The following is a 57,415-nucleotide window of genomic DNA, read 5'->3' as shown; positions in this document are numbered from 1 at the left end:
CGAACGGCGGATCAAGTGGCCGACTGGCTCGCTCAGGCGGGTGCCGACAGCGTGATTCGCCGGTTGGGCGGGCACGGGGTGGCCGGGGTGTTTCGTAGTGCCGAGCCCGGCCCGCGGGTGCTGCTGCGGGCGGAGCTCGATGCCTTGCCGATCCGCGAGCAGGGAGCGCGGGCCTGGCGCTCGCAAAACGAGGCGGTGGCTCACAGCTGCGGCCATGATGGCCACATGGCGGCGCTGCTGGGAGTCGCGCAGCGGCTTGCCGAGCGTCGTCCGCGCAGCGGTGAGGTTGTCCTGCTCTTCCAGCCCGCCGAGGAGACCGGTGACGGTGCTGGGCGTGTGCTCGATTCGGCGGCCTTCGAGGTGATCCGTCCCGATTACGCCTATGCCATGCACAACTTGCCTGGCAGGCCGCTGGGCGAGGTGTCGGTCAGATCGGGGGTATTCACCTGCGCTTCCCGCGGGCTGATCATCCGGCTGAATGGGCTGTGTTCCCACGCGGCACATCCGGAACAGGGGCGCAGCCCGGCGATGGCGATGTGTCGCATTTTGCAGGGGCTCAAGCGCCTGCCTCAGCAGATGCCCGACGACCATGGGCTGGTGATGATAACCCTGATTCATGCACGCCTTGGCGATGTCGCCTTCGGTACGTCGCCCGGGCAGGCGGAAGTCATGGCGACGCTGCGCACGGAAAGCGACGACATGATGCGCGCCTTGGCCGAGGCCGCAGTTTCCCTGGCACGCACCGAAGCCGAGGAGGATAACCTGGGAGTGGATATCGACTGGTGCGACGCCTTCTCCAGTACCGTCAATGCGCCTGCTGCGGTGAGCGCCATCGAGCATGTCGCCGGTGAGTTGCAGATGCCGCTGGCGACGCTGCCCGCAGCGCATCGCTGGTCCGAAGACTTCGGGGTATTGAGCGGCTGTTGCGAAGGGGCGATGTTTACGCTGGGAAGCGGTGAAGATTGTCGGCCGTTGCATCATCCGGCGTTTGATTTCCCCGACGACTTGCTCGACCGGGCGGCCGCTATTTTTTCGGGATTGGTCGACTATCATCTTGCATGATCGATACTGCCCGGTATCCTTGTATAAACTTCGTACAAGTGAAGGATTTGCACCGTTCCGCGCATTCCTTCACGATGAGTGTTAACCGAAGTAAAGAAAGCGTCGTCGCGGATAAACCGAGATGACAGCGGGAGAGCACTAGCCGAAATGGCGCATTTGTGCTTTCTTTTTCGAGGACAGGATAGGTAGAAAAACGTCCTGGCCGAGCTATTGGGTTCCGACTAGTTTGGACCCGCCGAGTAACGACACGTTACGACGAGCGCTGTGTAAAGAAGGAGTCTTACATGAAGAAATCAACGACTGGCTTGCTAGTTGGGTCCGCGTTTGTGCTAGGCCTTTCAGGCTGTGCCAGCTCCGGTTCCTCCTCCATGAGCGATACCCAGCAGGACGCCTGGTATCAATCACCTTTCGTCTGCGGCCTGGCCGGCGGTCTGATCGGTGGTGGCATCGGCTACGCTTCCAGCAGCGATTCCGACGAGGACGATGGTGCAGCCATAGGCAGCGTCACCGGGGCTACCGCCGGTGCTCTGCTGTGCGCCGATTATGGCAGCAATGTCGTCGACAGCGATGGCGACGGGGTTCCGGACGATCGCGATCAGTGCCCCGATACGCCGGCAGGCGTTGCCGTTGATGCATCCGGCTGCCCGTTGGATACCGATGGCGATGGCGTACCCGACTATCGCGACGAGTGCCCGGGAACTCCGGCTGGCGTGGAAGTGAATGCGTCTGGCTGCCCGCTCGACTCCGACGGTGACGGCGTGCCCGACTACATGGATCAGTGCCCCGACACTCCGGCAGGTGCCGATGTCAACGCACTGGGCTGTGAAGCCGACGTCGTGCTGCAGGACGTCAACTTCGAGTTCGACTCAGCCACTCTGACCTCTCAGGCTGAAATGATCCTCAACGACGTCGCTACCAAGCTCGACGCCAACGAGAATGTCCGTGTTCGTCTCGAAGGGCATACCGACTCCATCGGTAGCGATTCGTACAACAAGGATCTGTCTCAGCGTCGTGCCCAGTCGGTCAAGGACTACCTGACCTCACAGGGCATTTCCGCGAACCGCATGCAGGCCATTGGTTACGGCGAAGAGCAGCCGATCGCGACCAATGAAACGGCAGCGGGCCGCGCTCAGAACCGTCGCGTCGAACTGGGCGAATGGACTCAGTAACGCTGACGTCATGAGGCCAGGCATTGTTTAGCTGGCTGAATGCAGGAAGGGGCGCCTCGGCGCCCCTTCTTCGTTTGTGGCGGGCCTGGCCTAGCCGCTCGGCAGTGGACTCAAGTCGGGGCCGCCTGCTAATGTAGCGCGCCGCACATTCATTCGCCGGTCGGATCTCGCGGCCTTGTACGCTGCCGCTGAGCGCGATCGCCAGGCGAAGTGCGTAGCTCGCCATACACCGATTTTTGCGGCAAGTGATCCTTGGTATGGATCACCACTGCGCTTTAGGATCCCTGAATGCCCATCGTGACCCTTCCCGACGGCAGCCAACGCCGTTACGACGCTCCGCTGAGTATCATGCAAGTCGCCGAGTCGATCGGCCCCGGCCTGGCCAAGGCCTGTGTTGCCGGCAAGATCGATGGTCGGCTGGTCGATGCCGCCGATCTGGTCGAAAATGACGCCGAGGTGGCGATCATCACCGCCCGTGATCCCGAGGGGCTCGAGATCATTCGTCACTCCTGCGCCCATCTGATCGGCCATGCCGTCAAGCAGCTCTATCCCGATGCCAAGATGGCCATCGGGCCGGTGATCGAGGATGGCTTTTATTACGATATCGACTTCGGTCGTTCGGTGACCCCCGAGGATCTCGAGGTCATCGAGCAGCGCATGAAGCAGCTGATCGACAAGGGCTACGATGTCGTGCGCGAGTACGTTGATCGCGATCAGGCGATGCTGACCTTCCTGCATCGTGACGAGCCCTACAAGCAGGAGATCGTTCGCGAAATTCCCGAGGGTGAGACGATCCGTCTCTACCATCATGAGGAATATACCGACATGTGCCGCGGGCCCCATGTGCCCAATACTCGGCATCTCAAGGCCTTCAAGCTGACCAAGCTGGCCGGCGCCTACTGGCGGGGCGATGCCGAGAAGCCGATGCTGACGCGCATCTACGGCACGGCCTGGGACGACAAGAAACAGCTCAAGGCCTACCTCCTGCGCCTCGAGGAAGCCGAGAAGCGCGATCATCGCAAGCTGGCTCGCAAACTCGACTTCTTCCATATGCAGGAAGAGGCGCCGGGGATGGTGTTCTGGCATCCGCGCGGTTGGACCCTTTGGCAGACGGTCGAACAGTACATGCGTAACGTCTACAAGGAGGGCGGTTACCAGGAGATCCGCTGCCCTCAGATCATGGACGTCTCGCTGTGGAAGAAGTCCGGTCATTGGGACAACTACGCCGAGAACATGTTCTTCACCGAGTCGGAAAAGCGCGAGTACGCGCTCAAGCCGATGAATTGCCCGGGCCATGTGCAGGTCTTCAACTCGGGACTGCGCAGCTATCGCGAGCTGCCGGTGCGTTACGGCGAATTCGGCGGCTGTCACCGTAACGAGCCTTCGGGCGCCCTGCATGGCATCATGCGGGTGCGGGCCTTCACCCAGGACGATGGCCACGTGTTCTGTACCGAGGCTCAGATCGAGCCGGAGGTCACCGCCTTCCATCGCCAGGCCCTCAAGGTCTACCGCGATTTCGGTTTCGAGGATATCGCCGTCAAGATCGCCCTGCGCCCCGAAAAGCGCCTGGGCAGCGATGAGGTCTGGGACCGTGCCGAAGCCGCGCTGCGAGGCGCGCTCTCCGCCTGCGAAGTCGAGTGGGAGGAGCTGCCGGGCGAAGGGGCCTTCTATGGGCCCAAGATCGAGTACCATATGAAGGACTGCCTGGGACGCGAGTGGCAGGTGGGCACCATGCAGGTCGACTTCATGATGCCGACTCGCCTGGGCGCGCAGTACGTGACCGAAGCCGGCGATCGTCAGCCGCCGGTCATGCTTCACCGTGCCATCGTCGGCTCCATGGAGCGATTCATCGGTATCCTCATCGAGCACTACGCGGGATCGATGCCGTTATGGCTGGCGCCCCTGCAAGCGGTGGTGCTGAATATCACCGATGCGCAGCGCGAATACGTCGGAAAAATCGAAAAACGCCTGCAAAATACCGGGCTGCGCGTCAAGTCGGACTTGAGGAACGAGAAGATCGGCTTTAAAATCCGCGAACATACGTTGCAGAAGGTCCCCTATCTCCTTGTGGTTGGAGATAAGGAAGTCGAGACCGACTCGGTGGCCGTGCGTACGCGCAGCGGCGAAGACCTGGGCAGCATGACGGTGGACGCCTTCATCGAGCGGGTGCAGGCCGAGCGGTAATAGCGACATCTTCCAAGGCAAAAGTGGAGACGGAACCATCAAGAGAAGCAACCCGAGAGGGCGCCCTCAGGAAAAGCGCCCACCAATGAACGAGCGGATTACCGAAGATCAGGTACGCCTGATCGCCAGCGACGGCGAGCAGCTGGGCATCGTGCCCACCAGCGATGCACTCGAGCGCGCCGAAGCGGAAGGTATGGACCTCGTGCAGATTTCTAATGCCGATCCGATCGTCTGCAAGATCATGGATTACGGCAAGTTCCTCTTCGAGCAGAAGAAGCAGAAGGCTGCTCAGAAGAAGAAGACCAAGCAGATCCAGGTCAAGGAAGTCAAATTCCGGCCTGGCACCGACGAGGGCGACTATCAGGTCAAGCTCAAGAACCTGATCCGGTTCCTCGAAGGTGGCGACAAGGGCAAGGTCACCTTGCGCTTCCGGGGTCGTGAAATGGCTCACCAGGACATCGGCCGCAAGCTGATGGAACGGATTGCCGCCGACCTCGAGGAGCTGGCCGCTGTCGAGTCCTTTCCCAAGATGGAAGGTCGTCAGATGGTCATGATCCTGGCCCCCAAGAAGAAGTGATCCATCGGCAAGTGAACGGATGGTCGCGGCACACTGATTCGTGCTGCGCTATCGGCCCTGGATTTTCTAAAAAACCCGAGCGGAGTCATCTCCATGCCGAAAATCAAGAGTAACAGGGGCGCCGCCAAGCGCTTCAAGAAGACCGCCAACGGCTTCAAGCACAAGCAGTCGTTTCGCAGTCACATCCTGACCAAGAAGTCCACCAAGCGTAAGCGTCAGCTGCGCGGCATGAAGCAGATCCACGATGCCGACAAGGCGTTGATCTCTCGCATGCTGCCCAACCTGTAACGCGCTGGTCGAATTCATTTAAAGTCAGGAGATTGCCATGACTCGTGTCAAGCGTGGTGTCGTAGCGCGCCGCCGTCATAAGAAAATCATGAAGCAGGCCAAGGGCTACTACGGTGCCCGGTCTCGCGTGTTCCGTGTTGCCAAGCAGGCGGTCATCAAGGCCGGTCAGTACGCGTACCGCGACCGCCGTCAGCGCAAGCGTCAGTTCCGCGCGCTGTGGATCTCGCGGATCAACGCGGCGGCTCGCCAGAACGGCCTGTCCTACAGCCGCTTCATTGCCGGGCTCAAGCAGGCCGGCATCGAGATCGATCGCAAGGTTCTCGCCGATCTCGCTGTTCACGAAAAGGCTACCTTTACCGCCATCGTCGAGAAGGCCAAGGCTGCCCAGTAAGTGATGGCGCCGTCGGAGCCGCAAGCTTCGTCGACAGCATCGTGAACGCCGCAGGGGAAGAGCAGCCGCTCTTCCCCTGTTTTTTTGGACCCCGATACCAGGGTCCCAGGATTCAGGATTCGGAGCGTAACGGATGGACCATTTACCGACCGTGGTCGCCGAGGCTCGTCAGGCCATCCAGGCCGCCGAGAACGTCGCCTCTCTGGACGAAGTGCGGGTGAAATATCTCGGCAAGAAGGGCGAGATCACGGCACTGCTCAAGGGGCTCGGCAAGCTGCCCCCCGAGGAGCGTCCCCAGGCGGGCGAGCGCATCAATCAGGCGAAGCAGGCGCTCAACCGCGATCTCGAGGCGCGCCGTGGCGATCTCGAGCGGGCTGCGCTGGACGTGCGTCTGGCGGCCGAGCGCGTCGACGTGACCCTGCCCGGCCGAGGCCAGTCGCAGGGCGGGCTGCATCCGGTGACACGGACCCTGGAGCGGATCGAGGGGTTGTTCACGCGGATAGGCTTCGATGTCGCGGTTGGGCCCGAGATCGAAGACGATTATCACAATTTCGAGGCGCTCAACATTCCCGCTCACCATCCGGCGCGGGGCATGGCGGATACCTTCTACTTCGACGCCACGCGGCTGCTGCGCACCCATACCTCGCCGGTTCAGGTGCGCACCATGGAAAACCAGGCACCGCCGATCCGCATCGTCTGTCCGGGGCGCGTCTACCGCAGCGACTCGGATCTGACGCACACGCCGATGTTCCATCAGGTCGAAGGCCTGCTGGTCGATGAGGACGTCAGCTTCGCCGATCTCAAGGGCACCATCGAGGATTTCCTGCACGCCTTCTTCGAACGCGACGATCTCTCGGTGCGCTTCCGGCCGTCCTACTTTCCCTTCACCGAGCCGTCCGCCGAGGTCGATATCCAGTGCGTGATGTGCAGCGGCGAAGGCTGTCGGGTGTGCTCGCACAGCGGCTGGCTGGAGGTGATGGGCTGCGGCATGGTGCACCCCGAAGTGTTCCGTCATTCGGGCATCGACGCCGAACGTTACAAGGGGTTCGCCTTCGGCATGGGCGCCGAGCGTCTGGCCATGCTGCGCTATGGCGTCAATGACCTGCGGCTGTTCTTCGAGAACGACCTGCGCTTTCTGCGCCAGTTCGCCTGAGCGAATCAAGGAGACGGGATTCCAAGATGAAATTTTCAGAACAGTGGCTGCGTGAATGGGTCTCGCCGGATCTCGCGACCCAGGCGCTGGCCGACCAGGTGACCATGGCGGGACTCGAGGTGGACGCCGTGGAGCGTGTCGCCGCGGTATTCAGCGGTGTCGTGGTGGCCGAAGTGCTGAGCCGCGAGCCCCATCCCGATGCCGACAAGCTGAGCGTATGCCGGGTCGACGACGGTTCCGCGGAGCCCGTTCAGGTGGTCTGTGGGGCGCCCAACGTCGCCGCCGGCCAGAAGGTGGCCTTCGCCCGTGTCGGCGCCGCGCTGCCCGACGATTCCAAGGCTGACGGTTTCAAGATCAAGAAAGCCAGGCTGCGCGGCGTCGAGTCGCGCGGCATGATCTGCTCCGCCTCGGAGCTCGGCCTGGAAGAGGAAACCTCGCCGGGCATCCTCGAGCTGCCTCTCGACGCGCCTGCCGGCGCCGACTTCCGCGACTGGATGGGCCTCGACGATGCCACCATCGAGGTCGACCTGACGCCCAATCGCGGCGACTGCCTGAGCCTCAAGGGCCTGGCCCGCGAGGTCGGGGTGCTCAATCGCATGGCCGTCGTTGAGCCGGACATGACGGCGCAGGCAGCGGTGCACGACGCGAGCTTCCCGGTGCGTGTCAGCGCGAGCGAGGCCTGTCCGCGCTACGTGGGACGTATCGTCAAGAACGTCGAGGTCAACGCCAAGACCCCGTTGTGGATGGTCGAGCGGCTGCGTCGCAGCGGCGTGCGCGCCATCAATCCGTTGGTCGACATCACCAATTACGTGATGCTCGAGCTGGGTCAGCCGATGCACGCCTTCGATCTGGCCAACCTCGAGCAGGCGATCGAGGTGCGCTACGCTCGCGAGGGGGAAACCCTGGTGCTGCTCGACGGCCAGCAGATTGCGCTGCGCGAGGATACCTTGATCATTGCCGATGCCGAGAAGCCACTGGCCATGGCCGGGGTGATGGGCGGCGAGTTCTCGGGCGTCAACGATGCCACTCGCGATGTGTTTCTCGAGGCGGCCTTCTTCACGCCGCTGGCGGTGGCCGGGCAGGCCCGTTCCTACGGGCTGCACACCGACGCGTCGCATCGCTTCGAGCGCGGCGTCGATCCGGCCCTGACGCGTCAGGCCATCGAGCGCGCCACGGCCTTGTTGCTGGCGATCGCCGGCGGCGAGCCGGGACCGTTGAGCGAGACGGCGAGTCCCGATCACCTGCCCGGCGAGCGGCATATCGTGCTGCGCGCCTCGCGCATCGAGCAGTGTCTGAGTATGCCGCTGCCCGGCGATGAGGTGGTCGATATCCTCACGCGGCTGGGCATGCAGGTGAACGCGGAGGGCGATGCGAGCTGGCGGGTCGGCGTGCCCAGTTGGCGCTTCGACGTGGCGATCGAGGAAGACCTCATCGAGGAGCTGGCGCGCATCCACGGCTATAACCGTTTGCCGGTACGTCGTCCGGCGGCGCGTCTGTCGCTGCAGGCCGATGACGAGGCGCGCCAGCCGCTCGCGCGCTTGCGCCGTCAGCTGGTGGCGCGTGGCTATCAGGAGGCGATCAGCTACAGCTTCGTCGCGCCCGAGCTGCAGGCACTGCTGGCGCCGGGCGTCGAAGCCCCGCGTCTGGCTAATCCGATCTCCAGCGACATGGCGGTGATGCGGGCCAGCCTGCTGCCCGGACTGATCAAGGCGCTGATGCACAATCTCAACCGTCAGCAACAGCGGGTGAGGTTGTTCGAGTCGGGGCTGGTGTTCAGGGGCGATCTCGATTCGCTGGAACAGACCGCGATGCTGGGAGGCTTGGTCTGCGGGCCACGCGATCCCGAGGGCTGGGCCGCGCGCCGCGATAGCGTCGATTTCTTCGACCTCAAGGGTGACCTGGAGAGCCTGCTGACGATGGGGGGTGACAGCGACGCCTGGCGTTTCGAGACCGCGGAACATCCGGCGCTGCATCCGGGGCAGACCGCCGCGGTGCTGCATCGGGGGCAACGTGCCGGCTGGATCGGCGCGCTGCATCCGGCGGTGCGTGCCGAACTCGGCCTGAAGAGCGACCCGCTGGTCTTCGAGATCGAGCTCGATCGTCTGGTGCACGGCCGGCTGCCCCGTTTCGCTGCGCTGTCGCGCTATCCCGAGGTGCGTCGTGACCTGGCGCTGGTGGTCGACGAGTCCGTGGCCGTCCAGGCGCTGCTCGACACGCTGCGCGAGCAGGCCGGCGAATGGTTGACGGATCTGCATCTGTTCGATGTCTATCAGGGGGCCGGTATTGCCGAGGGCTATAAGAGTGTAGCTTTGGGCTTGACCTGGCAGCATCCTTCGCGCACGCTGAATGACGAAGAAATCAATCAGTTAGTCGAGGCGATCGTCGCCGAGTCCAGGCAGCGTTTCGGTGCCGAGTTGCGCGGCTGAACGTCGTCATCCAGCACGAGGGAGTGATAATGGGTGCATTGACCAAGGCGGAACTGGCTGAACACCTGCATACGGAGCTCGGCGTCTCGAAGCGGGAAGCCAAGACCATGGTCGAGGCGTTCTTCGAAGAAATCCGCGGCTGCCTGCGCGAGAACGAGCAGGTCAAGCTGTCGGGTTTCGGAAACTTCGATCTGCGTGACAAGCGCGAGCGTCCGGGACGCAACCCCAAGACCGGCGAAGAGATCCCGATTTCGGCCCGCCGCGTGGTCACCTTCCGTCCGGGGCAGAAGCTGAAGGCCCGGGTCGAGGCGTTCGACGGACCCGCGCCGCAGTGAGGCCGGCCGACGTGCGCTGACCGGCCAATGGCTGTCTTGTAAATGGCTGACTTGCAAACGAAAGGGCCCCGCTGTTTCAGCGGGGCTCTGTTGTTGTCGCTGCTAGAATTAGCGATGCTTCATCTTCGCCGGCGTCATTCTGGCGGCTCCAGCTCACCCCGGTTGGCCGTCAGGGAAACAGTTGGCTCAGTTTGGTTGCCAACATCAGGTTGCCGCTGGCCTTGAGGCGCCCGGACATGAAGGCCTGCATGCCGTTGAGCTCCCCGCTCAAAACGCCTTTAAGGGTATCGCTATCCGTGGAAAGCGATACCGAAGGATCGTCGTGCTCACCTTGCTGGATATCCAGCGTGCCGTCGTCGACGGTCATGAAGTAGTCGTCGGCATCGACGATATGAAACTGAAAGGTCTCGTGCATGCCCTTGGCGGCTTGCGGGTCGAAACGAGACTTGAGATTGTCGATTACCTGGGTGGTGTCGCTCATGGTGTTTTCTGCAGCCTACGAACCGTGAAGGTTCGAGCTTATTTTGAACAGGCGTTTGAATCAAGCGTTCCCCTTGGCCGGCCGAGCCAAAGGCCATACGGATTTTTGAACTCGCAACGAGGAGAAGCAGGGTGAGTCAATGGTTTGCGGAATACGGCCTGTTCCTGGCCCAACTAGTAACGCTGGTCGCGGTGATCCTGGCGGCGCTGGCAATCGTCAGTCGCGCCAAGAGCGGCCAGGCTCGCAGTCAGCTGCGCATCGAGGAACTCAACAAGCGCTATCGTGCGCGACAGCGGCAGTTGCGCCTGGCCGGTCTCGACAAGAAGCGCCGCAAGGCGGTACTCAAGGCCTTCAAGCGCGACGACAAGCGTCGCGACAAAGGCGATGAGGCGAGCGGGTCGGGGCAGCGGCCCACGCTCTGGGTGCTCGATTTTCATGGCGATATCAAGGCGTCGGGAACGACACGCCTTGCCGAGGAGATTTCGCTGATCCTCGGCGTGATCGGCGAGAAGGACGAGGTCGCGATACGCCTGGAATCGCCGGGAGGGCTGGTGCATGCCTATGGGCTAGCCGCAGCCCAACTCGATCGGCTGCGCGATGCGGGCGTGACGACCACGGTATGCATCGACAAGGTGGCGGCCAGCGGCGGTTACATGATGGCTTGTTGTGCCGATCGCCTGCGTGCGGCGCCGTTCGCGGTATTGGGCTCGATCGGCGTGGTCGCGCAATTGCCCAACATCCACCGTCTGCTCAAGCGCCACGATGTCGATGTCGAGCTGCTTACCGCCGGACGCTACAAGCGCACGTTGACGGTGCTCGGCGAGAATACCCAGGAGGGGCGCGAGAAATTCATCGAGGAGCTGGAAAGCACCCACGAGCTGTTCAAGCGCTTCGTCGCCGAACGTCGCCCGGTGCTGGACATCGACGGCATCGCCACCGGCGAGACCTGGTATGGCAGCCAGGCATTGGACAAGGGCCTGATCGATGCCGTGGGCACCAGCGAGGCCTATCTACTGGAGCGCATGAGCGATGCGCGGGTCGTCACGCTGAGCCTCGAGAAGCGCCGCGGCGTGACCGAGCGCCTGGGGCGTGCCGTGTCGCGAGGCATCGAGGGCGGGCTGCAACGGGTCTACGAGGCGCTTGAAGCGAGCGGGTGGCAGCGCCGTTGAGGCTAATCCAGATACAGCGCGGCCAGGGTGTCGATCAGCCTTTCGGCTTCGTTGCCCTGTAGCGAATAGTAGATGGTCTGCGAGGCACGCCGTGTGTTGACCAGCCCCACCCGGCGCAGTATGGCCAGGTGCTGGGACAGTGCCGATTGGCTCAGCGACAGCCGGGCATTGAGCTCGGATACCGAGAGTTCGTCGTTGTCGAGCAGGCACAGGATGCGCAGGCGGTTTTCGTTGGCGACCGCCTTGAGCAGGTTGGTCGATGAATGGATGGCATCGTTGGGGTCGTTCAGCAGTCGTGCAGCGAGCGGGCGGCTACTCATGTTTCGTCTCCTGTGGCCGGCGTTTCTGGCGCCGTGTCCATTTCCCCGCCGCCGATGGATGCGTGCATCGCAGGCTTTCGGAACCGCCGCGGGTGACGTGAGAGGTAACGCAACAAGTCTGCCTCTCTTACTGATTTAGTGAAACTTCAACAACCGCGCAAATTCACGTAGATCGGGCGACTAACGCTAATTCAGCGTCACGGGCGCTGGACGGTGTCGCTCAACGCACTGATTGTCGACAAACCCCGTGTGGCTGACTCCAGGGACGATCAGCGGCGCGCTCTTTCCAGCCGACTAGCCGATGGTATGACGGGAAAACCCGCTTATATGCTCTAGAGTTGTGTCAACAATTCATCGCGAGCCGGAGCGGCCGATGAAGCCGTCGATCATCCTTAAATGGCAGGCATTTCATGAGCGCATACCAGACCGAATATCAGCGATCGATCGAGCAGCCCGAGGCGTTCTGGGCCGAGCAGGCGCAGCGTGTTCCCTGGTTTCGTCAGCCTCGCGAAGTTCTCAGCCATGACGCCCAGGGGCATGCGCGCTGGTACGGCGACGGCGAAATGAATACCTGCTATGTGGCGCTGGACCACCACGTCGCCGAAGGGCGCGGCGATCAGCCCGCCCTGCACTGGGACTCGCCGGTGACCGGGGGCAAGCGCACACTGAGCTACCGGCAGTTACGCGACGAAGTAGCGCGGTTCGCCGGTGCGCTGGCCTCGCTGGGCGTGAGCAAGGGCGACCGGGTAGTGATCTACATGCCGATGGTCCCCGAGGCGCTGATCGCCATGTACGCCTGTGCCCGGCTGGGGGCCGTGCATTCGGTGGTGTTCGGAGGCTTCGCGGCGCACGAACTCGCCGTGCGCATCGAGGACGCCGAGCCGCGGGTGGTCATCGCCGCTTCCTGCGGCGTCGAGGTGGACCGGGTCATCGCCTACAAGCCGATCGTCGACGAGGCACTGGCGCGAAGCCGCCATCGCCCCGAGGCTTGCGTGATCCTGCAGCGCGATTCGTTGCGCGCCGAGCTGAACGACATCGATCGCGACTGGCAGGCGTTGGTAGCGAATGCTTCGCCGGCCGACTGCGTCGCCGTGAACGCCTGCGATCCGCTATATATCCTGTACACCTCGGGGACCACCGGCAAGCCCAAGGGCGTGGTACGCGACAACGGCGGGCATGCGGTGGCGCTGCATTACTCGATGGAGCGCGTCTATGGCATGGCGCCCGGCGAGGTGTTCTTCTCGGCTTCGGACGTCGGCTGGGTAGTCGGCCACTCGTACATCGTCTATGCCCCGTTGATCTACGGCTGCACCACGCTGGTCTACGAGGGCAAGCCGGTGCGGACCCCCGATGCGGGGGCTTTCTGGCGCCTGATCGAGGAGTACCGGGTGCGGGCCTTCTTTACCGCGCCGACCGCATTTCGCGCCATCAAGAAGGAGGACCCGGATGGCCGGCGGCTCGAAGGGCATGACATTTCTTGCCTGAGGACGCTGTTCCTTGCCGGCGAGCGGCTCGATCCGCCGACCTTTCATTGGCTCGCGGGACTGTTGTCCGTGCCGGTCATCGATCACTGGTGGCAGACCGAGACCGGCTGGCCGATCGTTGCCAACCTTCAGGGACTGGAGCCGATGCCGACCAAGGCCGGCTCGGCGACGCTGCCGGTTCCCGGGTTCGACGTGGCCGTGTTGAATGCGCAGGGCGAACCGGCCGGCATCGGGGAGCAGGGTAGCGTGGCGATCCATGAGCCGATGCCACCGGGTTGCCTGGCGGGGATATGGCGTGATCCGCAGCGCTTTCACCGCGCCTACATGGCGGCTTTTCCGGGTTATTACCTGAGCGGCGACGGTGGCTACTTCGACGAGGACGGCTATCTGTTCATCATGGGACGCAGCGATGACGTCATCAATGTCGCCGGGCACCGCCTGTCCACCGGCGAGATGGAAGAAGTCGTGGGCTCGCATGCCGCGGTGGCCGAGTGTGCGGTCATCGGCATTCAGGACGAGCTGAAAGGCCAGGTGCCGATCGCCCTGGTGATTCCCAAGGATGGCTTCGATGGCGATGCCGCCACCCTCGAGCGTGAATTGGTCGCCCTGGTGCGCGAGCGGATCGGCGCGATTGCCAGCCTGCGCCAGGCGCTGGTGGTTTCGCGGCTGCCCAAGACCCGCTCCGGCAAGATTCTGCGCAAGCTGCTGCGCAACATCGCCGATGGCGAGTCCTACGGCGTTCCTTCGACCATCGATGATCCTGCCAGTCTGCAGGATGTTCACGAGGCGATGGTGGCGGGCGAGGTGGGCACGGCGCATCGCGCGCAGCAGGCCGACTAAACGGTGGAGGAGTCCGGCGGAGAGCCTGCGTGAGCGGCGCTTACGTGCTAATATCCGGGCAAATTTTCCAAGTAAGTCCTGCCCATGCCAACGCTCAAGATCATTGTCGGCACCGTCTACGGCGGTGCCCTGGATGTCGCCGAACAGGTCAAACCGCTCTTCGAGCAGGCCGGCTATGAAGTATCGATCCTCGAACAGCCGACCCTAGCCGACATTACCGATGAAGCCGCCGATCTGACGTTGTTCTGCGTCTCGACGACCGGCAGCGGCGACTATCCCGGCGGCATCACGCCGTTTGCCCGCTCGATAAACGAGCAGCACCCCGCGCTCGTCGAGCTGCGCTACGGGCTGATCGCGCTGGGCGACAGCTCCTACGGCGACACCTTCTGTGGCGGCGGGCGCAGTCTCGATGCGTTGCTCGAGGACCACGGCGCTCAGCGCGTCGGCGAACGCCTCGAGGTCGACGCCATGGAAACCTTCATGGCCGACGATGCCGCCGTGCCCTGGGCCGAGGCGTGGATCGACGAAAACGGGCTGCGTGCCGAATGACGACGAGGTTCAAGCAATGACGACTCGCGTCATGACCGCCGAACGGGTCAGCATCCTCTGCGGCATTCTGATCGCCATGGTGGCGACCTTGCTGCGCTATGTCGCCAATGGAGTAGCGCAGGATCGTATGATCCTGCTGTGCATCGCCGCCGTCGTGGTGTCGGCCGTCGCCGTGGCCTCCTGGCGATTGCTCGACGAAGGCGCGCGGCAGCGCTTCCCCGCGCTGATGGGGCGCATGATAGCGGCCATGGCATCTAGCCTGCTCGTGATCGCCGTGTGGCAGGGCATTCGGGACGGCATGGTCAATATCGACGGCCTGGCCGTACTCTCGCACGGCACTGCGCTGGGGCTGTTGATCCATGCCTTGGCGTCGGGGTGGCGCCGCAAGCGCGCCTGACGACCCGCTTGATGCGCTACCCATCTAAAGCACTCATGAAAAGCCCCGGCCGAGTTGGCCGGGGCTTTTCATGTTGACCAGCATTGGTTCGCGACGAGGCGCCGAGAGGGCGGCCACTTCGCCGCGCTTAGCCCAGCGTGTAGCAGGGGACGTAGTGGCTGCCGGGCAATTTCATGCGTCCCTGGGCGACGAATGAGTTGAGCAAGGCATCCAGCCGCGCCATCAGTTCGGCCTCGGCGTGCAGGCGGAAAGGGCCGTGCGCCTCGATGGCGCGAATGCCGGGTTCCTTGACGTTGCCGGCGACGATGCCCGAGAACGCCCGGCGCAGGTTGGCGGCGAGCTCATGGATCGGCTGGTCGTGGTGAAGCTGCAGGGCGGCCATGGCCTCATGGGTGGGCTCGAAGGGCTGCTGGAAGCCGGGTTGCACGTTGAGACGCCAGTTGTAGTAGAAGGCGTCGTTGTGCGCACGACGGAATTCGGTGACTTCGTCGATACCCTCGCGCATGGCGCGAGCCACCTGCACGGGATCGTCGATGATGATGCGATAGTGCTGGCAGACCGCTTCACCCAGCGTATAGCGCAGGAATTCATCGATGCGCTTGAAGTAGTCGGCGGCGCTCGGGGGGCCACTGAAAATGACCGGGAACGGCGTGTCGGCGTTCTCCGGGTGCAACAGGATGCCCAGCAGGTAGAGCGCTTCTTCGGCGGTGCCCACGCCGCCGGGAAAGATGATGATGCCGTGGCCGACGCGCACGAATGCCTCGAGGCGCTTCTCGATGTCGGGCATGACCACCAGTTCGTTGACGATCGGGTTGGGCGACTCGGCGGCGATGATCCCCGGCTCGGAGATGCCCAGGTAGCGACCGTGCTTGCGGCGCTGCTTGGCATGCGCGACGTTGGCGCCCTTCATCGGGCCCTTCATGGCGCCGGGACCGCAGCCGGTGCAGATGTCCAGATCACGCAGCCCCAGGTGATAGCCGACGTCCTTGGTATAGTCGTATTCCTCGCGGGAGATCGAGTGTCCGCCCCAGCACACCACCAGGCTGGGCTCGCGGGACGACTTGAGCGTGCCGGCGTTGCGCAGGATGTGAAAGACCGCGTTGGTGGTGCCTTCGCTGGTCGTCAAGTCGAAGCGCGAGTGCTGCTGGATCTCGTTGAAGACGTAGACGATGTCGCGCAGGATCGCCGACAGGTGCTCGCGGATGCCGCGGATCATGCGGCCGTCGACGAAGGCGTCGGCGGGGGCGTTGGTCAGCTTGAGGCGAATGCCGCGATCCTGCTGCAGGACCTCGATATCGAAATCGCGATAGGCCTCCATCACCGCCAGCCCGTCGTCGGTCGGCGAGCCACAGTTGAGTACCGCCAGGGCGCAGCGGCGTAACAGGTCGTGAAGGCCGTTGGCCGAGGTGTCGCGCAGGCGGTTGACCTCCTGCTGAGACAGCACCTCGAGGCTGCCTTCCGGGGAGATCGTGGTCGAAATCGTTTCCGGCATTAGCGGTTCCTTGTCATGCCTGCAATCAGGTGGTGCGACGCGTACGGGCGTCGTTCCATGAATAAAAGTTCATACGGGCGCGGTCAGCGGCGTCCCGCTCCATCGACGACCGCACGGATTCAAGCATCTCGGTGCATGCGCAAAGAAATGGGCCGGTCGTGGTAACGGATTTTCCCTGAGCGTAGTACCTGTCGAACGATGCTAACACGCCGGCATCCCGACCGCAGCGCTGCGCCGCGGAGCCATCTTTGCTAAGATATCGGCCGGCATGTCATCTGACGGCAACGAGGCCCGGGTTGCGCCCGTGTCGAGCCGCTGCCTGGCGCGCTGTGGTCAATGAAATTCCAGCGAGTGGTCGCCTGTTCCATGTTCAATGCCCAGTATTTCCGTACGTTCATAACCTTGGTCGAGACCGGCAGCTTCACGCATACGGCACGGCGACTCGAGATGACCCAGCCCGGGGTCAGTCAGCACATTCGCAAGTTGGAAAACTACCTCGACAAGTCGCTGATCAATCGCTATGGACGCCGCTTTACGCTCACCGAGGCCGGCCGGCGCGCCTACGATTATTCGGTGCGGCTGTTCGCCGAGCACGAACATTTTCGTCACTCGCTGGACAACGAATCGCTGGATTCGGGCGACTGTCGCGTCGCCTCGCCGGGCAGCGTGGGGTTGCTGTTCTATCCGTTCATACTCGGCTATCAGCAGATGCACCCCGGGCTCACCGTCAGCTACAGTTTCGCCTTCAACGACGAGATCGTGCAGGACGTGGTGGCCGGCCGCTACGATCTGGGTATCGTGACCGAGGTGTTCAAGCACCCGGATCTGGAGTTCGAGCCCTGGCACCAGGAGCCGTTGTGCCTGGTCGTGCCGGCCGATTTTACCGGCACCTCGCTGCAGGAGCTGATGGCGCTGGGCTTCATGAATTACTCGGATGGCATCAATTACGCGGGGCAATTGCTGCGCGCCAATTTCGCCGGCGAGTTTCGCTCGATGAGTCATTTTCCGCGCCAGGGGCACACCAACGAGGTCGCCATGGTGCTCGACGCCGTCGCGCGAGGGCTGGGTTTCACGGTGGTCTCGCGGCCGGTGCTTGAGACCTCGCCCTGGCAGCGGCAGGTCAAGGCGATGACGCTACCGCACCAGATCTACGAGACGCTGTACATCGTCACCCAGGCGGGCACCGAAACGCCCAAGCGTTACGTGCAATTGCTCGACGATTTCCGCGAGGAGCGGCGCAGTACCCTGTACGGCCTGGTGGAGGAGCCCGGATTCGATATCTGAGCTATCCGCGCGCTCTCAAGACAAAGACGGATATGAAAAAGCCCCGCGATCGCGGGGCTTTTTCATTGCGGCGGGTGGCGTCAGTCGCGGTATTCGTCGATGCTCGGGCACGAACAGATCAGGTTGCGATCGCCGAACACGTTGTCGACGCGATTGACCGCCGGCCATACCTTGCCGGTCTTGGTGGCTTCCGACGGAAATGCCGCCAGCTCCCGCGAATAGGCATGCGGCCACTCGGCGTCGCGCAGGTCGGCCATGGTGTGCGGAGCATTGGCCAGCGGGTTGTCATCGAGACTCCACTCGCCATCTTCCACCCGCCTGATCTCCTCGCGAATCGCGATCATCGCCTCGCAGAAGCGTTCGATTTCGTAGCGCGACTCCGACTCGGTGGGCTCGATCATCAGCGTGCCGGGCACCGGGAACGACATGGTCGGGGCATGGAAGCCGTAATCCATCAGGCGCTTGGCGATGTCTTCCTCGCTGATCCCCGAACTCGCCTTGAGCGGGCGGGTATCGATGATGCACTCGTGGGCCACCATGCCGTTGGCGCCGCGATAGAGTACCGGATAATGATCGGCCAGGCGGTGGGCGATGTAGTTGGCGTTGAGGATCGCCAGCTCGGTCGCCTCGCGCAGCCCGCGAGCGCCCATCATCTTGATGTAGGCCCACGAGATCGGCAGGATCGAGGCGCTGCCGTAGGCCGCCGCCGAGACCGCGCCGCACTCCTTGCGCACCCCGGAGATCGGCGTGACCACATGGTTGGATACGAACGGCGCAAGATGCGCCTTGACGCCGATCGGACCCATGCCCGGGCCGCCGCCGCCGTGAGGGATGCAGAAGGTCTTGTGCAGATTGAGATGGGAAACGTCGCCGCCGAAATCGCCGGGGCGGCAGAGCCCCACCTGGGCGTTCATGTTGGCGCCATCGATATAGACCTGGCCGCCATGCGCGTGAACGATCTGACACACCTCGCGCACGGTTTCCTCGAACACACCGTGGGTGGACGGGTAGGTGATCATGATCGCCGAGAGCTTGTCGCTGTGCTGCTCGGCCTTGGCGCGCAGATCGGCAATGTCGATGTTGCCGCTGTCGTCGCACTCGACCACCACCACCTGCATCTGCGCCATGGCGGCCGAAGCGGGGTTGGTGCCGTGCGCCGAGCTGGGAATCAGGCAGATGTCGCGATGGCCCTCGCCAATGTCGGCCTGATAGCGGCGGATCGCCACCAGCCCTGCGTATTCGCCCTGGGCGCCGGAGTTGGGCTGCATGGAGATATGATCGTAACCGGTGACCTCGACCAGAAACGCCGCCAGTTCATCGATCATCTGCTTGTAGCCGACCGTCTGGTCATTGGGCGCGAAGGGATGGATCTGGGCGAATTCCGGCCAGGTGATCGGGATCATCTCGCTGGTGGCGTTGAGTTTCATGGTGCACGAGCCCAGTGGAATCATCGCGTGGGTCAGCGACAGGTCGTGATTCTCGAGCCGCTTGAGATAGCGCAGCATCTCGGTCTCGCTGCGGTATCGAGTGAAATTGGGGTGCGTCAGGTAGGCGCTCTCACGATGGTAGCCCGCCGGAATGCCATCGCGACCGTCGGCGACGAGCGCCTCGTCGAGGGCGCTGATCGAGAGTTCATGCTCTTCGCCGAGCAGCACGTCGAACAGCACCGCGACATCGGCCGGCGTGGTGGTCTCGTCGAGACTGACGCCGACCCGGCCGTCATCGTGCAGGCGCAGGTTGATCTCGTGGGTCAGGGCGCGACCATGGATCTTGCCGACGTCGACGCCGGTCAGCGTCAGCGTGTCGAACCAACTGTCGTGCTCGAGGCTCACGCCCTTGCGCTGCAGCCCCTCGGCGAGAATGCTGGTCAACCGATGGATGCGCGTAGCGATGGTGCGCAGCCCCTCGGCGCCATGGTAGACGGCGTAGAAGCCGGCGATGTTGGCCAGCAGGGCCTGGGCGGTGCAGATGTTGGAGGTCGCCTTCTCGCGGCGGATATGCTGCTCGCGGGTCTGCATGGCCATGCGCAGGGCGGTGTTGCCGCGGCTGTCCTTGGACACGCCGATGATGCGTCCCGGGATCGAGCGCTTGTGCTTGTCGGTAGTGGCGAAGAAGGCCGCATGCGGGCCGCCGAATCCCATCGGCACGCCGAAGCGCTGCGAGTTGCCGAGGACGATGTCGGCGCCCAGCGCGCCGGGTTCCTTGAGCAGCGCCAGGCTCATCAGGTCGGCGGCCACGCAGGCCATCGCCTGGTTGCCCTTGGCGGCGCCGATCAGCGTCGCCAGGTCGTGCACGTGGCCGCCGTCGCCGGGATACTGGAACAGCGCGCCGAAGACCTCATGCTCGGCGATGGCATCGGCGCGATCGACGACGAGTTCGATGCCCAGATACGCGGCCCGGGTGCGCAGCACGTCGAGCGTCTGCGGGAAGACGTCGTCGGCGACGAAGAAGCGTTCGCTCTTGACCTTCCTGTTGGCCCGCCGGCACAGCGCCATGGCTTCGGCGGCGGCGGTGGCCTCGTCGAGCAGCGAAGCGTTGGCCAGGTCCATGCCGGTGAGATCCATGACCATCTGCTGGAAATTGAGCAGCCCCTCCAGACGCCCCTGGGCGATCTCCGGCTGATAGGGCGTATAGGCGGTATACCAGCCCGGGTTCTCGAGCACGTTGCGCACGATCACCGCCGGAGTGTGGGTGTTGTAGTAGCCCTGGCCGATGTAGGTCTTGAAGACCTTGTTCTGACGGGCCAGGCGCTTCAGATAATCGAGCGCTTCCGCCTCGCCGCGGGGCGCTTCGAGGTCGAGCTCACGACCGAGCCGAATGCCCGCGGGAATGGTCTTGTCGATCAGCGTGGCCATGTCGGCGACATCGAGTGCCGCGAGCATGGCTTGCGTATCGTCGGCATCGGGGCCGTTATGACGTTGAACGAAGGCATCATGACTGACCAGTTCGGCCAGGCGGCGATTGTCTGTAGACATGCAACACCCTGAAGGAAAGGGGGCGGTCAGGCCCGGGAAAAGACGTCATCAAACGAATGGTGGAAGGGCGGGCGCGCTGCCCGCCCCGTCGAATTCACGCTTCTGCGTCGACGATGGCGGCATAGGCGTCGGCATCGAGAAGGTCATCGAGCGCGTCGCTGTCGCTGGTCTTGATGGTGAGCAGCCAGCCATCGTCGTAGGGCGAGCTATTGACCGTTTCCGGTGCGTCCTCGAGCGCTTCGTTGATGGCGACGATCTCTCCGTCCAGCGGAGCGTACAGGTCCGAGGCGGCCTTGACCGACTCGATCACACCGAACTCCTCGCCCTTGTCGAGCTCGCGGCCCACTTCGGGAAGTTCGACGAAGACCACGTCGCCCAGGGCCTCCTGGGCATGGTCGGTGATCCCGATGGTCAACGTGCCGTCGCCATTGTCGAGGACCCACTCGTGGCTTTCGGTATAACGCAGGTTCGCGGGAATGTTGCTCATGAAGTTTTCCTATACGAAAAAAGGTTTTCTTATCGAGGAATCGTATCGCGAAAAGCACCGATTGGCGAGTCCTGGCTGCCAACATGCGGGCTTGGCAAGACGCTTCCGAGAGGATGTGACCTGACCGTCAGGGTAAGGGTGGGCAGATTTTCCGGGCAAGTCCAGTCAGTCGACGGCCGACCTTGCCGCACCCGTGCCCCATGGGCGCACACGCAGCGTGAAAAGGGGCGTGCGAGTTACTACGTTCAACAAGGGTGCCGAGGGCGAGATCGGCTCCTTGTGGTTCGCGGCGGCGCTAGGTAATCTGGCCATGTTTCCTAAAGGAAACACTTTCTCGAGTTCCTTGGATTGCTTTGTACGGCCATGGGGCTCTGTATTTTTGATACAAACCAGCAGAAAGTCGGGTTTTCCTACTGAAACTTGGCGTCATAATAGCGAATTCCGCCAGGGTGCTTGCGTGTGCTCACACGAGTCGGCGCACCTGGCTCAACAATTGCCAAGACAACAACCGCTAAGGGAGAACGGACGTGGATGCTTTGACCAACTTTTTTTCAGCCGTCGAAGGCGTGGTATGGGGGCCTTTGATGCTGGTCCTGCTGCTGGGCGTGGGGTTCTATCTGCAGTTGGGCCTGAAAGTCATGCCCATCCGCAAGCTGGGGACGGGCTTCAAGCTGCTCTGGCAAGGACGCAGCGCCTCGGAGAGCGATCAGAAGGAAGGCGAGGTATCGCCCTTCAATGCCTTGATGACCTCGCTTTCGGCGACCATCGGCACCGGTAACATCGCCGGCGTCGCCACCGCGATCTTCCTGGGCGGCCCGGGGGCGGTGTTCTGGATGTGGATTACCGCTCTGGTGGGCATGGCCACCAAATTCTCCGAGGCCGTGCTGGCGGTGCGATACCGCGAAGTCGACGAGGCTGGCGACCATGTCGGCGGGCCGATGTACTACATCCGCAATGGCCTGGGCAGGAAGTGGGCCTGGCTGGGCGGACTGTTTGCATTCTTCGGCGGCGTGGCGGCGTTCGGCATCGGCAATACCGTGCAGTCCAACTCGGTCGCCGATGGTCTCAGCGAGTCGCTGGGCATGCCGCACTGGCTGACCGGGGTGATCATCATGCTGCTGGCCGGCGCGGTGATCCTCGGTGGCATCAAGCGCATCGCCAAGGTCGCCGGCAAGCTGGTGCCGATCATGGCCATCGCCTATATCATCTGTGGCCTGCTGGTGCTGATCATCAATGCCGATCAGATCGGCGCAGCGCTGGGGCTGATCTTCGGACATGCCTTCACGCCGGTATCCGCCGCCGGTGGCTTTGCCGGCGCCGCGGTGGCCAAGGCGATCCAGTATGGCGTGGCGCGGGGCGTGTTCTCCAACGAGGCGGGACTCGGTAGTGCGCCGATCGCCCATGCCGCGGCGCAGACCAAGAACCCGGTTCGCCAGGGGCTGGTGGCAATGCTCGGTACCTTCATCGATACCATCGTGGTCTGCTCGGTGACTGCGCTGGCGATCCTGACCAGTGCCGAATGGACCTCCGGCGAGACTGGTGCCACGTTGACCGCGATGGCCTTCGATGGCGCCCTGCCGGGTGTCGGGCAGTACGTGGTGTCCTTCGCGCTGGCGGTATTCGCCTTCACGACCATCCTCGGCTGGGCCTTCTACGGCGAGAAGTGCTGTGAATACCTGTTCGGTGTTGCCTCGATCAAGGTCTACCGGGTGGTCTATATCCTGGCGATCCTCGCCGGTGCCATCGCCCCGCTCAATTTCGTGTGGCTGATGGCCAGTGTCTTCAATGCGTTGATGGCGATACCCAACCTGATCGCCCTGGCACTGCTGTCACCGGTGGTCTTCAAGCTGTCGCGGGACTACTTTGCCGGCAAGACGGTGCTGCCCGGCGAGGATCTCGGTCGCTGAGACCGGCCCAACAACCTGACCCTGGAGCAATCAATGACTGATCTGCGCACGACCCCGCTATACGACCTGCATCTCGAACTGGGTGGCAAGATGGTGGAATTCGCCGGCTACCAGATGCCGGTGCAGTATCCCTTGGGGGTCAAGAAGGAGCACGAGCACACCCGCGCGGCCTGCGGCCTGTTCGACGTTTCGCACATGGGTCAGGTTCTGGTGCGCGGACCGCAGCCGGCACAGGCCCTGGAAAGTCTGGTTTGCGCGGATATAGTCGGCCTGGCGCAAGGCACCCAGCGCTATGCGCTGTTTACGGGGACCGAGGGCGGCATCCTCGACGACCTGATGGTGGTCAACGCCGGCGACGATCAGCTTTATCTGGTTGTCAATGCCGCCTGCAAGGCCCAGGATATCGCCCATCTGCGCACCGGCCTGGGCGGCGACTATCGGATCGAGGAGCTCGACCGCGGCCTGCTCGCCCTGCAAGGTCCGCAGGCAGCAGACGTGATGCGCCGGCTTTGCCCCGCGGCCTGCGAACTGACGTTCATGCAGCATGACCGGTTCGCGATCGACGACATCCCGGTATGGATCAGCCGCAGCGGCTATACCGGCGAAGACGGCTTCGAGATCTCGGTGCCCGCCGAGGATGCCGAGCGCCTGGCGCGCATGCTGCTGGCGCAACCCGAGGTCGAGGCGATCGGCCTGGGTGCGCGCGATTCGCTGCGCCTCGAGGCGGGGCTGTGCCTGTACGGTCACGATATCGACCAGAGCACCACGCCGGTCGAGGCCAGCCTGATCTGGGCGGTCGGCAAGCCACGCCGTATCGGCGGCGAGCGCGAGGCGGGCTTTCTGGGCGCGGACGTGATCCTGCATCAGCTTCAGGCGCGCGACCATCGACGCAAGCGCGTTGGTCTGCTCGGCGAAGGACGGGCACCTGTCCGCGAGGGCACCGAGCTGTTCGATGCCGAGGGGCACTCGATCGGTCAGGTGACCTCGGGCAGCTTCGGCCCGACGGTGGGCAAGCCGGTGGCGATGGGTTATGTCGCCATCGAGGCCGCCGAGATCGATAACGTCGTTTACGCCGAAGTACGCGGCAAGCGCCTGCCGATGACGGTCAGCAAGATGCCCTTCGTCGTGCCGGGTTATCATCGAGGCTGACAAGCAGCTTAGCCGGTTCCTTATACCGTTATCTTGATTTCGCCATCGTACGATGGCGAGAAACCTGCAAGGCTGCCCAGTCGGGCGGCCTTCGCCGTTTATACGAAACCGGTTGAGCTCGCACAGCCCCGCTAGGGGGCATCTATATGGCGGAAGGTCAGGCTGAGGCGAACCCCGGGTATCGCGCGCGGCAGCAGTGCATGCTGGAGTGCGTGCTGACAGCCGCGCCCCATGACCAGCAGGCTGGCGTGGGGTAGCCAGACATTGAAGGCCTGGCCTGGCCCGTGACGATGGCGAAAGCACAGCGGCCGTTCGGCGCCCAGGCTTACCGCGGCGACCAGCGGCGCATCGCCGAGTTCGGGTTCGTCGTCGCTGTGCCAGCCCATGCGTTCGTCACCGCTGGCGTAGCGATTGAGCAGCACGCTGTTGAAGCCCGCGGCGGGGTCGTGTTCGGCGACCAGCGACTGGACGCGATCGCGCAGCTCACGCACCGCCGGATGCCAGGGCTCGGGGTGGAAGTCCTGCTGCGAATAGCGGTAGCTGGCCTCCGGATCGCCCATCCATACCTGGCTACGCGGAATCGAATGGCGTCGGCCGTAGAACGTCAGCTCGGGGCGTTGCCACCGTAGTTCGCGCTCCAGGCATGCCAGCAGGGCATCGGCCCGCTCGGTAGTCAGGCAGTCTCGGTACAGCAGCAGGGGAGGCCGGGAAAGCAACGTTTCCCAGCCTGACGCGTCGGTGGAAAGCATGCTTCGAGCATGTCACGCGTGTTTTGCGTTGGCCAGCCGAAAGCGCGCCAGCCTACAGCGCAGTCGTGGGCCACAGCCACAGGCTGGTCTCGGCGATCAGTAAACCAAGCAGGGCGCCGGCCGCGACATCGCTGAGATAATGCAGCCCCAGCACCACCCGCGACAGTGCGATCAGCACGGCCAGGGGCGCGAGCAACGTCAGCAGCCGGGGTGCGCTGTCGGCGGTCAGCGTGGTGAATGCCACCGCGTGCATGGTATGTCCGCTGGGAAAGCTGTAGCGATCGAGCGGCGGCATGGTGCAGGCGATCTGCTCGAAGGTGATGAAGGGTCTTTCGCGACACAACCGGGTCTTGACCAGCCGGTAAATCAGCGCCGCGATGCCTGCGGTCAGCGCGAACTGCAGGGCCAGCCACCAACCGTGGACGCCGTGGATCAGCGCCTGGCAGGCGATCAGCGCGGCCCAGACCGGCCAGTCGCCGAGCCGGCTGACGATACGCATCGTCAGCAGCAGCGGCCAGTGGCGACTGTAGCCGGCCAGGCGGTGGCAGGTCTGCCATTCGAGCAGGTCGAGCCGTTCAAACGCGTGCAGAGTGCGGTTTTCCATGGGCCGTCTCCTGAACCTGTAGCAGGGTGGCGAGAAATTCGTCGGCGACCCGCGACCATGCGTGCCGCTCGACCCGTTGACGAGCGGCGCGTCCCAGGCGTGCCGCCTGGGCGGGGTTGCGGCACAGCGCCGCGGCATGGGCGACGAAGGCGGCGCTATCGTTGAAGCCGGCCTTGAGGCCATGGCGATCATGGTCGATCAGCATGGCGGCGGCCGCGTAATCGAAGGCGACGATGCCCAGACCGCTGGCCATGGCTTCGGCGACCACGTTGCCGTAGGTCTCCGAACGCGAGGGGAAGACGAACAGATCGGCGCTGGCGTAATGGCGAGCCAGTGACTCGTTGTCGACGAAACCGGTGAAGATCGCGCCGGGCAGGCGCTTCTCCAGTGCCGCCCGCTGCGGCCCGTCGCCGACCACCAGCGGTTGCAGGTCGGGCTGCACGGCCTGCATCGCCGCGAAGGCTTCGACCAGCAGGTCGAGATTCTTTTCCTGGGCGATTCGTCCGACATGCAACGCCACCGGTTGCTGCTCGCCGACGCCCCAGCTGCGGCGCAGGGCGGTATCGCGCTTGTGCGGGCCGAAGTGCTCGGGATCGATGCCGCGGCCCAGCACCTGGACGCGCTTGAAGCCGGCCCGGCGCAGCTCCTCGGCGCGTTGTTCGGTAGGCACCAGCGTGGCCTGGCTGCGGTTGTGAAAGTAGCGCAGCGTGGCGCGTATCGGCGCTTCAAGCCAGCGCATGCCGTAGTCGCCGGCATAGTGGTCGAAGTTGGTGTGAAAGCCGCTGACGGCGGGGATCTCCAGGCGCCTGGCGAGGTTGAGCGCCGACCAGCCCAGCGGGCCTTCGGTGGCGATGTAGACGGCGTCGGGGCGTGCTTCTCGCCACAGCCGGGTCAGGGCTTTGCGCGCTGGCAGGCCGAGGCGGACATCGGGATAGCTCGGGGCGCGAAAGCCAGGGACTTGCAGCTCGTGCTCCATCCCCGCCGCGCTGCCCGGCCGAAAGGGCCTGGGGCGGACCAGTTGCAGCGTCACGCCACGCTGGATCAGTGCCTGACTCAATTGGTGGAGCGTATGGGCGACCCCGTTGATGTCGGGGGCCCAAGTCTCGCTGACCATGGCGATGCGCATGCGATGTCCCTCGTCGTACTGAACGCTGTCAGCTTCGCAAGCGGCCATGACAGCCGCGCGACAAGGGCATTAAGAGTCGGTGACGCGGCTCAGCGCAGGACCTGGCGAGGGTCGATGGGCTTGCCGCCATGGCGCACGTCGAACAGCAGATCGTAGCGGCCGGTGGTGGCGTTGTGGCTGACCGTGCACAGCGGCGTGCCGGCCTTGATCGACTGGCCCTCTTTGACCTTGAGGTCGCCGCACAGGGCGTAGACGCTCTGCAGGTTGCCGGAATGATGGACGATGACCACCTGGCCTAGCTGGCGCATGGAGTTGGCGAAGCGTACGTCGCCGTCGGCGACCGCGTGCGCCTGCTTGCCCTGCTGGGTGGCCAGCAGCATGGGCTGGAGGGTGCCGCGCGAGTCGCGGCCGAAACTGCGCACCAGTCGATAGTCGTCGAGCGGCCAGGGCCAGTTCTTTTGCTGCTTGGGCAACGGGCCGGGGTCGGGGAGGCTAGCGGCGCGACGTGCGCTGGGCTTGGGAGCGCTCGCGGCGGTGCGCCGTACGCTGCCCGTCAAGGGAACCTGAATCAGCTGGCCGACCCTGAGTTGATCGGGGGCCAACCCGCGGTTGGCGGCCTGGATGCGCGCCGCTGTGGTATCGAACAGGCGGGCCACTTCGGTGTAGGTGTCGCCGGGGCGTATCTGGTAGCGATACGGTCCGCCACCCGGGGCGCGCTCGCGTTGCGTGGGAATCAGAATACGTTGTCCGACCCGCAGTTGGCGCGCCTGAACGCCGGGGTTGAAACGCTGCAGCCGCAACAGCGGCACATTGGCCCGTCGCGCCAATTCGCCGAGCGTATCGCCGGGACGGATACTCACCCAGTTGCCGGCGAGCGGCGCCGTGTCGCTGATCGTGGGGCGTGAGTGCGAGGCACAACCGCTCAGCACCAGCAGGAGCAGGATCAGCGCAGCGAGTCGAGTCTGGCGTCCTTTTCCTGCCATAGGGCATTGAGCCATTGCTGGAAGCGTTCCTTGTAGTGCGGGTCCTGATGGTAATCGCCACCGAGCATCCATGTCGGCAACTCGATATGGCGGGCGTAGAGGGTCATCGGCCCTTCGCGGCCACAGAGAAAATCCCAGAAGTTGGGGCGATCCCGGGCATAGGTCAGGGTCACGTCGAGAATCCCGCTGAGTCGCGCGCCGAGCAGGTTGATGACCTGGGCGCTGCCACCGGCCTTGGGCCGCAGCAGATGACGATAGGGGCTGTCCTGCATCCGTTGCTTGGCGGGCGTGAAGCGCGTGCCCTCGACGAAGTTGTAGATGGCCATCGGCATCTGCTGGGCATGCTCGCAGAGCCGCTCGGTGGTCCGGCGATCGCGTTCGGCCAGCGCCGGGTTGCGAGCCAGGTGTTCGCGCTTGTAGCGGCGCATGAAGGGGAATTCCAGCGCCCAGAAGGCAACGCCGACGATCGGTATCCAGATCAACTCGCGTTTGATGAAGAAGCGTGGCATGGGAATGCGCCGGTGCAGCGCCATCTGCAGCACGAAGATATCGGTCCAGCTGCGGTGGTTGGCGATCACCAGCCACCATTGATGGGGCGACAGGGCCTCGGGGACATGCATGTCGAGGACCGGACGAATCCAGTGTCGCATCCAGCCCAGGTTGGTTCCGAGCCAGGCCAGCGCGATCTGGTTGAGCCCGCCGAGCACGTACAGGCGCAGGCGTCGGGTCGGGGTGATCAGTTTGAGCAGTGTCAGGGCGAGCAGGGGTACGCCCCAGAACAGCGTGCTGAGTATCAGCAGTAGCAGGCTGACGAGCCCTTTCAGGGTCGACATGCCATTCTCCATCAGTGACTTGGCGGTCATGCTACTGCAAGCGCAGGAAGCTGCCCAGCCCTTCGCCACTCACGCTGGCCATGCTTGGCGCGGCGTGAGTGGGCATTCCTTCCTCGTCGTGCGAGCGACCCGGTCAGTGTTGCAGCTCGGGAAGGTCCCGATAGAGTTCCAGCGCTTCGGGATTGGCCAGCGCGTCCTGGTTCTTGACCGGGCGGCCGTGCACGACGTTGCGCACCGCGAGCTCGACGATCTTGCCCGACAGCGTGCGGGGAATGTCGGCGACCTGGATGATGCGTGCCGGCACGTGGCGTGGCGTGGTATTGGCGCGGATGGTGCGTTTGATCTCGTCGCGCAGCGCGTCGTCGAGGGTGAGGTCTTCCTTCAGCCGCACGAACAGGATCACCCGCACGTCGTCCCGCCACTCCTGGCCGATGCACAACGATTCCAGGACGCCCTCGACCTTTTCCACCTGGCGATAGATCTCGGCGGTGCCGATGCGCACGCCGCCGGGATTGAGCACCGCATCCGAGCGGCCGTGAATGATCAGACCATCCTCGGTGGTGATCTCCGCGTAGTCGCCGTGCGCCCAGATCCCCGGGAAGGTCGAGAAATACGCTTCACGATAGCGCTCCCCATCGGGGTCGTTCCAGAAGCCCACCGGCATCGAGGGGAAGGGCCGGGTGCAGACCAGCTCGCCCTTCTCGCCGCGCAGCGGCTTGCCGTCGTCGTCGAACACGTCGACCGCCATGCCCAGCCCGCGACACTGTAGCTGGCCACGGTAGACGGGGCGGATCGGACAGCCCAGCGCGAAGCACGAGACGATGTCGGTGCCGCCGGATATCGAGGCCAGCAGCAAATCGTTCTTGATGTCGCGATAGACGTAGTCGAACGATTCGTGGGCCAGCGCCGAGCCGGTGGAGAGCACTGCGCGCAGCGCCGACAGGTCATGGTCGCGGCCGGGGGCCAGGCCTTGCTTCTCGCAGGCGGCGATGTACTTGGCGCTAGTGCCGAACACGCTGATGCGCTCGCGCGCGGCGATCTCCCAAAGCACCTGCGGGTTCGGTGCGAATGGCGAGCCGTCGAACAGCACCAGGGTCGCCTCGCAGGCCAGACCCGAGACCAGCCAGTTCCACATCATCCAGCCGCAGGTGGTGTAGTAGAACAGCACGTCGTCGGCGTCGAGGTCGGTATGCAGGCGCTGCTCCTTGAGATGCTGGAGCAGGCTGCCACCGGCCGAATGGACGATGCACTTGGGTGCGCCGGTGGTGCCGGATGAGTAGAGGATGTACAGCGGGTGGTCGAAGGGCTGCGCCTCGAAGGCGATATCGCTGGCCGGGTTGCTGAGATAGTCGTCCCAGGCGACGCCCTTGTCGATGCCCCGGATGTCGGGGGCGTCGTGCAGGAAGGGGAACACGACGACCCGGTTGAGCGAGTCGATCGCCTGGGCGATCTGGGCGAGGCGCTCACGGGTATCGATCGACTTGCCGTTCCAGGTGTAGCCATCGGTGGCGATCAATACCTTGGGCTGGATCTGGCCGAAGCGGTCGAGCACCCCGTTGAAGCCGAAATCCGGCGAGCAGGACGACCACACCGCGCCGATGCTGGCCGTGGCGAGCATACCGATGATCGCGTGCTCGCTGTTGGGCACGAAGCCGGCGACTCGGTCGCCGGGGGTGACGCCGCTGTCGCGCAGCGCCCGGGCGAGCCTGGCGACCCGATCATAGAGCTGGCCATAGCTCAGCTCGCGGCGACGGCCGCGTTCGTCGCAGGCCACCAGCGCCGGCTTGTCGTCGCGCCGGCGCAGCAGGTTCTCGGCGAAGTTGAGCCGTGCCTCGGGGAACCAGCGCGCGCCGGGCATGGCGTCCGGACGCGCAAGCACGCTGTCGCCGCGTCGCTCGGCGATCACTCCGCCGAGCTCCCAGACCAGCGGCCAGAAGTGCTCGAGGTTGTCGATGCTCCACGCATGCAGGTCGGCGTAGTCGGCGAGCGACTGGCCGTGCTCGCGGTTGATGCGTTGCATCAGCGCATGCATCTGGGTGGCTTCGAGACTCGCCTGGGAAGGCTGCCAGAGTGGCGTGGTCATCTTTCCCTCCTTTTTCTTGTCCGGGATGGTTATGATTGGCGCGCGCTGGGGTGGCCCTGGATTCATTATCGGCCGGCGAGCGATGACGGGCGTTGTGCGATGGCTAGAGACGACCCGGAAGCACAGCTTGTGCAGCGCAAAACACTATCATTGAAAACGGCTGCCGGTGAATTGTCACGATTGCTCGGCGGCTCGACAAGGAGCCTTTCGGATGACGTGGTTGTCGTGGTTGTTGGTCGCGCTGGCGGTACTGGCTTTCTTACTCGTCGCGCTGGAAGACGTCATCCATCTCAACAAGGCCAAGTCGACGCTGTTCATCGGCACGCTCAGTTGGCTGCTGCTGTTCATCTTCTCGTCGCGCGAGAGCGGGCTGACCCTCGAGGCGCTCAACGAAAACCTGCTCGAGATCGCCACGTTGTGGCTGTTCTTGATGGCGGCGATGACCTTCGTGGCCTATCTCAATGCCAAGGGCATGATCGCCAATCTAATCTATCGCATCCTGCCCAAGCGTATCGGCGAGCGGTCCCTGCTGCTGTTGACCGCGATCTTCGCTTTCCTGTTCTCGTCGCTGGCCGACAACATCACTGCCTCGCTGGTGTCGCTGACGCTGGTGCTGTCGCTGCAGTTGCCCCCCGAGAAGACCCGGCGCTTCGCGGTGATGACCGTGTTCGCCGTCAATTCAGGCGGCGTGGCGTTGATCACCGGCGATGTCACCACGCTGATGATCTTCTTGAGCGGCAAGGTGGCGATCCCCGACCTGCTGATGCTTTCGCTGCCGTCGCTGGTGGCGGTCCTCATGCTGGCGCTGTTGTTGATGCCCGGGCTCGGCGGTACGGTGACCATCCCGCATGAGCGCCGCCAGACCCGTCGCTCGGATCGCTTGATCGCCGTGGTCTTCCTGGCCACGATCCTCGCCACGCTGACCGGCAACGTGCTGTTCGGCATCCCGCCGCTACTGACCTTCCTGTTCGGCATGTCGGTGATGTTCATGATCGGCCATTACGTCGAGCGTCGCTCGGAGGCAGAGGAGCGCCGGGTACTCGACTACATCCGGGTCATCGAGTACGACACCTTGCTTTTTTTCCTGGGCATCCTGCTGCTGGTGGGCATGCTCAAGGAGATCGGCGTGCTGGCCTTGCTGACCCAGGGCTATCAGTCGCTGCCGATCTGGCAAGCCAATTACGTGATGGGGCTGCTCTCGGCACTGGTCGACAACGTGCCGTTGACCGCGGCACTGCTCAAGTCGGGGATCGCGATGGAGCGTGCCGACTGGTTGGCGCTGACCTATGCCGCCGGGGTCGGCGGTTCGCTGCTGGTGATCGGTTCGGCGGCGGGGATCATCGCCCTGGCCAAGGTTCGTGTACTGACCTTCAGCGGCTATCTGCGCTACCTGCCGGTGCTGGTGCTGGCCTACAGTCTGGGCTTCGGCGGCGCTTACGCGATGGGCCTGCTGGTCAGCTGATCAAGGCATGATCAGTTTCCGCTACCGCGCGCTGCTGAAGGCCTGAGGCCGGTTGCCCAGCCATCGCTCACAGGGTTGTGCACAGTTGCTGTGCATAACTGTCGGACCCGGCGGGCGGACTTGGTAGGGGGGGTATCTGCGGGCTACAATCTATCTTCAATAGTGCACTCCAGCCGCCGGACGGGTTTCTCACCCGCTCCGGCGGCCTCGTTTTTCCGCCATCGACCCGGAGGTGACGCTCTTGCGCGGCTTGCCGGCAACCCTGCCGATTCTTTTCGTTTGCGAAATCAGCTTCCTGCTCGGCCACGGCCTGATCATGACCCTGCTCGGGGTGCGCATGTCGCTGGAGGGCTTCCCGTCGCAAATGGCGGGCCTATTGATGTCGAGCTTCTCGCTGGGCTTCGTGCTGGGCAGTTACTTTCTCGAGAAACGCATTCGTTCGGTGGGCCATATCCGTGTATTCGCGGCCTGCGCGGCGATGCTCGCGGTCACCGCGATGCTGCATGGCATCTGGATCAATCCGTGGGCCTGGTTGGTCTGGCGCGTCGCCGGGGGCGCGTCGACCGCCGGCCTGCTGATGGTGATGGAGTCGTGGGTTTCGGGTGAGTCGAGCAACGAGAACCGAGGCAAGGTGCTGGGCTGGTACCTAGTGATCTCGACCCTGTCGCTGGCCGGCGGGCAGTGGATGCTCAACATCGCCGACCCGGCCTCCGCCGTGCTGTTCTCGGTGGCCGGCATGCTGTTCGCGCTGTCGCTGGTGCCGCTGTCGATTCATCGTATTCATGGCCCCTCGCAGTCGAGCCATGACATCGCCCACAAGATCAGGCTCAAGGAGCTGTTCAAGCGTGCACCGGTGGGGCTCGTGGGCGCTTTCACCGCGGGCCTGATGGCCCAGGCGTTCTTCGCCATGACCCCCTTCTTCGGCCAGGAGATCGGTCTGTCGACGAGCCAGACCGCCCAGTTCATGGCCATTACCACGATGGTCGCACTGGTCGCTCAATGGTCTCTGGGGCGCATTTCCGATCGTCTCGACCGGCGCAAAGTGATCCTCTGCATGGCCACCGTGATGGCGGTGACCGGGGCCTTCATCTCGGTGGCCGCCAACTACAGCTATCTGGCGCTGCTGATCGTGGCCTGTCTGCACACCGCGATGTTGCACACGCTGTACTCGCTGAGCCTGGCGCACACCAACGATTGGCTCGAGCCCGCCGAGATCATCGCCGCCAACGCCAAGCTGATGATCTGGTATGGCATCGGCTCGATTATCGGCCCGTTCAGTGCGTCGTTGGTCATGCAGTTCCTGGGGCCGGAAGGGCTGTGGCTCTTCCTCGGCGCTGCTGCGCTGGCGCTGGCGATATTCGTGATGGTGCGGCTGTACAACGCCCCGAGCGTCGCCGAGGAGGCGATCGAGCAGGAGCCCTATGCGCCCATGCCGATCATCGAGACGCCGCATTATCATAGCGAGCTCGATCCGCGCCACGAACCGCACCAGTTGGAAATCGATTTCACTCATCATGACTCCGAAGATACCGTCGGCAGCGATGCACCGCCCGAGCCGACGATGGACCCCGCCGAGCGCCGTGGACGGGCGGCGATCGGGGCGGCCGGCGGGCACATCTATCCCGACCGGGCCGATTGAGTCGTATCAGGCGATTTCGCAGCGGGTATGCTCGGGCAGTAGCAGTTCGGCGGCCCGCTCATGGTTGTTGCTCAGGCATTTCTGGACCATGGCGATGCCGCCCAGTGCGATACGGTGCTCGTCGCCCTCGGCGAAGGCCAGGCGGCGGGTGCAGGCGGGGTAGAAGCGGTAGTTGAGCAGTGGCGATATCGGGAAGACTCCTGACTGACGGTCGCTGGAGCCGATCAGGCCAGCCTGTTGCAGCCGCTGATCGAGCGACTCGAGGGAGTGGCCTAGGCTATCGCAATCGAAGCCGACATGGTGCAGCCGTGGGCCCAGCGCCGCCAGCCAGGCGGCCAGCGGATGGGCCCGCCGCAACTGTTGATACGTCGCCCAGTCGGGCATCGGCCAGGGGCGGCCACGGCATAGCAGGTTCTGGCCGCGGGTGTCGCAGCGCTGCGCCTGGTTGACCAACGCTTCCAGTTGCTGGCGCGGCCCACGCGTCAGGGTGCCGGGCTGGAGTTCGCCAAGCACCAGCCACGGGCCGGGTGTGGCAGGCGAGAGCAGTGTTATCAGCACGCCACGATCGGCCATGGCGAACTGGCCGGCAGAGCGATAGCCGAAGTGCCGGAGGGTCGGCAGCAAGGCTTCGGCGCAGAATGGGCCGTAATTGAGCGTGACAACGACCAGATATTCGGCACTTTCCAACGATGGCATGAAATCCAGCGAGCCGAAATCGGGGTGCAGGTGAACGTAATCCAGCCACAGTTGCTGCAGGAATTCTTCGCGTTGCATGCGTTGGCGCTCCGTGCCCAGTGCCTTGAGTAGCTAGTATAGGGGCTCGGCATGGATGAGCTTTCAACTGCCCACCGGGTTATTCAACGCTGAAGAATTTACGAATATTCAATCGTCGGCGATGTCCAGGCATTCGTTGACCGAGCCGAGGATCTCGGCCTCCTCGTCGGCCTTTACCACGCAGATCCGGGGGCCGCGCCCGGTGTCAAGGCGTTGGGCGTGATGGGCATTGGCAGTGTCGTCGAGCTCGATGCCCAGCCAGTCGAGCTCGGCGCAGATGGCGCGCCGGACCGCCGGCGCTTTTTCGCCGATGCCGGCCGTGAAGATCAGCGCATCGAGCCCGCCGAGCAGGGCGATCAGGGCCCCCGCTTCGCGTACCGCGCGACGCACGAACAGCGCGACCGCTTCCTGGGCTGGCGACTGCTGGCTCTCGAGCAGATCGCGCATGTCATCGGAAATCCCGCCCGAGACGCCATACAGGCCGCTATCGTGGTAGAGCATCCGCTCGAGCTGCTCGCCGCTCCAGCCCTTGCTCTGCAGCAGGTACAGCAATACGCCGGGATCGAGGCTGCCGGCCCGGCGTCCCATCATCAGGCCATCGAGCGCCGTAAAACCCATCGAGGTCGCTAGGCTCTGGCCGTCGCGAATCGCGCACAGGCTGCAACCGTGACCGAGATGGGCGACCAGCACACGCCCCCGCGCCCGATCGCCTAGCAGGTCGGGCAATTGGCGGGCGACATGCGCATAGGACAGGCCGTGGAAGCCATAGCGCTGTATGCCCTCGTCGGTCAGCTGGCGCGGTAGCGCGTAGCATCGGTTGAGCCATGGCTGGGTGCGGTGAAACGCGGTATCGAAACAGGCAACCTGAGGCAAGCTTGGCCAGTGCTCGTGGATCTGCCTGATGATCGCCAGCGCCTGCGGCTGATGCAGCGGAGCCAGCGGCACTAGCTCGTCGAGCTCGCTCAACAGGGCATCGTCGACGCGCTGGGCCCGGTCATGCGTGCGGCCGCCGTGCACCACGCGATGGCCGACGGCGGCCAGCGACGCCTGGCCGACGTAGCTTTCCAGCCAGTCCAGCAGGGCATGCGCGACTGCGGCATGCCCGGTGCCTTCGACCGTGAACCCTTCGGTTTCGGCAGCTTCTTCGTGAAGGCTGAGGCTTGGCGCCTCGTGGATACGTTCGACGAGTCCGCGAAGCTGTTGCCGGCCTTGGTCGTAGAGCGCGAACTTGAGCGACGACGAACCGGCGTTGAGGGTCAGGATGGGGCTGCTCATGGCTTGTTGTCTTCGTGCAGTACCACCAGGCAGGCCAGCGCCGCCGAGGCGAGGCGGGTGGCGACATCGTCGCTGCGGCTGGTCAGCATGATCGGCACCTGGGCGCCCATCACCAGCCCGGCGGCCTGGGCACCCGCCAGATGGATCAGCAGCTTGGCGATCATGTTGGCCGCTTCGAGATCGGGCGCCACGAGAATGTCGGCGCGCCCGGCGACCGCCGAGTCGAGACCCTTGGTGCGGGCCGCCGCTACCGAAACGGCGTTGTCGATGGCCAGCGGGCCGTCGAGCTCGCCGCCGCTGATCTGGCCGCGTTGGCTCATCTTGCACAACGCCGCGGCGTCGAGCGTCGAGGGGATGCGCGGATTGACGGTCTCGACCGCCGAAAGGATAGCCACCCTGGGGCACGCCAGGCCCAATGCATGGGCGAGGTCGATGGCGTTCTGGACGATGTCGCGCTTGGCGGTCAGGTCGGGCTGGATATGCAGGGCACCGTCGGTGATCAGTAGTGGTCGGGGATAGCTGGCGACATCCAGCGCATAGATATGGCTCATCTGACGTTCGCTGTGCAGGCCGGCATCGCGCTTGAGCACGGCGCCCATCAGCTCGTCGGTATGCAGGGCACCCTTCATCAGCGCTCGTGCCTCGCCGCTGGCCGCGAGCCTGACGGCGGTATCCGCCGAGGCATGACTATGCGGGGTATCGACGATCCGCAATCCATCGAGGTCGGCGTCGAGCTTCTCGGCGGTCGCCTCTATGCGGCCTCGCGGTCCGACCAGCAGCGGCTCGATCAAGCCTTCGTGCCAGGCGGCCAATGCGCCGCTCAGTGAGGGCGCGTCGCAGGGATGAACGATGGCGGTTGGAATCGGCGAATGGCCGCGTGTCGCTTCGAGCAGTTGTCGATGGCGTTCGCCGACCGAGGCTTTATCGTGGATGTCGAACGTCGCGGGCATCTCGGGCTCCTATCGAAGGCTGCCATGCTCGGAAAGGCAAGCATGCCTCCGACTTTAGGCGCGCTGGCCGTCGACTGCCAGCGTTGCGATGCAGCATTTCGCTTCCATCAAACTTCAAGTGACGCCAAAGCCATCCGTGGCGGCGCCTGAAACGAAAACACCGGCCACAAGGCCGGTGTTCGAGGTACGGCGACACGCGCTCAGCTGACGCTTTCGGGCATCAGCTTGTGGTCGCGCACGTAGCGGTCGAATTCGGTGAACCCGCCGATATGCGTTTGGTCGACGAAGATCTGCGGCACGGTCTCGACCGGCTTGCCGATGGTCTTTTCCATGTCGGCCTTGGTGATGCCTTCTTCATGGATGTCGATGTACTTGTATTCGAAGTCATCGCGCGCGGTGCTGAGTTGCTCGGCGAGGTCCTTGGCACGCACGCAGAAAGGGCAACCGGAACGTCCGAAGATAACGGTGATCATGGGCTCTCCTGAGAGTTGATGAATGCTTGCTGAAACTTTGGCGTCAATTGTCAGGCATCGTGGCAGCGTATGCCAATAGCGTACTACTACCCAGGTTATTGCGCGCTGCTATGGGGATGCGCCATCGCCGCCATGGCGATCCTCGTCGGCGCTCTTCAGCAGTTTGCGCAGACTCGCATAGATATCGGGGGCGGCAACGACGATATGTTCGCCGTAGAGATCCTCGGGTATGCCCTCGGGACAGGTATAGACGTGCCCGGTGCGGGCGCCGGCCTCGCGGGCGATCAACAGGCCGGCGGCGAAATCCCAGGGCGAGACGCTCTCGTAGTAGGCGTCGAGTCGGCCACAGGCGACGTTGCACAGGTCGAGCGCGGCGGAACCGCAACGGCGAACGTCCTGGCAATTCTGCATGACCGCCGAGAAACGCCGCAGTAGCGGTGCACGCCCGTCGCGGCGGTAGGGAAAGCCGGTGGCGATCAGGCTGCGCTCGAGCGTGGAGGCGAGGCTGGCGCGGATCTGACGGCCGTCGCGCTTTGCGCCTTGGCCGCGAATGGCGGTAAAGGTTTCGCCGAGAATCGGCGCATGCACCACGCCGACCTGGAGCTTGCCGTCGAGCGCCCAGCCGATCGATACCGCCACGTGCGGCAGGCCCTGGGCGAAGTTGACCGTGCCGTCGATGGGGTCGACGACCCACAGCGGGCCGCGTTGATTGAGGGTTTCCTGATCCGGGGCGAGTTCCTCGCTGAGCCGCGCCTCGCCGGGGAAGTGCTGCTCGAGTCGCTCGCTGATCATCCGGTCGATCGCGACATCGACGTCGGTGACCAGTTCGGTGCCCTTCTTGTAACGCTTTTCATAGGAGGGGTTCGCACGGGCCTCGAGAATTTCCCGGCCGGCCTCTTCGGCGATGTCGGTGGCAATGGCAAGCCGCTCGGCAAGCTGCATGGTCGCTCCTGGTCGATGGGTACGCTGGCGCAAGTCTAGCACCCCCCGGGGCGGGTCCCGCTACCGTGCAGTCGCGGTGGCCGGGTTACCTTCTTACCGGGCGCTTCTGCAGCTTGCGCTGCAGGGTCCGGCGATGCATGCCCAGCGCGCGGGCGGTCGCCGAGATGTTGCCGTCGTGTTCCTGGAGGACCTTCTGGATATGTTCCCAGGTGACGCGGTTGATCGACGGCGGATTGTCGGCGATGTCGATGTCCGGGTCGCCGTCGTCGCGCTCGAAGGCGGCAAGCACCTCGTCGGCGTCGACCGGCTTGCAAAGGTAGTTGACCGCACCCAGCTTGATCGCCTCGACGGCGGTGGCGATGCTCGAATAGCCCGTCAATACCACGATGCGGCAATCCGGCGCGATCTCCAGCAGTTCGGGCAACAGCTTGAGTCCCGAGGAGTGTTCGAGCTTGAGATCCAGCGTGGCCAACTGGGGCGGCGCTTGCTGAGCGATGCTCAGCGCCTGATCGGCATCCAAGGCGGTCACCACATCGTAGCCGCGGCGACTCAGGGCGCGCTCCATGACACGGCAGAACATTTCGTCGTCGTCGACGATCAGCAGGCGTTCGGGGGTTGGCATGGCGGGTGGTCCCTCCTGCGGTGGTTTTGGCGGCTGATCATTGGCCGGCGATCAGGCGGGGCAGCTTGACCTCGGTCAGGGTGCCGCCCTCTTCGTGATTATACAGGCTGACCCCGCCGGCGAAGCGGTTGATGGTGGCATGGGTGAGAAACAGTCCGATGCCCATGCCCTTGCTCTTGGTCGAGACGAAGGTGTCGCCGAGTTGGTCGGCGATCGACATGGCCACCCCGGGGCCGTGATCGCGAATATCGATGATCACTTCGTCGGCGTTCCAGTCGAGGCTGATGACGATATTCTCGGGGTTGGCGTCGGCGGCATTGTTGAGCAGGTTCATCAGGGCCTGCTCCAGCGTCGCATCGACCGCCAGCATCGGCGTGCCGCGCTTGCCGAGGATCTCGACCCGATGGGTGACGTCCGGGCGCAGCACCAGCCAGCGCTGAACCACCTGCTCGAGCCAGGCGACGGCGGGGCGTGAATCGGGCTCGGCGAGACGTCGTCGGTCGGCGTTGGCGACCAGTTGTTGAAGGCGTGCCTTGCAGGTATCGACCTGCTGGCGCAGCAGGTCGATGTCGGCCGTCAGGGTCGGCTGGTCGGCGGCGTCGCGGCGCATCTCGGCGAGCAGCACCGCCATGGTCGACAGCGGCGTGCCCAGTTCGTGGGCGGTCCCCGCCGCCTGGGTGGCCACCGCGAGCACCTGCTCGTTACGCAGCGCCGCCTCGCGGGTCCGCGACAGGGCCCTATCGCGCCGTCGCAGGGCATGCGCCATCTTGTAGATGAAGAAGGTCACCAGGCTCGCCGAAAGGCCGAAATTCAGCCACATGCCGAGTACGTGCAGGCTGATGCCGGGGCCGACCACGGCGTGGCTGAGTTGCGGTACCGGCTCGTAGAACAGCATCAGGAAGGTATAGCCGGCCAGCGCGGCGCTGGCGATGATCCAGGCGTGACGCCAGGGCAGCGTGGCGGCGGCGATGGTCACCGGCACCAGGTAATAAGAGATGAACGGATTGGTCGCGCCGCCGGTGTAATAGAACAGCAGCGAGAGCCCGGCGATGTCGGCGAGCAGATGCAGCAGGTACTCCACATCGGTCACCGAGCGCGGCCGGCCGAGCCGCCACCAGCTGGCGACGTTGATCAGCCCCATGGCGACGATCACCCCGATCACCGGCGTGACGCTCAGTTGGAAGTCGAGCACCTCGATACCGAAGATGATCGCCGCGAGAAAGCCGGTCCAGGTGATGCCGCGCACGAAGGTCAGCCGGACCAGGTTGCGGTTGGGGGTCGACAGGGGCAGGGGGGTGGGCTGTTGCATGAGCTCTCCGGCGGGCGCGTCGAGGCATGATAACCGAACTCGCCCGGCGTCAGGCTACAACTCGGACCGTGTAGCCCGTAGAATTGGCCGCCAGCCCATTCACGTCAGCCGGGCGCGGCGATGTGTGCCGCGACGGATGTACCCAGACCAGCGATCCCACGAATGACAGACAGCCAGATAGCGCAGGCCGCCGAGTTGCGTCGCACCTTCGCGATCATTTCCCACCCCGACGCGGGCAAGACCACCATTACCGAGAAGATGCTGCTGTTCGGCAACGCCATCCAGCTGGCGGGCTCGGTGAAGAGCAAGCGCAACGACCGCCATGCCACCTCCGACTGGATGAAGATGGAACAGGAGCGCGGCATCTCGGTGACCACCTCGGTGATGCAGTTTCCGTATAACGGACGGATCGTCAATCTGCTCGACACGCCGGGGCACGAGGACTTCTCCGAGGACACCTATCGCACCCTGACCGCGGTGGACTCGGCGCTGATGGTGATCGACGGCGCCAAGGGCGTCGAGGCCCGTACCATCAAGCTGATGGAGGTCTGCCGGCTGCGCACCACGCCGATTCTGACCTTCATCAACAAGATGGATCGCGACACCCGCGATCCGGTCGAGGTGATGGACGAGGTCGAGACGGTGCTCGACATCCAGTGCGCGCCGATGACCTGGCCGATCGGCATGGGCCGGCATTTCCGCGGCGTCTATCATCTCTACAACGACGTCATCCACCTCTACAAGCAGGGCCAGGGCAACCGCATTCCCGACGACGTGCGCATCGAGGGGCTCGACAGCCCCGAGGTCGACGAGGTGCTGGGCGCCGCCCAGGCCGAGGAACTGCGCATGGAGGTCGAGCTGGTGCGCGGGGCATCGCATGAATTCGACCTCGAGGCCTACCGGCGTGGCGAGCTGACGCCGGTCTACTTCGGCACCGCGATGGGCAATTTCGGCGTGCGCGAGATGCTTGACGGCTTCGTCGAGTACGCGCCGATGCCGCAGGCCCGCGAGACAGATACCCGCGATGTCAGCGCCGAGGACGAGCGCTTTTCCGGTTTCGTGTTCAAGATCCAGGCCAACATGGATCCCAAGCACCGCGATCGGGTGGCGTTCCTGCGGGTGTGCTCGGGCAAGTACGAGAAGAACATGAAGATGCGCCACGTGCGGATCGGCAAGGACGTCAAGATCGCCGACGCGCTGACCTTCATGGCCTCCGACCGGGCGCAGGTCGAGGAAGCCTGGCCGGGCGACATCATCGGCCTGCACAACCACGGCACCATCCAGATCGGCGATACCTTCACCGTCGGCGAGGACATGCGCTTCACCGGCATCCCGCACTTCGCCCCGGAGCTCTTCAAGCGCGTGCGACTGCGCGATCCGCTCAAGACCAAGGCGCTGCAGAAGGGCTTGCAGCAGCTCTCCGAGGAGGGCGCGACCCAGGTGTTCATGCCGCTCGACAACAACGACCTGATTCTCGGCGCGGTGGGCTCGCTGCAGTTCGACGTGGTCGCCCACCGGCTCAAGGAGGAGTACAAGGTCGACTGCATCTACGAGGCGGTCAACGTGCAGACCGCGCGCTGGGTGTACTGCGACGATGCCAAGAAACTCGACGAGTTCCGGCGCAAGGCGAGCAGCAACCTGGCCCTGGATGGCGGCGGCTATCTCACCTATATTGCCCCGACCCGCGTCAATCTGCAGATGACCCAGGAGCGCTGGCCCGAAATACGCTTCAACGCCACCCGCGAGCATTGAGCGAAAGCGCTTGCCGGCCGCGGCTCTCTGGCCAATGCTTGAGGCGAACCAATCATCCAGCAACGGCCAGGGAGCGCGCATGGCGGTGAAGTTTCTCAAGGAGTTTCGCGAATTCGCGGTCAAGGGCAACGTGGTCGACATGGCGGTGGGCATCATCATCGGTGCCGCCTTCACCGCCATCGTGCAGAGTCTGGTCAAGGATATCTTCACGCCGCTGATCGGCCTGGTGACCGGCGGGGTCAACTTCACCGACCTGTTCTGGGTGCTCAAGGCCGGCAGTGGCGGTGCCGACTACACCACGCTGGCCGAGGCTCAGGCGGCCGGCGCGGTAACGCTCAATATCGGGCTGTTTCTCAACGCCGTGCTGTCGTTTCTGATCGTCGCCTTCGCGACCTTCCTGCTGATCCGCAACATCAACCGGCTCAAGAACCTGCATCACGAGCCGGAAACCGTGGCGCCGCCGACGGTCAAGAGTTGCCCCTATTGCATCAGCAAGATCCCGTTGCCGGCCACGCGTTGCCCGGCCTGTACCTCCGAACTCCCCGAAGTTGCCGAGCGGACTGAACTGAACTGAGCAAGGAGCGCCGAGATGCTGATAGACGCTCACTGTCATCTCGATTTTGCGGCCTTCGACGAAGACCGTCAGGCGATGTTCGAGCGCGCCCACTCGGCGGGCGTCGGCCACTTCGTGGTGCCCGGGACGACCCGGGAAAGCTGGCCGCGGGTCGTCGCGCTGGGCGAACGTGACGACGTCAGCATCGCGTTCGGCCTGCATCCCGCCTTCATGGATCGCCACGCCGAGGATGACGTCGAGGCGCTGGCGCAGGTTCTGGACGCGCATCCTCAGGCCGTGGCGTTGGGCGAGTGTGGCATCGACGCGCGCTTCGAGGACACCCTCGACGTCCAGTGGCGACTGCTCGACGCCCAACTGAAGCTGGCCAAGGCGCGTCGCCTGCCGGTGGTCCTGCACTGCGTGCATGCCAACGACAAGCTCAGCAAGCGGCTGCGTCAACTCGACATGCCGGCCGGCGGATTGATCCACGCCTTTGCCGGCAGTGCCGATCAGGCGCAGCGCTTCATCGACCTGGGATTCGTGGTGGGATTGGGCGGGGCGACCACCTATCCGCGTGCCCAGCGGCTGCAGCGCGCCGTGGCGGCGCTACCCAACGACGGCTACGTGCTGGAAACGGACAGTCCGGACATGCCGCTCTGCGGCTTTCAGGGGCGGCGCAACGAGCCGGCCCGGATCGCGCGGGTGGCCGAGCGGATAGCCGAGTTGCGCGGCCAACCCCTCGCGGAGGTCGTCGCTCATAGCGCGGCCAACACGCGCCGGCTGTTCGGCATCGAGGGCTAGGAGCGGCATAGCATCAACCGCCGCTAGTGGCCAGCATCTCGGGGTCGACGCGCTCGATCGGATAGGGCAGATCGAGCCATTCGAGGGGTTGCCCGTCGACCGTCAGCGGCTCGCTGACGTCGCGGGTCGTCATCACCGCGAGTATCTCCACGCGACCCTCGCCATCGCTCGCCGCGACAACCAGATCGCCTCGCGACTTGCCGTCGGCGTCGACGATGGCGCTACCCGATTCGGGCAGCACGCTACCGGTGAATCGTCCGCGTGCCAGGCGCTTCTTGACCTGGCCGCGGAAATGCGCCCGGGCGACGACCTCCTGGCCGGTATAGCAACCCTTCTTGAAACTGATGCCGCCGAGAGCCTCCCAATTGAACATCTGTGGCAGATAGCTGTCCTGCAGGCTCACTTCGAGCCACGCCAGACCGGCCCGGATGTCATGCAACCGCCACACGGCATTGCCGGTCGACACGGCCTCGTTGGCCAGGTTCTGCCAGGCACCGATCGCTTCGTCCTGCGGCAGGCACAGCACCAGACGCGGCAGGGCGCCGGGATGACGCAACACGACGCCGCCACCGAGCGCGACCTGCTGCCAGGTAGTCGGCGCCAGCGCATCGAGCCGGCGTTCGACCAGCGCCGGGACCTGGTGACCGATCAGCCCGAGCACCGCGAGATCGTCGCGCGGCGTCAGCTCGACCTTGTAGAACACCGCGAACTTGGCCAGGTGACTGCGGAGCGGCTCGAGCAGGCTCTCATCCAGCAACAGCCAGAAGCGCACCTCGTCGATACGCATCAATTGCCCATTGGCGAGCATGCGGCCCTTGGCCGTGCAGAAGCTGGTGGGTGCAGCGAAGTTGCCGTCGGCTAGTTTCAATTGGGCGCTGGTCTGGCCTTGCAGGAAGCGCTCGGCATCCGCCCCGGCAATCTCGAGCACCGCAAAGTGCGTCAGCGGCGAGAGTAGGCTCTGCTCCGCGCTCGGCGCGGATTCCTGCGTATCGAATTCGACGTGTCGATCGTCGACGAAGCGTGCGCCGTGTTGTTGAAGGTGGACGGTCCAGTCGCTCATGCAGTCTCCTAGCGCCCTCCGGGAGGCAAGGCATTGATTGATCTTCAGGATTGGGTAATGGGGGTGCGTCGCGATGAATGCAAGATGTCCGTCGGGCTGACGGCTCTCCACTTTCTGCCGCCTCATCCGCATGAGCCACCTGGATCGGAACCGTACAGCCCCCTCACCGCTCCAATGCTCGCTGAGCAAGCGCCATTCCGGTTCATGTCATCCAGGTCAATGGCCAGGAATAGAGCTCGGTGGGGTGGGGCGTGCCCGCTGAAGCGACCCCTCCAGAACTGCACAAGCTATAGTGCAACTAGCATGAGGTAGAGGAGCAACAGATCCACCATCTAACGCTTGACCGCCAACATTCTTACCGGTCATTAACGGCAAGGGGACTGGCCACTAGTCAGCCATACACTGCCAACCGCCATCGTGAGCGGGCTTGCGAAGGGAGACAACATGGATGATCTCGACATGTCCGACCTCGATCCCGGCACACGGGTCAGCCAGATCGAACCGGCCGACCCGTTGACGCCGGCCGATCGCTACGCCGAACTGTTCGTCGACGTGCAGTGCAGTCGCGTCTTCGACGACAGCAAGACCTTCGTCGACTGCATACCGCGCCAGGACCCCGAGGCGATTCTCAGGGCTTACCGGGCGCGCAAGGATATGCCGGGCTTCGATCTCGCTGCCTTCGTGGACGAGTACTTCATCCCCGAACGCGAGCCGTTCAGCAATTACGCCTCGCCCCCCAATCAGTCCTTGGTGGTGCATATCGATGGCCTGTGGGATGTGCTAACGCGCCATCCCCAGCAGCATCCTCGCTACTCGTCGCTGCTGCCTCTGCCGTATGCCTACGTGGTGCCGGGAGGGCGTTTCCGCGAAATGTACTATTGGGATTCGCACTTCACGATGCTTGGCCTTGCCGAGAGCGGTCGCCCGCATCTGATGCGCGCCATGGCCGGCAATTTCGCCTACCTGATCGATACCTACGGGCATGTGCCCAACGGCAATCGCAGCTATTATCTCAGCCGCTCACAGCCCCCGGTATTCGCGCTGATGGTCGATCTCTTTACTCGCTACGGCGTCATCAGGCGCTCGCTCGATTACTTGCCGCAGCTCCGCAGGGAATACGCCTACTGGATGGCCGGCGCCGAAACCCTGCGTCCCGGCGAGGCACACCGCTGCTGTGTCCGCCTGGGCGACGGCACCCTGCTCAACCGCTATTGGGACGACCGCGACACACCTCGCGAGGAGGCCTACCTCGAGGATGTGACCACGGCGCAACAGTCGACACGTCCGGACCGGGAGGTCTATCGCGACCTGCGCGCCGGGGCGGCCTCGGGATGGGATTTCAGCTCACGCTGGCTGGATGACGCGCAGCAGCTATCGAGCATTCGCACCACGGCCCTGCTCCCCGTTGATCTCAACAGTTTCATGTACAAGCTCGAAGCGCAGATTGCGCGACTGAGCGCTCTCGATGGCGATATCGAGACCGCCAAGCGCTTTCAGGACAAGGCGGACGAGCGTAGTCGGGCGATCAGGCGTGTGCTCTGGAACGAGCGGGTCGGTGCTTTCTTCGATTACGACTGGCAGCGCGACCGGCTATGCACGTCGCTGAATGCGGCGACGGTGACCCCGCTGTATGTCGAACTGGCCACTCGCGAACAGGCCCGGCGCGTCGCCCAGGTGGTTCGTAGACGGCTGCTCAGCGCCGGTGGTATCGCCACCACCGAAATCGACAGCGACCAGCAGTGGGATCACCCCAACGGCTGGGCGCCGCTGCAATGGCTGGCGATGCGCGGCTTCACCCTCTATGGCGAGACGGCACTCGCTCAGGACATCTCGGATCGCTGGCTGGCGACGGTCGGCAGGCTCTACGAGCGTAAGAACAAGCTGATCGAGAAGTACGTATTGACTCCCCTGCAAGCGGGTAAGGTCGGTGGCGGCGGCGGGGAATATCCATTGCAGGATGGCTTCGGCTGGACCAACGGCGTGACGCGCAGGCTGCTGCGCGACAGCCCTCGGCGCTCAGTGGACCAGAGCCGGGTGCAGAAGCCGTAGGCATGCATGTCGCAAGCACAATTCTGATACGCATCGTTCCAGCTCTTCGGCAAGGAAAGGAATCATGACTCATTCTCAGACCCCCGCAGCCCCTCCGGCCACACTGTTCTTGTTCGGCGCCAGTGGGGACCTGGTCAAGCGCCTGCTCGTTCCCTCGCTCTACACGCTTTTCCGCGCCGGTCTGCTCGCCCCGGGCCTGCAGATCGTCGGGATCGACCGCGTGCCGGGCGACGACGAGAGCTTCCGCCAGCATCTGGGCGACTTCCTCGCCGGCCAGGCCAACGATCCCGCTGCCGAAACCGGCGAGATCGACCTTGAGCAATGGCCGGCCTTCGCACAATGCCTGCACTACATCGAAGGTGATTTCACCCAGGCCAGCACCTATCGGCAGGTCACTCGGACCATCCAGGCGAGCGCGACAGGCAATGCCCTGTTCTATCTCGCGACCGCGCCACGCTTCTTTGCCGACATCGCCGAGCGGCTGGGTGACGCCGGATTACTCCAACAAGATGCCGAGCAGTATCGGCGCATCGTGGTCGAGAAACCGTTCGGTCATGACCTCGCCTCGGCGCGCGCACTCAATGAGCGCCTGCTCGCGGTCCTGTCGGAGAGCCAGCTTTATCGCATCGACCACTTTCTCGGCAAGGAAACGGTTCAGAACATTCTGGTGGCCCGTTTCGCCAACGTCCTGTTCGAACCGCTCTGGAACAACCACTACATCGATCACGTCCAGATCACCGCCGCCGAAACCGTGGGTATCGAACAGCGCGGCAGTTTCTACGACAAGAACGGCGCCCTGCGGGACATGGTACCCAATCATTTATTCCAACTGCTGGCGATGGTGGCGATCGAGCCGCCTGCCGCCTTCGGCGCCGATGCCCTGCGCAGCGAAAAATCCAAGCTGCTGGGCGCCATCCGCCCCTGGACCACAGAGGAGGCTAGACACAACTCGGTGCGAGGGCAGTACCGGGCAGGGCTCTGGAAGGGCGAGCCGATCCCGGGCTATCGCGACGAGTCCGATGTCGCTGCCGACAGCCATACCGAAACCTACGTCGCCATGAAACTCATGATCGACAATTGGCGTTGGGCGGGGGTGCCTTTTTACTTTCGCACCGGCAAGCGCATGGGCGCCCGCGATACCGAAATCGCCATCTGCTTCAAGCCGGCGCCCTACGCTCAGTTCCGTGATACCCAAGTAGATCGACTCGAATCCAATTATCTGATCATTCAGATCCAGCCCGATGAAGGCATATGGCTGGACTTCGAGGCCAAGCGGCCTGGACCTACCCTGGACATGGAAACCATCCAGATGGGGTTTGCCTACGAGGATTTCTTCGAGCTTCCCGCCTCGACAGGCTACGAAACCCTGCTCTACGACTGTCTAACCGGTGACCAAATGCTTTTTCAACGGGCCGACACCATCGAGAACGGTTGGCGGGCCGTACAGCCGTTCCTGGATGCCTGGCAGGAAGACGACCGTGTCGATGATTACGCGGCGGGGGAGGACGGCCCGGCGAGCGCCAATGAACTGATCGAACGCGACGGGCGCATGTGGCACCCGGTAGGCGCAGTTACCGGCCCGGATCAGACCGCAAGGCGGAAAAGCAACCTTCGTCGACATGGCAACGTATCGTAATTGCTTTGCGTCTTGCGTGACGCTAGCGGGGCAGATAACCCACTGTGAGAAATTGAAAGACGCTAGGTTCGTCTGGGCTAGCGTGTGCTATGCGGCGCGCTTCACGGCGCGTGCTAGACTTGGGCGCACGTAACCAGCAGCGAAACGGGAGAACCCGGCATGGCGCACGTGTCTCTGACCTTCGAGGGCGTCGAAGGCGCCGAGTTGATCAACCGCTTGACCAGCGAACTGATGATGGTCGATGGCGTCGAGAGCGCCGAGGTCGGTCGCCATGGCGCCGATGTCGAAGGACGCGTGAGCCGGGCGGCATTGATCAAGGCGGTCGAACGGCTCGGCGTCACCGTTAACTGAGCAAGACGACCGCTGAGCGAGGCGTGCGTTGCACGCGAAGAAGGAGCCTGCATGACTATCACGGTGATCAGCAGCGATGGCCACAGCCTGCGCCAGCGCGTCGAACTGGAGCAATTCGAGGATCTATTCGTCGATGCGCCGGCCATCGTCGGTGGCGACGAGAGTGCCCCCGACCCGCACGACTATTTCGACCTGGCGCTGGGCGCCTGCAAGGCGATCACCGCGCGCATGTACGCGCGGCGCAAGCAGTGGCCACTGACCCGGGTAGTTGCCACGGTGACCCGCAACGACCGCGAGGAGCGCCAGGGCCGTTATTATCTGGATGTGGAGTTAAGCTTCGAGGGCATCGATGATCCCGCCCAGCGCCAGCGCCTGCTTGAAATAAGCGACCGCTGTCCGATCCATCGTCTGATGACCGATGCCACCGTCGAGATTCGCAACCAGTTGGCGCCGGACACGGGTGCGAGCGCTTGAACTTTCACCGCACCGCTACCATTTCAGGGCCATGAACAAGCCATTTCGCATCCAATCCAAGTATCGACCGGCGGGCGACCAGCCCACCGCCATCGAGGGGCTGGTCAAGGGCCTCGAGGCGGGCTTGGCGCATCAGACCCTGCTCGGCGTCACCGGCTCGGGCAAGACTTTCACCATGGCCAACGTGGTCGAGCGCCTGCAGCGCCCGACCATCGTGCTGGCGCCCAACAAGACGCTCGCCGCGCAGCTCTATGGCGAGTTCAAGTCGTTCCTGCCCGACAACGCGGTCGAGTATTTCGTTTCCTATTACGATTATTACCAGCCCGAGGCCTATGTGCCGTCGTCGGACACCTTCATCGAGAAGGACGCCTCGATCAACGACCATATCGAGCAGATGCGACTGTCGGCGACCAAGGCCCTGCTCGAGCGCCGCGACTCGCTGATCGTGGCCTCGGTGTCGGCCATCTACGGTCTTGGCGACCCGGACCAGTACCTGAAGATGCGGCTGCACTTCAACCGCGGTGAACAGATCGATCAGCGCTCCTTCCTGCGCCGGCTGGCCGAGTTGCAATATACCCGCAACGACATGGATTTTCGACGCGGCACCTACCGGGTGCGCGGCGACGTGATCGACGTGTTTCCCGCCGACTCGGAGGAGGAGGCGGTGCGCATCGAGCTGTTCGACGACGAGATCGAGTCGATCAGCCTGTTCGATCCGCTGACCGGCGAGATGCGCGGCAAGCTGCCGCGCATGACCATCTACCCCAAGAGTCACTACGTCACGCCGCGCGAGACGATCCTCGCCGCCGCCGACCGGATCAAGGCCGAGCTCGTCGAGCGCCTGGAGTGGCTGCGCAATCACGACAAGCTGGTCGAGGCCCAGCGGCTCGAACAGCGCACCCTCTACGACCTGGAGATGATGCACGAGCTGGGCTACTGCAACGGCATCGAGAACTACTCGCGCTATCTCTCGGGGCGCGCGCCGGGCGAACCGCCGCCGACCTTCTTCGACTACCTGCCGCCCGACGCGATCCTGTTCATCGACGAATCCCACGTCAGCGTGCCGCAGGTGGGCGGCATGTATAAAGGCGACCGCTCGCGCAAGGAAACCCTGGTCGAATATGGCTTTCGCCTGCCGTCGGCGCTCGACAACCGGCCGATGACCTTCGAGGAGTGGGAGCGGATCTGCCCGCAGACGGTGTTCGTCTCGGCAACACCCGGCCCCTACGAGGAGAAGCATGCCGGCCAGGTGGTCGAGCAGGTGGTGCGCCCGACCGGGCTGGTCGATCCCGAGATCGAGGTGCGTCCTGCCTCCACCCAGGTCGACGATCTGCTCTCGGAGATACGCCTGCGCACCGAGGTCGGCGAGCGCGTGCTGGTCACCACCCTGACCAAGCGCATGGCCGAGGATCTGACCGAGTATCTCGACGAGCACGACGTTCGCGTGCGTTACCTGCACTCGGACATCGATACCGTCGAGCGGGTGGAGATCCTGCGCGACCTGCGGCTGGGCAAGTTCGACGTGCTGGTGGGCATCAACTTGCTTCGCGAGGGCCTGGACATTCCCGAGGTCTCGCTGGTGGCGATCCTCGATGCCGACAAGGAGGGCTTCCTGCGCGCCGAGCGCTCGCTGATCCAGACCATTGGCCGCGCCGCGCGCAACGCCAACGGCAAGGCGATCCTCTACGGCGACCGGGTGACCGATTCGATGCGCCGGGCGATCGACGAGACCGAGCGGCGTCGCAACAAGCAGATCGCCCACAACGAGGCGCATGGCATCGTGCCGCGAACCGTGACCAAGTCGGTCGCCGACATCATGGAGGGCGCCCAGACGCCGGGCAAGAAGGGCAGTCGTCGCAAGAGCGAACGCAAGGTCGCCGAGGGTCCCGGCGAGTACACTCTCGAGGCGCTGCGTAATCTCACGGTCCCCGAGCTGACCCGCGAGATCGGCAAGATCGAGGACGCCATGCACGAGGCCGCACACAATCTCGAATTCGAAGAGGCTGCGCGGCTGCGCGACAAGGTCCAGACGCTCAACGCCCGCTTGATCGAACTCAAGTAAGCCAGCGCTCGTCGCTCCTCCCATGGCCTGCGACCGGGAGGGGACAATGGTGGGCCCGTATTTATACCGTTATCTTGTCTTGTGAGCCGAAGCACTCCGACGAGCCTGCCTGTCCCCAGGTCGATGCGGTATACTGCGTCACCGTTAAACCGCCGGGCAGCCTGACCTGTCAACGGCGGCCGTTTGTGAGCGCAAGCGTGAGCCAAGGAGCCCCGATCCCATGACCGTGATCCGCCAGGACGATCTGATCCAGAGCGTCGCCGATGCCCTGCAGTACATCTCCTACTATCATCCCAAGGACTTCATCGAGGCCATGCACGCGGCCTACCAGCGGGAAGAGAACCCGGCGGCGCGCGATGCCATCGCCCAGATTCTGATCAACTCGCGGATGTGCGCCACCGGTCATCGACCGATCTGCCAGGACACCGGCATCGTCACCGTGTTCGTGCACGTCGGCATGAACGTGCGCTGGGAAGCCGACATGAGCCTCGACGACATGATCAACGAGGGGGTGCGGCGCGCCTACCTGAATCCCGACAACGTGCTGCGCGCCTCGGTACTCGCCGATCCCGACGGCAAGCGGGCGAACACCCGCGACAATACTCCGGCGGTGATCCATCACAAGCTGGTCCCGGGCGACAGCGTCGAGGTGCATGTCGCCGCCAAGGGGGGCGGCAGCGAGGCCAAGTCCAAGTTCGCGATGCTCAATCCATCCGACAGCGTGGTCGATTGGGTGCTCGAGCAATTGCCCAAGATGGGCGCCGGTTGGTGTCCGCCGGGCATGCTCGGCATCGGCATCGGCGGCACCGCGGAGAAGGCCATGGAGCTCGCCAAGGAAGCGTTGCTGGATCCCATCGACATCCAGGCGCTGCAGGCCCGCGGAGCCGGGAACCGTGCCGAGGAGCTGCGTCTCGAGCTCTACGACAAGGTCAATCGCACGGGTATCGGCGCCCAGGGCCTGGGCGGCCTGACCACGGTGCTCGATATCAAGGTCAAGGACTACCCGACCCACGCCGCCAACAAGCCGGTGGCGATCATTCCCAACTGCGCCGCCACGCGGCACGTGCACTTCAGCCTGGATGGCAACGGTGCTGCCGAGCTGCCGGTGCCCAAGCTGGAAGACTGGCCGGAGATCACGCGCGAGGTGGGTGGCAACGTCAAGCGCGTCGACCTGGATGCGATCACCCCCGAAGAAGTGCAGACCTGGCAGCCGGGCGACACCTTGCTGCTCAATGGCAAGCTCCTGACCGGGCGGGACGCGGCCCACAAGCGCATGGTCGACATGCTGGCCAAGGGCGAGGAACTGCCGGTGGATCTCAAGGGGCGGTTCATCTACTACGTCGGCCCGGTCGATCCGATCCGCGACGAGGTGGTGGGACCGGCCGGGCCGACCACCTCTACCCGCATGGACAAGTTCACGCGCACCATGCTCGAGCAGACCGGTCTGCTGGGCATGGTCGGCAAGGCCGAGCGGGGTCCGCTGGCGATTGAGGCGATCCGCGACAATCGCGCGATCTATCTGATGGCCGTGGGCGGTGCTGCTTACCTAGTGGCCCAGGCGATCAAGAAATCCCGTGTGGTAGGCTTCGAGGACCTAGGGATGGAAGCGATCTACGAGTTCGAGATCGAGGACATGCCGGTGACCGTCGCCGTCGATTCCCGGGGCGAGTCGGTGCACCAAACGGGGCCGGCGAAGTGGCAAGCGATCATTGCCGAACGCGCTTGAAGCAGCGCTTGGCTAACCGACGGCACGCCCTCGGCGCAGACCGGGGACGTGCCTCGAGCGGAGCGCTCTGGGAGGTGCGATGACGACCATTTGCAGCATGGAGCGCCGATGACGTCCTGGCTTCTGGGGATCGGCGTCTTCGCGATTCATGTGGCCGGGGCGATCTCGGCGGTGCTGGCGCTGCTTTCCAGCCGTACTTCGCAAGGCGCCGTGGCCTGGATCATTTCGCTGGTCACGTTTCCCTATGCGGCGCTGCCGGCGTATTGGATTTTCGGTCGGCCGCGCTTCTACGGCTATGTCTATTCGCGTGGCGAGCATGACTCGACCCTGCGGCGGATTCTCGCGCGCTACCGGCCATTGATAGAGCCGTACCTCAGCGACGCGGCGCAGGTGCACGTCAAGGCCGTGGAAAAGCTGGCGATGATGCCGATGACCAGCGGCAATCGCGCCTCGCTGCTGATCGATGGTCAGGCGGCCTTCGACAGCCTCTTTGCCGGCATCGAGGCCGCGCAGGATTACGTGCTGGTGCAGTTCTTCATCATCCGGCGCGATCGCCTGGGCATCGCCTTCAAGGATCTGCTCGAGCGCAAGGCAGGGCAGGGCGTGCGCGTATTCCTGCTCTACGACGAGATCGGCTGTCATGCGCTGGGTGACGCTTACCTCGACGACCTGACTCGCGCCGGGGTCGAGGTCAGTGCCTTCAACTCGTCGCGGGGCTTTCGCCACCGTTTCCAGCTCAACTTCCGCAATCACCGCAAGGTCGCCGTCGTCGATGGCGTGACCGGTTGGACGGGCGGCCTCAACGTCGGCATCGAGTACCTTGGCGAGGATCCGCGCCACGGGCCGTGGCGAGATACTCACTTGATGCTGTCCGGACCCAGTGTGCTGGGGTTGCAGGAAGCCTTCTGGGAGGATTGGCACTGGGCGACGGGACGGGTCATCGATCTCGAGTGGAAGCCCAGGGTGACCTGCGAGGAATGCCAGAACGTGGTGATCGTGCCCTCGGGGCCGGCCGACGGCCAGGAAACCGCCAGCCTGATGACGCAACACAACATCCATACCGCCCAGCGGCGCCTGTGGATCACCAGCCCCTATTTCGTGCCCGATCAGGGCGTCCAGGATGCCTTGCATCTGGCGGCGCTGCGGGGGGTCGATGTCCGGGTGATGATGCCCGAACGACCGGATCATCTATTGATCTTCCTGTCGGCGTTTTCGTTCCTGCCGGACATGATTCGAGCCGGCGTCAAGATATACCGTTATCAGCCCGGTTTCATGCACCAGAAGGTGATGCTGATCGACGATCACAGCGCCACGGTGGGAACGGTCAATCTCGACAACCGCTCGTTTCGGCTCAACTTCGAGATCACCGCCTTCATTCCCGACCGCGGCTTCGCCGAGGAGGTCGAAGCGATGCTCGAAAGCGACTTCAGCCATTGCCGCGGGGTGACTCTCGAGGAACTTGAAAGCCGGCCGTTGTGGCGCAAGTTGGTGTCGCGCGCCGCCTACCTGCTGGCGCCGGTGCAGTAGGTCAGGGAGCCGGCGTGAGCCGGCCCTGCTCGGCCGCGATGGTGGGCGGGCACGGGCTTGGGTACACTCTGGCGCTTCAGGACTGGCCATCGTCCAGTCGCTTATCTTTCCTTCGGATGCGGAGCCGCGGTGAATCTCGAAACCAAATGGCTGGAAGACTTCGTGGCGCTGGCCAACACGCGCAGCTTCTCGGCGTCGGCGCGCCAGCGTCACGTCACCCAGCCGGCCTTCAGTCGGCGAATCCGCTCGCTGGAGCAGGCCGTCGGGGCGACTCTGGTCGATCGTTCGACGACCCCGGTGGGGCTGACTCCGGAGGGCCAGCTGTTTCTGATCACCGCGCGCAATCTGGTCGAACAGCTCAGCGAGAGCCTGAGTCACCTGCGCGGTCTGGCGATCGCCAACGAAGCGCTCGACATCGTCGCGGCGCATTCGCTGGCGCTGGCCTTCTATCCGCGCTGGATTTCGCGCCTGCAGAAGGGCGTCGGCGAACTCCCCACTCGGCTGGCGGCGATGAATGTCGGCGATGCCATTCATGTATTGCGCGAAGGCAACTGCGACCTGATGCTCGGCTACCACGATCCCTATGCGACCATGCAGCTCGACGCCGAGGTCTTTCCGTCGTTCTCGATCGGCAAGGCGATGATGGTGCCGGTGTGCATGCCCGATGCCGAGGGACGGCCGCTGTATCCGCTCGGCGGCGACAGCTCGATTCCTTTCCTGGCGTACACCCAGGGCGCATTCCTGGGGCGTTCGGTGCGCATGTTGCTGAAGAACGATCCGACCCGCATGCGTTTGAAGACCGTCTACGAGACGGCGATGGCCGAAGGGCTCAAGGGCATGGCGCTGCAAGGCGTGGGGATGGCCTGGATCCCCGATTTCTGCATTCGCGACGAGCTCGAAAACGGGCGTCTGGTGCGCGCCGGCGACAGCGCCTGGGACATTCCGCTGGAGGTGCGCCTGTACCGCTGCGCGCTGGTGCACAAACCGGGGGTGGAGCAGCTGTGGCGGCAAATGATGAAACTGCCTCGCGACTTTCTTCAGGCCTGAAGGAAATCGCCAGAACGCTCGCTCGCCGCGGCATGTGGAACGTGCCGGTTAGGGGGTGGCCCAGCCCGCAGGCAGGCCGAGAAAGTTCTGGATGATGAAGAAGTGGTCCTCGAACAGTGTGTCCGGTTCGAGATCGGCCAGCGCCACCCAGCGTGCCTGCTCGCCGCCCTTGGCGGGCTTCAGCTGCGGCAGGCGCTGCTCGGGACGCAAGGCGAAATAGAAGGCCTCGGCGAGGGTGCGGCCCCGCCAGCTGCGATGCGGATTGTCGAACAGGCGCTGGTCGCGTAGCGAGCCCTTGAGTACCGGTTCGGGGACCTTCAGCCGTACCCGTTCGCGGAGTTCGCGCAGGCAGGCGTCCTGCAGTCGCTCGTGGGGGTTGATGAACCCACCCGGCAGGGCCAGCAGGCCCTTGCCGGGGGCGGCGTTGCGGCGCACCAGCAATACGTGGCCGGACTGCACCACTACGGCATTGACGGTGACGAAGATCGGCGGGTAGGGCGCCTGGGCCCAGGCTCTGCGGTATTGCTCGAGCAGTTGCTGTTCCTCGAGCAACTGTTGGCAAGCCTCGGAATCGTGAAAGGCGATCAAGGCGCGGTGCACGTTGGCCGGCAGGTCGTGCGCGGCGCCGGTCGACAGGTAGTCGCTGGCCGAGTTGCGGGAATGAAAGAGCCGCTCGCGGATGTGGCTCGCCGAGATACCGTCGACCAGCGGTACGCTGACCGATTCCCACTGGGGAAACAGGCTCAGGAAATAGCTCGACTGACCGCGGCTGGCGCCGATCAGACCGATACGCGGCAGCTTGCCCTGGCAGGGGCGGGCGATGTCGCGCACCTTGCGTTGCACGTCGCGCACCCAGACATCGTCGTTGTACAGCGCATCGAGCAGCGGTTCGATCTCGAGCCGGTCGTTGTCGGCGTCGTTGAAATCGCTGCGCAGCATGTCGCGGCGCTCCTCGAAGCGCCATGGGTTGCGCAAGGAACGCGCCTGCCAGGCCGAGCCGATCAGCACGATGACCTGGCGTGCCCGCTTGAGCGCTTCATGAATCACCGCAAGATGGCCCAGATGCGGAGGCTGGAAACGGCCGATGAAGACCAGGCAATCGAAATCGGGCTGCTGCATCGCGTCGGACATGGGCGCTCCGGTCAGATTGGCGCGGCCATTATGGGCGGCCGCTCCTGGCACTACAAGCTTGACGCTTGGCACCACCAGGGCGATCCGAGACGCTTTCGCACGCCAGGGTCGGCCCGGTTATGCTGAATGCATCGTTACGCTTGGGAATTTACCTGTGATCACCAAGACCATTGCCTACTGGTTTCGCATCGTGCGCGACGCGACCAACTTGTGGCTCGACCACAACGCCTTCAGCTACGCCGGCTCACTGGCCTTCTACACCCTGTTCTCGCTGGCCCCGACGGTGATCATCGCCGTCACGGTGATCGGCGTGGTGCTCGGCGAGGATGCCGCACAGGGCGAGATCGTCGCGCATCTTCAGGGGCTGATCGGGCCCGACGCGGCGGAGGCCGTGCAGAACGCCGTCTCGGCCTCGCGCATCGAGAGTTCGGGCCTGCTGCCCACGTTACTCGGGGTCGGCACGCTATTGGTGGGCGCGACGACGGTATTCGCCCAGATGCAGTATTCGCTCAATAACCTGTGGGGCGTGACCGTCAATCCCGATCGCAATAGCATCTTGATCTTTCTTCAGCAACGTGTGCTGTCGATGGCGGTGGTGGTGTCGATCGGCTTCGTGCTGCTGGTGTCGTTGGTCCTGGGGGTGGCGCTGCGGGCGGCGTTTCGCTATGCCGGTGGCTGGCTGCCGGGAACCGAACTCCTGCTCAGCGTCGGTGAACTGGGGTTATCGCTGCTGGTGATCGCGCTATTCTTCGCCACGATCTTCAAGGTTCTGCCCGATGTCATGCTGCGTTGGCGGGATGTCTTGGTCGGCGCGCTGGTCACCGCGGTACTGTTCGCCGTCGGTCGTTACGCGATCGCCGCCTATCTGGCCTATACCGCCACCGCCTCGACCTATGGTGCCGCCGGCTCGCTGGTGCTGATTTTGCTGTGGGTCTATTACTCATCGCTGATTCTGTTGTTCGGAGCGGCGCTGACCCGGACGCATTTCGAGGCACGCGGCCATGAGATCGTCCCGCGCAACATGGCGGTGCGGGTGAAGACCGAGTTGCTGAACGGTTGAGCGGTTTTAGACGGACGCCTTGCCGCGCGGCTCGGCAAATCGTTCCTCGGCCAGGCGATCGGCGATCGCGACGGGCGAAAGGCCCTCGCGCCCGGCACGCTCGAGTATCGTCTCAAGGGTGCTTTCGATGCCGGCGATATGCGCCATGACCTGCCGTCGGTCGTAGTCCGCGCGGCGTCGCCAGGCGACTTCGATGACCCCGCCGGCATTGGCGACATAATCCGGTACGTAGACGATGCCACG

Annotated in this window: 51 protein-coding genes (2 of these 51 cut by a window edge); 30 read left to right on the top strand and 21 right to left on the bottom strand. The window is 64.1% G+C overall.

Features of this window, described 5'->3' with window-relative positions:
- The 9 genes from R6258_RS01635 to ihfA form a co-directional block, all read left to right on the top strand.
- Positions 1-1,062, top strand: partial view of an amidohydrolase gene (locus tag R6258_RS01635; RefSeq protein ID WP_318446898.1) — the 3' portion only. 84 nt of this gene lie to the left of the window's left edge; the window shows 1,062 of its 1,146 coding nt (coding positions 85-1,146); the start codon falls outside the window, past its left edge; it ends in the stop codon at positions 1,060-1,062.
- A 284-nt stretch (positions 1,063-1,346) separates the two neighbouring features.
- On the top strand, positions 1,347-2,231 hold the full coding sequence (locus R6258_RS01630; protein WP_318446585.1) for an OmpA family protein: 885 nt from the start codon (positions 1,347-1,349) through the stop codon (positions 2,229-2,231).
- Between the two features lie 288 nt (positions 2,232-2,519).
- Positions 2,520-4,415 carry a threonine--tRNA ligase gene (gene thrS, locus R6258_RS01625; RefSeq protein WP_318446583.1) on the top strand — a complete coding sequence of 632 codons (1,896 nt, stop codon included), beginning with the start codon at positions 2,520-2,522 and terminating at the stop codon, positions 4,413-4,415.
- A gap of 37 nt (positions 4,416-4,452) precedes the next feature.
- Complete coding sequence (infC, locus tag R6258_RS01620; RefSeq protein ID WP_280178449.1) at positions 4,453-4,992, top strand: translation initiation factor IF-3; 540 nt, start codon at positions 4,453-4,455, stop codon at positions 4,990-4,992.
- A 93-nt stretch (positions 4,993-5,085) separates the two neighbouring features.
- Positions 5,086-5,280, top strand: a complete 195-nt coding sequence (gene rpmI, locus R6258_RS01615) for a 50S ribosomal protein L35 (RefSeq protein ID WP_231662782.1) — start codon at positions 5,086-5,088, stop codon at positions 5,278-5,280.
- Positions 5,281-5,317: 37 nt separating this feature from the next.
- A complete protein-coding gene (rplT, locus tag R6258_RS01610) occupies positions 5,318-5,671 on the top strand; it encodes a 50S ribosomal protein L20 (RefSeq protein ID WP_136067628.1) in 354 nt (117 codons plus the stop codon).
- 133 nt (positions 5,672-5,804) lie between these two features.
- Complete coding sequence (pheS, locus tag R6258_RS01605) at positions 5,805-6,824, top strand: phenylalanine--tRNA ligase subunit alpha (RefSeq protein ID WP_318446579.1); 1,020 nt, start codon at positions 5,805-5,807, stop codon at positions 6,822-6,824.
- A 26-nt stretch (positions 6,825-6,850) separates the two neighbouring features.
- Positions 6,851-9,250 carry a phenylalanine--tRNA ligase subunit beta gene (pheT, locus tag R6258_RS01600; RefSeq protein ID WP_318446577.1) on the top strand — a complete coding sequence of 800 codons (2,400 nt, stop codon included), beginning with the start codon at positions 6,851-6,853 and terminating at the stop codon, positions 9,248-9,250.
- Positions 9,251-9,279: 29 nt separating this feature from the next.
- Entirely contained in the window at positions 9,280-9,585 is a 306-nt protein-coding gene (gene ihfA / locus R6258_RS01595) for an integration host factor subunit alpha (protein WP_318446575.1), read from the top strand.
- 169 nt (positions 9,586-9,754) lie between these two features.
- Here the strand turns inward: ihfA and R6258_RS01590 are convergent, their stop codons facing one another.
- Positions 9,755-10,066, bottom strand: a complete 312-nt coding sequence (locus tag R6258_RS01590) for an SCP2 sterol-binding domain-containing protein (protein ID WP_318446573.1) — start codon at positions 10,064-10,066, stop codon at positions 9,755-9,757.
- A gap of 131 nt (positions 10,067-10,197) precedes the next feature.
- Here R6258_RS01590 and sohB point away from each other — a divergent pair, with 131 nt between their 5' ends.
- Positions 10,198-11,235 carry a protease SohB gene (sohB, locus tag R6258_RS01585; protein ID WP_318446571.1) on the top strand — a complete coding sequence of 346 codons (1,038 nt, stop codon included), beginning with the start codon at positions 10,198-10,200 and terminating at the stop codon, positions 11,233-11,235.
- A gap of 2 nt (positions 11,236-11,237) precedes the next feature.
- Here sohB and R6258_RS01580 read toward each other — a convergent pair whose 3' ends face one another.
- The gene (locus R6258_RS01580; RefSeq protein WP_318446569.1) at positions 11,238-11,555 is read right to left on the bottom strand and encodes a metalloregulator ArsR/SmtB family transcription factor; all 318 of its coding nucleotides are present in this window, start codon (positions 11,553-11,555) and stop codon (positions 11,238-11,240) included.
- 410 nt (positions 11,556-11,965) lie between these two features.
- Between R6258_RS01580 and R6258_RS01575 the strand changes: the two genes are divergently transcribed.
- From R6258_RS01575 to R6258_RS01565, 3 genes are all read left to right on the top strand, one after another.
- On the top strand, positions 11,966-13,879 hold the full coding sequence (locus R6258_RS01575) for a propionyl-CoA synthetase (RefSeq protein ID WP_318446567.1): 1,914 nt from the start codon (positions 11,966-11,968) through the stop codon (positions 13,877-13,879).
- 84 nt (positions 13,880-13,963) lie between these two features.
- A complete protein-coding gene (locus tag R6258_RS01570; RefSeq protein WP_318446565.1) occupies positions 13,964-14,428 on the top strand; it encodes a flavodoxin domain-containing protein in 465 nt (154 codons plus the stop codon).
- A gap of 16 nt (positions 14,429-14,444) precedes the next feature.
- Positions 14,445-14,825 carry a hypothetical protein gene (locus R6258_RS01565; RefSeq protein ID WP_318446563.1) on the top strand — a complete coding sequence of 127 codons (381 nt, stop codon included), beginning with the start codon at positions 14,445-14,447 and terminating at the stop codon, positions 14,823-14,825.
- A gap of 127 nt (positions 14,826-14,952) precedes the next feature.
- On the opposite strand, the gene ppnN is transcribed toward R6258_RS01565, so the two are convergent.
- Positions 14,953-16,317, bottom strand: coding sequence for a nucleotide 5'-monophosphate nucleosidase PpnN (ppnN, locus tag R6258_RS01560; protein WP_318446561.1), 1,365 nt, complete (start codon positions 16,315-16,317; stop codon positions 14,953-14,955).
- A gap of 366 nt (positions 16,318-16,683) precedes the next feature.
- Between ppnN and R6258_RS01555 the strand changes: the two genes are divergently transcribed.
- Positions 16,684-17,601 carry a LysR family transcriptional regulator gene (locus R6258_RS01555; protein ID WP_318446893.1) on the top strand — a complete coding sequence of 306 codons (918 nt, stop codon included), beginning with the start codon at positions 16,684-16,686 and terminating at the stop codon, positions 17,599-17,601.
- A gap of 80 nt (positions 17,602-17,681) precedes the next feature.
- Here R6258_RS01555 and gcvP read toward each other — a convergent pair whose 3' ends face one another.
- On the bottom strand, positions 17,682-20,576 hold the full coding sequence (gene gcvP / locus R6258_RS01550; protein WP_318446559.1) for an aminomethyl-transferring glycine dehydrogenase: 2,895 nt from the start codon (positions 20,574-20,576) through the stop codon (positions 17,682-17,684).
- Between the two features lie 94 nt (positions 20,577-20,670).
- On the bottom strand, positions 20,671-21,063 hold the full coding sequence (gene gcvH, locus R6258_RS01545; RefSeq protein WP_318446557.1) for a glycine cleavage system protein GcvH: 393 nt from the start codon (positions 21,061-21,063) through the stop codon (positions 20,671-20,673).
- A gap of 527 nt (positions 21,064-21,590) precedes the next feature.
- Between gcvH and R6258_RS01540 the strand changes: the two genes are divergently transcribed.
- Together R6258_RS01540 and gcvT are read left to right on the top strand one after the other, a co-directional pair.
- Positions 21,591-22,970: a sodium:alanine symporter family protein gene (locus R6258_RS01540; protein WP_318446555.1), complete on the top strand. Its 1,380-nt coding sequence runs from the start codon at positions 21,591-21,593 to the stop codon at positions 22,968-22,970.
- A gap of 33 nt (positions 22,971-23,003) precedes the next feature.
- Positions 23,004-24,119, top strand: a complete 1,116-nt coding sequence (gcvT, locus tag R6258_RS01535) for a glycine cleavage system aminomethyltransferase GcvT (protein WP_318446553.1) — start codon at positions 23,004-23,006, stop codon at positions 24,117-24,119.
- Between the two features lie 131 nt (positions 24,120-24,250).
- Here the strand turns inward: gcvT and R6258_RS01530 are convergent, their stop codons facing one another.
- The 6 genes from R6258_RS01530 to R6258_RS01505 all read right to left on the bottom strand — a co-directional run bounded on the left by R6258_RS01530 (position 24,251) and on the right by R6258_RS01505 (position 30,497).
- Entirely contained in the window at positions 24,251-24,868 is a 618-nt protein-coding gene (locus R6258_RS01530) for an alpha-ketoglutarate-dependent dioxygenase AlkB family protein (protein ID WP_318446551.1), read from the bottom strand.
- Positions 24,869-24,920: 52 nt separating this feature from the next.
- The gene (locus R6258_RS01525) at positions 24,921-25,472 is read right to left on the bottom strand and encodes a phosphatase PAP2 family protein (protein ID WP_318446549.1); all 552 of its coding nucleotides are present in this window, start codon (positions 25,470-25,472) and stop codon (positions 24,921-24,923) included.
- Entirely contained in the window at positions 25,444-26,598 is a 1,155-nt protein-coding gene (locus R6258_RS01520) for a glycosyltransferase family 1 protein (RefSeq protein ID WP_318446547.1), read from the bottom strand. The genes R6258_RS01525 and R6258_RS01520 overlap by 29 nt, the downstream gene beginning before the upstream one ends.
- An 89-nt stretch (positions 26,599-26,687) precedes the next feature.
- Entirely contained in the window at positions 26,688-27,596 is a 909-nt protein-coding gene (locus R6258_RS01515; protein ID WP_318446545.1) for a LysM peptidoglycan-binding domain-containing protein, read from the bottom strand.
- Positions 27,542-28,414, bottom strand: coding sequence for an acetyltransferase (locus tag R6258_RS01510; RefSeq protein ID WP_318446543.1), 873 nt, complete (start codon positions 28,412-28,414; stop codon positions 27,542-27,544). The genes R6258_RS01515 and R6258_RS01510 overlap by 55 nt, the downstream gene beginning before the upstream one ends.
- A 133-nt stretch (positions 28,415-28,547) precedes the next feature.
- Positions 28,548-30,497: an acetoacetate--CoA ligase gene (locus R6258_RS01505; protein WP_318446541.1), complete on the bottom strand. Its 1,950-nt coding sequence runs from the start codon at positions 30,495-30,497 to the stop codon at positions 28,548-28,550.
- A gap of 211 nt (positions 30,498-30,708) precedes the next feature.
- Between R6258_RS01505 and nhaD the strand changes: the two genes are divergently transcribed.
- Positions 30,709-31,959: a sodium:proton antiporter NhaD gene (gene nhaD, locus R6258_RS01500; protein WP_318446539.1), complete on the top strand. Its 1,251-nt coding sequence runs from the start codon at positions 30,709-30,711 to the stop codon at positions 31,957-31,959.
- 232 nt (positions 31,960-32,191) lie between these two features.
- Entirely contained in the window at positions 32,192-33,598 is a 1,407-nt protein-coding gene (locus R6258_RS01495; RefSeq protein ID WP_318446537.1) for an MFS transporter, read from the top strand.
- A gap of 6 nt (positions 33,599-33,604) precedes the next feature.
- Here R6258_RS01495 and R6258_RS01490 read toward each other — a convergent pair whose 3' ends face one another.
- The 7 genes from R6258_RS01490 to R6258_RS01460 form a co-directional block, all read right to left on the bottom strand.
- A complete protein-coding gene (locus tag R6258_RS01490) occupies positions 33,605-34,372 on the bottom strand; it encodes a DUF1338 family protein (RefSeq protein ID WP_318446535.1) in 768 nt (255 codons plus the stop codon).
- 108 nt (positions 34,373-34,480) lie between these two features.
- The gene (locus R6258_RS01485) at positions 34,481-35,647 is read right to left on the bottom strand and encodes an acetate/propionate family kinase (RefSeq protein WP_318446533.1); all 1,167 of its coding nucleotides are present in this window, start codon (positions 35,645-35,647) and stop codon (positions 34,481-34,483) included.
- Entirely contained in the window at positions 35,644-36,597 is a 954-nt protein-coding gene (locus R6258_RS01480) for a bifunctional enoyl-CoA hydratase/phosphate acetyltransferase (RefSeq protein WP_318446530.1), read from the bottom strand. Before R6258_RS01480 ends, R6258_RS01485 begins: the two co-directional genes overlap by 4 nt.
- A gap of 200 nt (positions 36,598-36,797) precedes the next feature.
- On the bottom strand, positions 36,798-37,070 hold the full coding sequence (locus R6258_RS01475; RefSeq protein WP_318446528.1) for a GrxA family glutaredoxin: 273 nt from the start codon (positions 37,068-37,070) through the stop codon (positions 36,798-36,800).
- A gap of 108 nt (positions 37,071-37,178) precedes the next feature.
- Positions 37,179-38,012 carry an inositol monophosphatase family protein gene (locus tag R6258_RS01470; protein WP_318446526.1) on the bottom strand — a complete coding sequence of 278 codons (834 nt, stop codon included), beginning with the start codon at positions 38,010-38,012 and terminating at the stop codon, positions 37,179-37,181.
- A gap of 85 nt (positions 38,013-38,097) precedes the next feature.
- On the bottom strand, positions 38,098-38,634 hold the full coding sequence (locus tag R6258_RS01465) for a response regulator transcription factor (protein ID WP_318446524.1): 537 nt from the start codon (positions 38,632-38,634) through the stop codon (positions 38,098-38,100).
- A 37-nt stretch (positions 38,635-38,671) separates the two neighbouring features.
- Positions 38,672-39,943, bottom strand: coding sequence for an ATP-binding protein (locus R6258_RS01460; RefSeq protein ID WP_318446522.1), 1,272 nt, complete (start codon positions 39,941-39,943; stop codon positions 38,672-38,674).
- A gap of 162 nt (positions 39,944-40,105) precedes the next feature.
- On the opposite strand from R6258_RS01460, the gene R6258_RS01455 reads away from it, so the two are divergent.
- The 3 genes from R6258_RS01455 to R6258_RS01445 all read left to right on the top strand — a co-directional run bounded on the left by R6258_RS01455 (position 40,106) and on the right by R6258_RS01445 (position 43,049).
- Positions 40,106-41,695 carry a peptide chain release factor 3 gene (locus tag R6258_RS01455; protein ID WP_318446520.1) on the top strand — a complete coding sequence of 530 codons (1,590 nt, stop codon included), beginning with the start codon at positions 40,106-40,108 and terminating at the stop codon, positions 41,693-41,695.
- A gap of 79 nt (positions 41,696-41,774) precedes the next feature.
- On the top strand, positions 41,775-42,269 hold the full coding sequence (mscL, locus tag R6258_RS01450) for a large conductance mechanosensitive channel protein MscL (protein ID WP_318446518.1): 495 nt from the start codon (positions 41,775-41,777) through the stop codon (positions 42,267-42,269).
- Between the two features lie 15 nt (positions 42,270-42,284).
- Entirely contained in the window at positions 42,285-43,049 is a 765-nt protein-coding gene (locus tag R6258_RS01445) for a TatD family hydrolase (RefSeq protein ID WP_318446517.1), read from the top strand.
- A 13-nt stretch (positions 43,050-43,062) separates the two neighbouring features.
- Here R6258_RS01445 and R6258_RS01440 read toward each other — a convergent pair whose 3' ends face one another.
- Positions 43,063-44,109 carry a folate-binding protein gene (locus R6258_RS01440; RefSeq protein WP_318446515.1) on the bottom strand — a complete coding sequence of 349 codons (1,047 nt, stop codon included), beginning with the start codon at positions 44,107-44,109 and terminating at the stop codon, positions 43,063-43,065.
- Between the two features lie 444 nt (positions 44,110-44,553).
- On the opposite strand from R6258_RS01440, the gene treF reads away from it, so the two are divergent.
- From treF to R6258_RS01400, 8 genes are all read left to right on the top strand, one after another.
- Positions 44,554-46,158, top strand: a complete 1,605-nt coding sequence (gene treF, locus R6258_RS01435) for an alpha,alpha-trehalase TreF (protein ID WP_318446513.1) — start codon at positions 44,554-44,556, stop codon at positions 46,156-46,158.
- Between the two features lie 64 nt (positions 46,159-46,222).
- A complete protein-coding gene (gene zwf / locus R6258_RS01430) occupies positions 46,223-47,794 on the top strand; it encodes a glucose-6-phosphate dehydrogenase (protein ID WP_318446511.1) in 1,572 nt (523 codons plus the stop codon).
- 159 nt (positions 47,795-47,953) lie between these two features.
- Entirely contained in the window at positions 47,954-48,145 is a 192-nt protein-coding gene (locus R6258_RS01425) for a hypothetical protein (protein ID WP_318446509.1), read from the top strand.
- 51 nt (positions 48,146-48,196) lie between these two features.
- Positions 48,197-48,619, top strand: a complete 423-nt coding sequence (locus tag R6258_RS01420) for an OsmC family protein (protein ID WP_318446507.1) — start codon at positions 48,197-48,199, stop codon at positions 48,617-48,619.
- A gap of 31 nt (positions 48,620-48,650) precedes the next feature.
- A complete protein-coding gene (uvrB, locus tag R6258_RS01415) occupies positions 48,651-50,681 on the top strand; it encodes an excinuclease ABC subunit UvrB (RefSeq protein WP_318446505.1) in 2,031 nt (676 codons plus the stop codon).
- Between the two features lie 220 nt (positions 50,682-50,901).
- Positions 50,902-52,407, top strand: coding sequence for a fumarate hydratase (locus R6258_RS01410; protein WP_318446503.1), 1,506 nt, complete (start codon positions 50,902-50,904; stop codon positions 52,405-52,407).
- 108 nt (positions 52,408-52,515) lie between these two features.
- A complete protein-coding gene (gene cls, locus R6258_RS01405; protein WP_318446501.1) occupies positions 52,516-53,934 on the top strand; it encodes a cardiolipin synthase in 1,419 nt (472 codons plus the stop codon).
- A 129-nt stretch (positions 53,935-54,063) separates the two neighbouring features.
- Positions 54,064-54,981 carry a LysR substrate-binding domain-containing protein gene (locus R6258_RS01400; protein ID WP_318446499.1) on the top strand — a complete coding sequence of 306 codons (918 nt, stop codon included), beginning with the start codon at positions 54,064-54,066 and terminating at the stop codon, positions 54,979-54,981.
- Positions 54,982-55,029: 48 nt separating this feature from the next.
- Here the strand turns inward: R6258_RS01400 and R6258_RS01395 are convergent, their stop codons facing one another.
- On the bottom strand, positions 55,030-56,112 hold the full coding sequence (locus tag R6258_RS01395) for a bifunctional nicotinamide-nucleotide adenylyltransferase/Nudix hydroxylase (protein ID WP_318446497.1): 1,083 nt from the start codon (positions 56,110-56,112) through the stop codon (positions 55,030-55,032).
- A 154-nt stretch (positions 56,113-56,266) separates the two neighbouring features.
- Here R6258_RS01395 and R6258_RS01390 point away from each other — a divergent pair, with 154 nt between their 5' ends.
- Positions 56,267-57,172: a YihY/virulence factor BrkB family protein gene (locus tag R6258_RS01390; RefSeq protein ID WP_318446496.1), complete on the top strand. Its 906-nt coding sequence runs from the start codon at positions 56,267-56,269 to the stop codon at positions 57,170-57,172.
- Positions 57,173-57,178: 6 nt separating this feature from the next.
- On the opposite strand, the gene R6258_RS01385 is transcribed toward R6258_RS01390, so the two are convergent.
- A protein-coding gene (locus tag R6258_RS01385) for a Glu/Leu/Phe/Val family dehydrogenase (RefSeq protein ID WP_318446494.1) crosses the window boundary here: on the bottom strand, positions 57,179-57,415 show its end. 825 nt of this gene lie beyond the right edge of the window; the window shows 237 of its 1,062 coding nt (coding positions 826-1,062); its start codon lies off the right edge, out of view; its stop codon occupies positions 57,179-57,181.

The organism is Halomonas sp. HP20-15 (assembly GCF_033446685.1).
Taxonomy (GTDB): domain Bacteria; phylum Pseudomonadota; class Gammaproteobacteria; order Pseudomonadales; family Halomonadaceae; genus Modicisalibacter.
This window is presented reverse-complemented; position numbering and strand designations above follow the sequence as displayed.

Excerpts from the sequence above, each read along its gene's own strand:
- R6258_RS01460 (WP_318446522.1), bottom strand. The coding sequence starts at position 39,943 with ATGCAACAGCCCACCCCCCTGCCCCTGTCGACCCCCAACCGCAACCTG.
- rpmI (WP_231662782.1), top strand. The coding sequence starts at position 5,086 with ATGCCGAAAATCAAGAGTAACAGGGGCGCCGCCAAGCGCTTCAAGAAG.
- gcvH (WP_318446557.1), bottom strand. The coding sequence starts at position 21,063 with ATGAGCAACATTCCCGCGAACCTGCGTTATACCGAAAGCCACGAGTGG.
- R6258_RS01480 (WP_318446530.1), bottom strand. The coding sequence starts at position 36,597 with ATGCCCGCGACGTTCGACATCCACGATAAAGCCTCGGTCGGCGAACGC.
- rplT (WP_136067628.1), top strand. The coding sequence starts at position 5,318 with ATGACTCGTGTCAAGCGTGGTGTCGTAGCGCGCCGCCGTCATAAGAAA.
- cls (WP_318446501.1), top strand. The coding sequence starts at position 52,516 with ATGACGTCCTGGCTTCTGGGGATCGGCGTCTTCGCGATTCATGTGGCC.
- ihfA (WP_318446575.1), top strand. The coding sequence starts at position 9,280 with ATGGGTGCATTGACCAAGGCGGAACTGGCTGAACACCTGCATACGGAG.
- R6258_RS01530 (WP_318446551.1), bottom strand. The coding sequence starts at position 24,868 with ATGCTTTCCACCGACGCGTCAGGCTGGGAAACGTTGCTTTCCCGGCCT.
- R6258_RS01455 (WP_318446520.1), top strand. The coding sequence starts at position 40,106 with ATGACAGACAGCCAGATAGCGCAGGCCGCCGAGTTGCGTCGCACCTTC.
- R6258_RS01395 (WP_318446497.1), bottom strand. The coding sequence starts at position 56,112 with ATGTCCGACGCGATGCAGCAGCCCGATTTCGATTGCCTGGTCTTCATC.
- R6258_RS01475 (WP_318446528.1), bottom strand. The coding sequence starts at position 37,070 with ATGATCACCGTTATCTTCGGACGTTCCGGTTGCCCTTTCTGCGTGCGT.
- R6258_RS01485 (WP_318446533.1), bottom strand. The coding sequence starts at position 35,647 with ATGAGCAGCCCCATCCTGACCCTCAACGCCGGTTCGTCGTCGCTCAAG.
- R6258_RS01565 (WP_318446563.1), top strand. The coding sequence starts at position 14,445 with ATGACGACTCGCGTCATGACCGCCGAACGGGTCAGCATCCTCTGCGGC.
- ppnN (WP_318446561.1), bottom strand. The coding sequence starts at position 16,317 with ATGCCGGAAACGATTTCGACCACGATCTCCCCGGAAGGCAGCCTCGAG.
- uvrB (WP_318446505.1), top strand. The coding sequence starts at position 48,651 with ATGAACAAGCCATTTCGCATCCAATCCAAGTATCGACCGGCGGGCGAC.
- R6258_RS01490 (WP_318446535.1), bottom strand. The coding sequence starts at position 34,372 with ATGCAACGCGAAGAATTCCTGCAGCAACTGTGGCTGGATTACGTTCAC.
- R6258_RS01505 (WP_318446541.1), bottom strand. The coding sequence starts at position 30,497 with ATGACCACGCCACTCTGGCAGCCTTCCCAGGCGAGTCTCGAAGCCACC.
- pheT (WP_318446577.1), top strand. The coding sequence starts at position 6,851 with ATGAAATTTTCAGAACAGTGGCTGCGTGAATGGGTCTCGCCGGATCTC.
- zwf (WP_318446511.1), top strand. The coding sequence starts at position 46,223 with ATGACTCATTCTCAGACCCCCGCAGCCCCTCCGGCCACACTGTTCTTG.
- R6258_RS01520 (WP_318446547.1), bottom strand. The coding sequence starts at position 26,598 with ATGCGCATCGCCATGGTCAGCGAGACTTGGGCCCCCGACATCAACGGG.
- R6258_RS01525 (WP_318446549.1), bottom strand. The coding sequence starts at position 25,472 with ATGGAAAACCGCACTCTGCACGCGTTTGAACGGCTCGACCTGCTCGAA.
- R6258_RS01410 (WP_318446503.1), top strand. The coding sequence starts at position 50,902 with ATGACCGTGATCCGCCAGGACGATCTGATCCAGAGCGTCGCCGATGCC.
- treF (WP_318446513.1), top strand. The coding sequence starts at position 44,554 with ATGGATGATCTCGACATGTCCGACCTCGATCCCGGCACACGGGTCAGC.
- R6258_RS01440 (WP_318446515.1), bottom strand. The coding sequence starts at position 44,109 with ATGAGCGACTGGACCGTCCACCTTCAACAACACGGCGCACGCTTCGTC.
- R6258_RS01470 (WP_318446526.1), bottom strand. The coding sequence starts at position 38,012 with ATGCAGCTTGCCGAGCGGCTTGCCATTGCCACCGACATCGCCGAAGAG.
- thrS (WP_318446583.1), top strand. The coding sequence starts at position 2,520 with ATGCCCATCGTGACCCTTCCCGACGGCAGCCAACGCCGTTACGACGCT.
- mscL (WP_318446518.1), top strand. The coding sequence starts at position 41,775 with ATGGCGGTGAAGTTTCTCAAGGAGTTTCGCGAATTCGCGGTCAAGGGC.
- R6258_RS01445 (WP_318446517.1), top strand. The coding sequence starts at position 42,285 with ATGCTGATAGACGCTCACTGTCATCTCGATTTTGCGGCCTTCGACGAA.
- R6258_RS01510 (WP_318446543.1), bottom strand. The coding sequence starts at position 28,414 with ATGTCGACCCTGAAAGGGCTCGTCAGCCTGCTACTGCTGATACTCAGC.
- R6258_RS01465 (WP_318446524.1), bottom strand. The coding sequence starts at position 38,634 with ATGCCAACCCCCGAACGCCTGCTGATCGTCGACGACGACGAAATGTTC.
- gcvT (WP_318446553.1), top strand. The coding sequence starts at position 23,004 with ATGACTGATCTGCGCACGACCCCGCTATACGACCTGCATCTCGAACTG.
- R6258_RS01515 (WP_318446545.1), bottom strand. The coding sequence starts at position 27,596 with ATGGCTCAATGCCCTATGGCAGGAAAAGGACGCCAGACTCGACTCGCT.
- R6258_RS01570 (WP_318446565.1), top strand. The coding sequence starts at position 13,964 with ATGCCAACGCTCAAGATCATTGTCGGCACCGTCTACGGCGGTGCCCTG.
- nhaD (WP_318446539.1), top strand. The coding sequence starts at position 30,709 with ATGACGTGGTTGTCGTGGTTGTTGGTCGCGCTGGCGGTACTGGCTTTC.
- R6258_RS01555 (WP_318446893.1), top strand. The coding sequence starts at position 16,684 with ATGTTCAATGCCCAGTATTTCCGTACGTTCATAACCTTGGTCGAGACC.
- R6258_RS01575 (WP_318446567.1), top strand. The coding sequence starts at position 11,966 with ATGAGCGCATACCAGACCGAATATCAGCGATCGATCGAGCAGCCCGAG.
- gcvP (WP_318446559.1), bottom strand. The coding sequence starts at position 20,576 with ATGTCTACAGACAATCGCCGCCTGGCCGAACTGGTCAGTCATGATGCC.
- R6258_RS01590 (WP_318446573.1), bottom strand. The coding sequence starts at position 10,066 with ATGAGCGACACCACCCAGGTAATCGACAATCTCAAGTCTCGTTTCGAC.
- R6258_RS01420 (WP_318446507.1), top strand. The coding sequence starts at position 48,197 with ATGACTATCACGGTGATCAGCAGCGATGGCCACAGCCTGCGCCAGCGC.
- R6258_RS01580 (WP_318446569.1), bottom strand. The coding sequence starts at position 11,555 with ATGAGTAGCCGCCCGCTCGCTGCACGACTGCTGAACGACCCCAACGAT.
- R6258_RS01425 (WP_318446509.1), top strand. The coding sequence starts at position 47,954 with ATGGCGCACGTGTCTCTGACCTTCGAGGGCGTCGAAGGCGCCGAGTTG.
- R6258_RS01630 (WP_318446585.1), top strand. The coding sequence starts at position 1,347 with ATGAAGAAATCAACGACTGGCTTGCTAGTTGGGTCCGCGTTTGTGCTA.
- pheS (WP_318446579.1), top strand. The coding sequence starts at position 5,805 with ATGGACCATTTACCGACCGTGGTCGCCGAGGCTCGTCAGGCCATCCAG.